This is a genomic window from Pseudomonas tremae (assembly GCF_023278125.1).
Classification (GTDB): Bacteria; Pseudomonadota; Gammaproteobacteria; order Pseudomonadales; family Pseudomonadaceae; genus Aquipseudomonas; species Aquipseudomonas tremae.
In genome coordinates this window covers 1-54,869 of record NZ_CP066272.1, presented here as the reverse complement: position 1 = coordinate 54,869, position 54,869 = coordinate 1, and the positions used below count along the sequence as shown (strand labels likewise).

General features: G+C 54.2%; 60 protein-coding genes and 6 pseudogenes (1 of these 66 running past the window's edge). 19 read left to right on the top strand and 47 right to left on the bottom strand.

All coding sequences use genetic code 11. From position 1 onward, the window contains the following. From traP to I9H09_RS26705, 16 genes are all read right to left on the bottom strand, one after another. Window positions 1–340, bottom strand: partial view of a conjugal transfer protein TraP gene (gene traP, locus I9H09_RS26780; protein WP_236502586.1) — the start only. The gene continues 371 nt to the left of window position 1, outside the view; the window shows 340 of its 711 coding nt (coding positions 1–340); its start codon is at window positions 338–340; its stop codon lies off the left edge, out of view. Further along, window positions 337–1,695: a conjugal transfer protein TraO gene (traO, locus tag I9H09_RS26775; RefSeq protein WP_236502587.1), complete on the bottom strand. Its 1,359-nt coding sequence runs from the start codon at window positions 1,693–1,695 to the stop codon at window positions 337–339. The genes traP and traO overlap by 4 nt, the downstream gene beginning before the upstream one ends. 5 nt (window positions 1,696–1,700) lie before the next feature. Then, window positions 1,701–2,759: a DotH/IcmK family type IV secretion protein gene (locus tag I9H09_RS26770; RefSeq protein WP_080546526.1), complete on the bottom strand. Its 1,059-nt coding sequence runs from the start codon at window positions 2,757–2,759 to the stop codon at window positions 1,701–1,703. A 56-nt stretch (window positions 2,760–2,815) separates the two neighbouring features. Then, a complete protein-coding gene (locus I9H09_RS26765) occupies window positions 2,816–3,523 on the bottom strand; it encodes a DotI/IcmL family type IV secretion protein (protein ID WP_011107031.1) in 708 nt (235 codons plus the stop codon). Next, window positions 3,520–3,873 carry a conjugal transfer protein gene (locus I9H09_RS26760; protein ID WP_005622158.1) on the bottom strand — a complete coding sequence of 118 codons (354 nt, stop codon included), beginning with the start codon at window positions 3,871–3,873 and terminating at the stop codon, window positions 3,520–3,522. The genes I9H09_RS26765 and I9H09_RS26760 overlap by 4 nt, the downstream gene beginning before the upstream one ends. Window positions 3,874–3,898: 25 nt before the next feature. Next, the gene (locus I9H09_RS26755; protein ID WP_236502588.1) at window positions 3,899–8,185 is read right to left on the bottom strand and encodes an LPD7 domain-containing protein; all 4,287 of its coding nucleotides are present in this window, start codon (window positions 8,183–8,185) and stop codon (window positions 3,899–3,901) included. A 42-nt stretch (window positions 8,186–8,227) separates the two neighbouring features. Continuing rightward, the gene (icmT, locus tag I9H09_RS26750) at window positions 8,228–8,515 is read right to left on the bottom strand and encodes an IcmT/TraK family protein (protein ID WP_024670612.1); all 288 of its coding nucleotides are present in this window, start codon (window positions 8,513–8,515) and stop codon (window positions 8,228–8,230) included. A gap of 28 nt (window positions 8,516–8,543) precedes the next feature. Then, entirely contained in the window at window positions 8,544–8,789 is a 246-nt protein-coding gene (locus I9H09_RS26745; protein ID WP_024670611.1) for a hypothetical protein, read from the bottom strand. A 36-nt stretch (window positions 8,790–8,825) separates the two neighbouring features. Beyond that, the gene (locus I9H09_RS26740) at window positions 8,826–9,377 is read right to left on the bottom strand and encodes a phospholipase D family nuclease (RefSeq protein ID WP_050586616.1); all 552 of its coding nucleotides are present in this window, start codon (window positions 9,375–9,377) and stop codon (window positions 8,826–8,828) included. Beyond that, entirely contained in the window at window positions 9,374–9,958 is a 585-nt protein-coding gene (locus tag I9H09_RS26735; protein ID WP_005769783.1) for a hypothetical protein, read from the bottom strand. The genes I9H09_RS26740 and I9H09_RS26735 overlap by 4 nt, the downstream gene beginning before the upstream one ends. Window positions 9,959–10,155: 197 nt before the next feature. After that, the gene (gene traJ / locus I9H09_RS26730) at window positions 10,156–11,337 is read right to left on the bottom strand and encodes a plasmid transfer ATPase TraJ (protein WP_024670609.1); all 1,182 of its coding nucleotides are present in this window, start codon (window positions 11,335–11,337) and stop codon (window positions 10,156–10,158) included. Further along, complete coding sequence (locus I9H09_RS26725; RefSeq protein ID WP_011106981.1) at window positions 11,334–12,134, bottom strand: type IV secretion system DotC family protein; 801 nt, start codon at window positions 12,132–12,134, stop codon at window positions 11,334–11,336. The genes traJ and I9H09_RS26725 overlap by 4 nt, the downstream gene beginning before the upstream one ends. Then, window positions 12,131–12,604, bottom strand: a complete 474-nt coding sequence (locus I9H09_RS26720; RefSeq protein WP_024670608.1) for a DotD/TraH family lipoprotein — start codon at window positions 12,602–12,604, stop codon at window positions 12,131–12,133. Before I9H09_RS26720 ends, I9H09_RS26725 begins: the two co-directional genes overlap by 4 nt. A 36-nt stretch (window positions 12,605–12,640) precedes the next feature. Then, entirely contained in the window at window positions 12,641–13,132 is a 492-nt protein-coding gene (locus tag I9H09_RS26715) for a lytic transglycosylase domain-containing protein (protein ID WP_003344347.1), read from the bottom strand. A 292-nt stretch (window positions 13,133–13,424) separates the two neighbouring features. Beyond that, entirely contained in the window at window positions 13,425–13,634 is a 210-nt protein-coding gene (locus I9H09_RS26710; protein WP_003344343.1) for a hypothetical protein, read from the bottom strand. 88 nt (window positions 13,635–13,722) lie between these two features. Then, window positions 13,723–14,256 carry a transcription termination/antitermination NusG family protein gene (locus I9H09_RS26705; protein WP_057416617.1) on the bottom strand — a complete coding sequence of 178 codons (534 nt, stop codon included), beginning with the start codon at window positions 14,254–14,256 and terminating at the stop codon, window positions 13,723–13,725. A gap of 214 nt (window positions 14,257–14,470) precedes the next feature. Between I9H09_RS26705 and I9H09_RS26700 the strand changes: the two genes are divergently transcribed. Next, window positions 14,471–14,854, top strand: a complete 384-nt coding sequence (locus I9H09_RS26700) for a helix-turn-helix domain-containing protein (protein WP_003344338.1) — start codon at window positions 14,471–14,473, stop codon at window positions 14,852–14,854. A 21-nt stretch (window positions 14,855–14,875) separates the two neighbouring features. Here the strand turns inward: I9H09_RS26700 and I9H09_RS26695 are convergent, their stop codons facing one another. The 4 genes from I9H09_RS26695 to I9H09_RS26680 form a co-directional block, all read right to left on the bottom strand. Then, window positions 14,876–15,061 carry a hypothetical protein gene (locus I9H09_RS26695; protein ID WP_003344336.1) on the bottom strand — a complete coding sequence of 62 codons (186 nt, stop codon included), beginning with the start codon at window positions 15,059–15,061 and terminating at the stop codon, window positions 14,876–14,878. A 40-nt stretch (window positions 15,062–15,101) separates the two neighbouring features. Next, on the bottom strand, window positions 15,102–16,448 hold the full coding sequence (locus I9H09_RS26690; protein WP_024668558.1) for an MFS transporter: 1,347 nt from the start codon (window positions 16,446–16,448) through the stop codon (window positions 15,102–15,104). Between the two features lie 40 nt (window positions 16,449–16,488). After that, entirely contained in the window at window positions 16,489–17,682 is a 1,194-nt protein-coding gene (gene lhgO / locus I9H09_RS26685; protein ID WP_011107022.1) for an L-2-hydroxyglutarate oxidase, read from the bottom strand. A gap of 68 nt (window positions 17,683–17,750) precedes the next feature. Further along, window positions 17,751–18,452 (bottom strand): FadR/GntR family transcriptional regulator, encoded by a 702-nt coding sequence (locus I9H09_RS26680; protein WP_011107021.1) that lies wholly within the window; start codon window positions 18,450–18,452, stop codon window positions 17,751–17,753. 623 nt (window positions 18,453–19,075) lie between these two features. Here I9H09_RS26680 and I9H09_RS26675 point away from each other — a divergent pair. The 8 genes and pseudogenes from I9H09_RS26675 to I9H09_RS26640 form a co-directional block, all read left to right on the top strand. Beyond that, a complete protein-coding gene (locus I9H09_RS26675) occupies window positions 19,076–21,025 on the top strand; it encodes a putative bifunctional diguanylate cyclase/phosphodiesterase (protein WP_236502594.1) in 1,950 nt (649 codons plus the stop codon). Window positions 21,026–21,518: 493 nt separating this feature from the next. Further along, a complete protein-coding gene (locus tag I9H09_RS26670; protein WP_080268116.1) occupies window positions 21,519–21,704 on the top strand; it encodes a Com family DNA-binding transcriptional regulator in 186 nt (61 codons plus the stop codon). Between the two features lie 11 nt (window positions 21,705–21,715). Continuing rightward, window positions 21,716–23,011: a glycoside hydrolase family 68 protein gene (locus I9H09_RS26665; protein WP_236502595.1), complete on the top strand. Its 1,296-nt coding sequence runs from the start codon at window positions 21,716–21,718 to the stop codon at window positions 23,009–23,011. Window positions 23,012–23,095: 84 nt separating this feature from the next. Beyond that, on the top strand, window positions 23,096–24,277 hold the full coding sequence (locus I9H09_RS26660) for a glycoside hydrolase family 10-like protein (RefSeq protein ID WP_054080417.1): 1,182 nt from the start codon (window positions 23,096–23,098) through the stop codon (window positions 24,275–24,277). Between the two features lie 802 nt (window positions 24,278–25,079). Next, complete coding sequence (locus tag I9H09_RS26655; RefSeq protein WP_005771831.1) at window positions 25,080–25,703, top strand: glycoside hydrolase family 25 protein; 624 nt, start codon at window positions 25,080–25,082, stop codon at window positions 25,701–25,703. Window positions 25,704–26,272: 569 nt separating this feature from the next. Next, the gene (xopB, locus tag I9H09_RS26650) at window positions 26,273–28,408 is read left to right on the top strand and encodes a XopB/HopD1 family type III secretion system effector (protein WP_236502549.1); all 2,136 of its coding nucleotides are present in this window, start codon (window positions 26,273–26,275) and stop codon (window positions 28,406–28,408) included. 70 nt (window positions 28,409–28,478) lie between these two features. Then, a pseudogene (locus tag I9H09_RS26645) lies at window positions 28,479–28,709 on the top strand (ExeA family protein); the annotation flags it as partial. Between the two features lie 186 nt (window positions 28,710–28,895). Further along, window positions 28,896–29,210 (top strand): annotated as a pseudogene (locus tag I9H09_RS26640) (tyrosine-type recombinase/integrase); the annotation flags it as partial. 45 nt (window positions 29,211–29,255) lie between these two features. On the opposite strand, the gene traI reads toward I9H09_RS26640, so the two are convergent. Then, window positions 29,256–31,208, bottom strand: a complete 1,953-nt coding sequence (gene traI, locus I9H09_RS26635) for a TraI/MobA(P) family conjugative relaxase (RefSeq protein ID WP_005769713.1) — start codon at window positions 31,206–31,208, stop codon at window positions 29,256–29,258. A gap of 12 nt (window positions 31,209–31,220) precedes the next feature. Continuing rightward, window positions 31,221–31,550, bottom strand: a complete 330-nt coding sequence (mobA, locus tag I9H09_RS26630) for a plasmid mobilization protein MobA (protein WP_122253302.1) — start codon at window positions 31,548–31,550, stop codon at window positions 31,221–31,223. 259 nt (window positions 31,551–31,809) lie between these two features. Between mobA and I9H09_RS26625 the strand changes: the two genes are divergently transcribed. From I9H09_RS26625 to I9H09_RS26615, 3 genes are read left to right on the top strand one after another with little or no spacing between them, the layout of a single operon-like run. Further along, the gene (locus I9H09_RS26625) at window positions 31,810–32,154 is read left to right on the top strand and encodes a hypothetical protein (protein WP_024671637.1); all 345 of its coding nucleotides are present in this window, start codon (window positions 31,810–31,812) and stop codon (window positions 32,152–32,154) included. Next, a complete protein-coding gene (locus tag I9H09_RS26620) occupies window positions 32,127–32,408 on the top strand; it encodes a hypothetical protein (protein WP_080268300.1) in 282 nt (93 codons plus the stop codon). Before I9H09_RS26625 ends, I9H09_RS26620 begins: the two co-directional genes overlap by 28 nt. A 43-nt stretch (window positions 32,409–32,451) precedes the next feature. Beyond that, window positions 32,452–32,730, top strand: coding sequence for a mobilization protein (locus tag I9H09_RS26615; RefSeq protein ID WP_004661031.1), 279 nt, complete (start codon window positions 32,452–32,454; stop codon window positions 32,728–32,730). Between the two features lie 66 nt (window positions 32,731–32,796). Here the strand turns inward: I9H09_RS26615 and I9H09_RS26610 are convergent, their stop codons facing one another. From I9H09_RS26610 to I9H09_RS26585, 6 genes are all read right to left on the bottom strand, one after another. Beyond that, window positions 32,797–32,997: a hypothetical protein gene (locus tag I9H09_RS26610; RefSeq protein WP_005769719.1), complete on the bottom strand. Its 201-nt coding sequence runs from the start codon at window positions 32,995–32,997 to the stop codon at window positions 32,797–32,799. A gap of 67 nt (window positions 32,998–33,064) precedes the next feature. After that, window positions 33,065–33,901, bottom strand: coding sequence for a DUF932 domain-containing protein (locus I9H09_RS26605; RefSeq protein WP_103379609.1), 837 nt, complete (start codon window positions 33,899–33,901; stop codon window positions 33,065–33,067). Window positions 33,902–33,947: 46 nt separating this feature from the next. After that, window positions 33,948–34,325 carry a hypothetical protein gene (locus tag I9H09_RS26600; protein WP_003344294.1) on the bottom strand — a complete coding sequence of 126 codons (378 nt, stop codon included), beginning with the start codon at window positions 34,323–34,325 and terminating at the stop codon, window positions 33,948–33,950. 459 nt (window positions 34,326–34,784) lie between these two features. After that, complete coding sequence (locus tag I9H09_RS26595) at window positions 34,785–35,201, bottom strand: TrfB-related DNA-binding protein (RefSeq protein ID WP_005769721.1); 417 nt, start codon at window positions 35,199–35,201, stop codon at window positions 34,785–34,787. 152 nt (window positions 35,202–35,353) lie between these two features. After that, complete coding sequence (nadS, locus tag I9H09_RS26590) at window positions 35,354–35,638, bottom strand: NadS family protein (RefSeq protein ID WP_005769722.1); 285 nt, start codon at window positions 35,636–35,638, stop codon at window positions 35,354–35,356. 1 nt (window position 35,639) lies between these two features. After that, window positions 35,640–35,972 carry a type II toxin-antitoxin system RelE/ParE family toxin gene (locus I9H09_RS26585; protein WP_005769723.1) on the bottom strand — a complete coding sequence of 111 codons (333 nt, stop codon included), beginning with the start codon at window positions 35,970–35,972 and terminating at the stop codon, window positions 35,640–35,642. Window positions 35,973–36,439: 467 nt separating this feature from the next. Here I9H09_RS26585 and I9H09_RS26580 point away from each other — a divergent pair, with 467 nt between their 5' ends. Continuing rightward, complete coding sequence (locus I9H09_RS26580; protein ID WP_005747119.1) at window positions 36,440–37,060, top strand: recombinase family protein; 621 nt, start codon at window positions 36,440–36,442, stop codon at window positions 37,058–37,060. Between the two features lie 18 nt (window positions 37,061–37,078). Here the strand turns inward: I9H09_RS26580 and I9H09_RS27000 are convergent, their stop codons facing one another. Further along, window positions 37,079–37,375 carry a hypothetical protein gene (locus tag I9H09_RS27000; protein WP_060403415.1) on the bottom strand — a complete coding sequence of 99 codons (297 nt, stop codon included), beginning with the start codon at window positions 37,373–37,375 and terminating at the stop codon, window positions 37,079–37,081. A gap of 424 nt (window positions 37,376–37,799) precedes the next feature. On the opposite strand from I9H09_RS27000, the gene I9H09_RS26575 reads away from it, so the two are divergent. The 3 genes and pseudogenes from I9H09_RS26575 to I9H09_RS26565 form a co-directional block, all read left to right on the top strand. After that, entirely contained in the window at window positions 37,800–38,300 is a 501-nt protein-coding gene (locus I9H09_RS26575; protein WP_236502550.1) for an Hcp family type VI secretion system effector, read from the top strand. A gap of 23 nt (window positions 38,301–38,323) precedes the next feature. Beyond that, window positions 38,324–38,848, top strand: a complete 525-nt coding sequence (locus tag I9H09_RS26570; protein ID WP_080719055.1) for a DUF2778 domain-containing protein — start codon at window positions 38,324–38,326, stop codon at window positions 38,846–38,848. A gap of 303 nt (window positions 38,849–39,151) precedes the next feature. Continuing rightward, window positions 39,152–39,265 (top strand): annotated as a pseudogene (locus tag I9H09_RS26565) (recombinase family protein); the annotation flags it as partial. 117 nt (window positions 39,266–39,382) lie between these two features. Here I9H09_RS26565 and I9H09_RS26560 read toward each other — a convergent pair. The 10 genes and pseudogenes from I9H09_RS26560 to I9H09_RS26515 all read right to left on the bottom strand — a co-directional run bounded on the left by I9H09_RS26560 (window position 39,383) and on the right by I9H09_RS26515 (window position 45,170). Continuing rightward, window positions 39,383–39,613: a carbon storage regulator gene (locus tag I9H09_RS26560; protein ID WP_031598890.1), complete on the bottom strand. Its 231-nt coding sequence runs from the start codon at window positions 39,611–39,613 to the stop codon at window positions 39,383–39,385. Between the two features lie 50 nt (window positions 39,614–39,663). Next, window positions 39,664–40,218: a hypothetical protein gene (locus I9H09_RS26555; protein ID WP_031598886.1), complete on the bottom strand. Its 555-nt coding sequence runs from the start codon at window positions 40,216–40,218 to the stop codon at window positions 39,664–39,666. Between the two features lie 439 nt (window positions 40,219–40,657). Further along, window positions 40,658–40,991 (bottom strand): annotated as a pseudogene (locus I9H09_RS26550) (transposase); the annotation flags it as partial. A 44-nt stretch (window positions 40,992–41,035) separates the two neighbouring features. Continuing rightward, a complete protein-coding gene (locus tag I9H09_RS26545) occupies window positions 41,036–41,749 on the bottom strand; it encodes a YecA/YgfB family protein (protein WP_044311048.1) in 714 nt (237 codons plus the stop codon). Between the two features lie 103 nt (window positions 41,750–41,852). Beyond that, the gene (locus I9H09_RS26540; protein WP_003348606.1) at window positions 41,853–42,125 is read right to left on the bottom strand and encodes a type II toxin-antitoxin system RelE/ParE family toxin; all 273 of its coding nucleotides are present in this window, start codon (window positions 42,123–42,125) and stop codon (window positions 41,853–41,855) included. Further along, on the bottom strand, window positions 42,115–42,300 hold the full coding sequence (gene relB / locus I9H09_RS26535; RefSeq protein WP_005730485.1) for a type II toxin-antitoxin system RelB family antitoxin: 186 nt from the start codon (window positions 42,298–42,300) through the stop codon (window positions 42,115–42,117). The genes I9H09_RS26540 and relB overlap by 11 nt, the downstream gene beginning before the upstream one ends. 50 nt (window positions 42,301–42,350) lie before the next feature. Further along, window positions 42,351–42,629, bottom strand: coding sequence for a hypothetical protein (locus tag I9H09_RS26530; protein ID WP_003320513.1), 279 nt, complete (start codon window positions 42,627–42,629; stop codon window positions 42,351–42,353). A 92-nt stretch (window positions 42,630–42,721) separates the two neighbouring features. Continuing rightward, complete coding sequence (locus I9H09_RS26525; protein ID WP_103724617.1) at window positions 42,722–43,357, bottom strand: recombinase family protein; 636 nt, start codon at window positions 43,355–43,357, stop codon at window positions 42,722–42,724. 779 nt (window positions 43,358–44,136) lie between these two features. Next, a complete protein-coding gene (locus tag I9H09_RS26520) occupies window positions 44,137–44,499 on the bottom strand; it encodes a hypothetical protein (RefSeq protein ID WP_005730278.1) in 363 nt (120 codons plus the stop codon). Further along, window positions 44,490–45,170: a nucleotide-binding protein gene (locus tag I9H09_RS26515; RefSeq protein WP_005730279.1), complete on the bottom strand. Its 681-nt coding sequence runs from the start codon at window positions 45,168–45,170 to the stop codon at window positions 44,490–44,492. Before I9H09_RS26515 ends, I9H09_RS26520 begins: the two co-directional genes overlap by 10 nt. Before the next feature lie 329 nt (window positions 45,171–45,499). Here I9H09_RS26515 and I9H09_RS26510 point away from each other — a divergent pair, with 329 nt between their 5' ends. Further along, window positions 45,500–45,988 (top strand): hypothetical protein, encoded by a 489-nt coding sequence (locus I9H09_RS26510; protein ID WP_024421281.1) that lies wholly within the window; start codon window positions 45,500–45,502, stop codon window positions 45,986–45,988. Window positions 45,989–46,172: 184 nt separating this feature from the next. Beyond that, window positions 46,173–46,571: pseudogene (locus I9H09_RS26505) on the top strand (transposase); the annotation flags it as partial. Between the two features lie 368 nt (window positions 46,572–46,939). Here the strand turns inward: I9H09_RS26505 and I9H09_RS26500 are convergent. The 3 genes from I9H09_RS26500 to I9H09_RS26490 form a co-directional block, all read right to left on the bottom strand. Next, window positions 46,940–47,029: a DUF4113 domain-containing protein gene (locus tag I9H09_RS26500; RefSeq protein ID WP_231994119.1), complete on the bottom strand. Its 90-nt coding sequence runs from the start codon at window positions 47,027–47,029 to the stop codon at window positions 46,940–46,942. 64 nt (window positions 47,030–47,093) lie between these two features. Further along, a complete protein-coding gene (locus I9H09_RS26495) occupies window positions 47,094–48,710 on the bottom strand; it encodes a glycoside hydrolase family 28 protein (RefSeq protein WP_236502615.1) in 1,617 nt (538 codons plus the stop codon). 14 nt (window positions 48,711–48,724) lie between these two features. Continuing rightward, window positions 48,725–48,949 (bottom strand): carbon storage regulator, encoded by a 225-nt coding sequence (locus tag I9H09_RS26490; protein ID WP_044311068.1) that lies wholly within the window; start codon window positions 48,947–48,949, stop codon window positions 48,725–48,727. 835 nt (window positions 48,950–49,784) lie between these two features. Here I9H09_RS26490 and I9H09_RS26485 point away from each other — a divergent pair. Continuing rightward, window positions 49,785–50,474: pseudogene (locus I9H09_RS26485) on the top strand (IS91 family transposase); the annotation flags it as partial. Window positions 50,475–50,763: 289 nt separating this feature from the next. Here the strand turns inward: I9H09_RS26485 and I9H09_RS26480 are convergent. From I9H09_RS26480 to I9H09_RS26460, 5 genes are all read right to left on the bottom strand, one after another. Then, the gene (locus tag I9H09_RS26480; protein ID WP_096060180.1) at window positions 50,764–50,919 is read right to left on the bottom strand and encodes a YegP family protein; all 156 of its coding nucleotides are present in this window, start codon (window positions 50,917–50,919) and stop codon (window positions 50,764–50,766) included. A 258-nt stretch (window positions 50,920–51,177) separates the two neighbouring features. Beyond that, window positions 51,178–51,657, bottom strand: coding sequence for a DUF4411 family protein (locus I9H09_RS26475; protein ID WP_031598957.1), 480 nt, complete (start codon window positions 51,655–51,657; stop codon window positions 51,178–51,180). Continuing rightward, the gene (locus I9H09_RS26470; RefSeq protein WP_031598959.1) at window positions 51,644–52,792 is read right to left on the bottom strand and encodes an ImmA/IrrE family metallo-endopeptidase; all 1,149 of its coding nucleotides are present in this window, start codon (window positions 52,790–52,792) and stop codon (window positions 51,644–51,646) included. The genes I9H09_RS26475 and I9H09_RS26470 overlap by 14 nt, the downstream gene beginning before the upstream one ends. 265 nt (window positions 52,793–53,057) lie before the next feature. Next, window positions 53,058–53,372 carry an HU family DNA-binding protein gene (locus I9H09_RS26465; protein WP_060412817.1) on the bottom strand — a complete coding sequence of 105 codons (315 nt, stop codon included), beginning with the start codon at window positions 53,370–53,372 and terminating at the stop codon, window positions 53,058–53,060. Window positions 53,373–53,555: 183 nt separating this feature from the next. Beyond that, window positions 53,556–54,869: a replication initiation protein gene (locus tag I9H09_RS26460; protein ID WP_060412816.1), complete on the bottom strand. Its 1,314-nt coding sequence runs from the start codon at window positions 54,867–54,869 to the stop codon at window positions 53,556–53,558.

Genomic DNA, 54,869 nt, shown 5'->3' with positions numbered 1-54,869 from the left:
CGTAGGTACGCACCCCGCCGATCATGGCCGCGACCTCGTTCTTGAATTGGCCCAAATCAGACTCGGCAGCGGCTGCAACAGGGGGGGTACTCGACTGTTCAGCGGGCAAAGGTTGCTGTTCGAAGTCATTTTCAAAGGCCAGACGATTGACTGACGCGGTTTTCTCGGGGCCAAACAAGTACCAGCCAGCCAGTGCCAATAACAGGGCAATGCCGATCAGCCAGGGCAGTGAAAGCCCCATGACGATCGGGCGTTGCCACACGCTACGACTGGGAGCCTGGGTGGGAGCCGGCATTTCAATAGTCGATGCCTTGGGCTCTGCTGGACTGAACTCGCTCATTGTTGACTCTCCTGCAGCTTGCGCTGCGCCTGGATTCGCGTCTGGGTCTGCGCACGCCATTGATCAGGCGTCAGCGGTTGGGCTGGGGACTGGGGTTGTGCCGACATGACGGCCTGAGCGGGAGCCGCAGGTTGCACCGTTTCACCGCTTCGCCCTGGGGCAACGGCATCACCTGCGTATACGCCTCGCATGAACTGAATAGCGACCACCTGCCCCTTGAACACATTGACTTGGGTAGCCGGGGTGCGGGCGGCGTCTTCAGTCAGCACTTTGGCCGCCTGACCGGCGGCACCGCCCAGAATGGTGCCGGCGACGGCGGTACCATCCGGCATGCCCGGTCGGGCGGTCTGGGTGGAAAAGCCATTGCTGAGGACCTGAGTATTGGCCTGCGAATACATATCGCTGATATTGCCAATGCCGCCCAGGACCGCGGGCAACACAATGCGTGACATGTAGCGGTGATTCACTTCAGAGGCCACGTTGGCCAACAGGGTGTCGTCCTGAAGCGCGTAGGCATCGACTTTGTAATTCACGCCCTTGAAAGCCATTTCAGTGAAGTGGATCACCACTCCATCGCCGGCTAACCTGGCACCCTCGGGTGCCTTGAGCACAGCCCCGGCATACGGTCCGGACAGCTTGCCCAGCACCGGCGTGGTGCTGTTGTCCGAGTCCACACCGATATCGATCACGCCAGCCCCGCGCCAGTAGGGCGGCACCACTTCGACAGGTGAATAGGGTTCTGCGGTGCTGTTCATGGAAGCGGTTTTCAGCTTGGCACCTCCCGGCAGGGTTTCACTCCAGCTGTCATAGCCTCCAGCAGAACCCGTGGTCGTATCGCCTGAGCCATTCAAAGCGTTAGTTCCCCCTAAAACATGGGCGAAGACCAGTCCGGACTGCCGCTCTTCGGCTTTTTTTTCAGGATTGATCCGTTCTAGTAATGCCTTCAGACGCGGGTCTTCCTTCTTTTCGGAGTCTTTTGAGTTCTCGTCCTGACGAGTACGGCTACGCCGGGCGGTAGGCTCTGCCTGAGGGGCAGGCTTGGCCTTCGTCACAGGCAGCATCACGCTCGTCTGCTCCATGGGCATACTGGCAATGAAGCTGCTGTTTTCGTTTTTAGCCGTGCTGGCCCCTTCCTCGTTGTATTGCTTGAGCAGATCGCGATAGGCAGGGCTTTCAGTGCTGTGGCTGCGCGAAGCTTGTGCCACTCGACCCAGGTCTACCTTCGATTGCGCCGGCGCAGGTCTGGCCAGCCAGTCCCAGAGGTAATAGGCACCGCCAAGAAAGACCACCAATGCGCCTCCAACCAGCGCTGCAGTGAGTTTCATGTCGCGTTTGGCATCGTTTTCGTTTGCCATGATGCTTACTCCAAGGCGACGTTGAGGGCCGCTGTGTGGCCCATGACCGAGAACGACACATAGGGCGTCACGGGTAATTTCCAGAGATGCGTACCGTCTGCCGACGACAACGTGGATTCGAACTCGTCCCGGATATCAGCCCGCGTGCGGATGTACAGGTCGTCACCCATTTGCCACACCGTGGTGTCTGGCACGTTGCCGGTGGTTTTGAGCTGTTTGGCCTCCTTGGGTGGAACGCCATCGAGAAACCCCTGCAGCACCCGATCGTGCAAGCCGATACGGACCTCGGGAGCGGCGCCTGGCTGAGCACCTGGCCCACGCCTGGGCACACGCAAGTCCAGGCGAGCGTCCACTGCCCACGTCTGGGCCTTGGTATCCGACTCCCCGCTGCTGACGTAGAGCATGATCGGCACGGCCAAACCTTTCAGGTAAACCGTGACGTTTCCGCTGGCAAAAGGCTTTGCGGCGTACAAGACCATGACCGGGCTATTGGGCACGTAATACGGCGTGATATCGGGGTTGCCACTGATGGGCGCGGCGCCCAGGTTCCACGGCGCGCCGGTACTGTCGATAAAGGTCAAGGAAGTGGGGTAGTTCACCGCCGTGCGCACCAGCGGCAAACTGGCCCCCGGCGACAGATTCACCGTTTGTGCGCTGATTCTCGGCACAATGGCGACCTGCGGAGAGGCCATGGCCTTGTCAACCTCTCCAACCTGTCCGCGCAGTTGCCGAATCTCTTGGGGAGTCAGCGGAGAAACGCTGTCCTGAGCCTTTTGAAAAAGCTCGGATGGCGGCGGAGGGAGCGGATCATTTCCAGACGGTTGCTGAGCTGGTGCTGCATTCACATGGCCATTACCTTGTGCCGGCGATCCGGCTTTCTGTGCTGCTGGGTTTACACCCACGCCCGTAGCCCAGCCCGAAGGTGCAGCCCCCGCAGCAGGCGTCACAGGGGCAGAGGGGGGAACCGCAGATTTAGCCGGAGCGGCCTCTGGGCTGACAGTTTCATCCGCCCAGGCGTAGCCGCTTGCCGCTAGCCATAGGGCCAGCGCAATTGAAGTTTTCATAGGAGGTTCCTGTCTAGCGGAGCCGATTAAACGCGCACCAAATGCACCAGTGCGTATCAGTTAGCGTTGGTGGTAATCACTTGCGTGACTTCCAATCCTGCGTTTTTCACGCGTACGTCCGTCTGCTGAATGCGCAGAGTAAAAATGAAGCGCTGAGGCGGACTGCCCGATTGCTGACCATCCAGCTTCAAAGTCACGGGGTACTGGTACTCCCAGGCAAACTTGTCCCCGATCGTCCCGCTACCGCGAATCACACCTGGGCCAACGTCTACCCAGAGGTTCATGCGCTGATCCTTGACCGCTTTGAGCAGGTTCGAGGCCACCAAGGCTTTGTAATAGTCCTGGAAGCCCACTTCCGAGTAGCGTTCGCCCAGTTGGGTCATCTGATCGCGGTAATGCACGAAGTCCAGAGTGAAGCTCTGGCGAATGGTGTCGGCCCCAAAGGCCGACACGTCACGCCTGCTATGCCCTGGTTTGTCCGTAGGGATGATCTTGGTCACGCGACCACCCTCGGCCGCGAAGTACTTCACCGGAGGATGGGCGACCTGCCAGCCCAAGTAGCCATTCACGCTGACCGATAGCACCAGTGCCGGTGCCATCCAGAGCACTGCGGTCAGACAGCGATGGGCGAATGCCGCACCTAACGCACGGTCACGCTGCAACTGCATGGCATGCTCAAACGTGTGCTGATCTTCCGCCGTGGGGAGGTGAGGTATTTCCAGAGACTCTTCCACGGGCAGCAACTTCTCTGATGAGTCAGTCACAATGAACCTCCTACGGACTGCCACGGGTCCGAGCCGCTGGGGATGTGGCTGTTGATCTTGTCCACCGCCGCCTGGCATACCTGATCGGCCACCTGGTTCATCAGGTCTTCCAGGCTTGGAAACGAGGGAAGGCTGATGCTGGTGGTGCGAATGCGCGACAAGCAATCCTGGAGTTCGTCTGAGACGGTGCGCTCGCGCTCTGCCCACACGTCCGACGCCTTCTTGGCCCGCTCATACGCAGTCTGACTGCCCACACTGGCCGCTTGTCCTGAGCGGCAAACTGCTGCGTTTCCCACAACGGGCAGGCAGCACACAACCATCAGCAGTGCACCGCACATGCTTTTCTTCATGATGAGTTCCTTTGCTGTTTGCGTTTTACACCGGACGTGGATCGCTCGGCTGTACTGACGGTGCCGCTGTGGGAGCTGACTTTGGGAGGGTGTTTTCCTCTTTCCAGCGCTGATCGAAGCCCAATAGGTTGTGCAAGGTCGGGGGCATCTCGCCAGGCGCGTCAAGCTTGCCAATGCGCACAGCACTGTCGCCTTCGAGCTTGAAAGCAATGTGCTCTCTCGAAACCGGCTCGCCACCAGAGCGGTTGATGCCATTGCCCGTGCCGATCGGCAGCAGGCCTTCGGGGGTAATGGCGTTAAACACCATCGACGGCCCTTCGTCACGGCCTGGCAGACTCACCAATACATGCTGCATCTGATCCCCCTGACGCACTACACCTTGCAGGTAGGGACCATCGCCGCGCACCAGGTACATGTCCAGATGGCCATCCTGTGACCAACTGCTGATGACGGGTTGTCCCGCTGTGTTGTTGGGGTCGATCGGCGGCCGAGGGGCTGACAGCTCGTCACCCGTTTTTGCGCTGCCTTCACCGTTTGGGGTCAACCAATACAGGCCATCCGTGGGTGGAGTGGGCAAGGGAGCCTCCACGCCCAGTTGCGCCAGCCAGGCTTGTTGCACCACGGCGAAACGCCCGGCGTCATAAGCGCCGAGTTTGACGCCCTCATCCTGGCCAGAACGTACTGCGGGGTTACCCTCTACCTTAAGTGCCCATTGGTTGCGATGGACGTCTTTATCGTCATAACCCACGGTGACGCCCTGCTCGTTTTTGCGGGGCACCTTGACGGTAACCGGATGATTGCCCAGCCACTGCAACGTCACCATCTTGCCTGGCTGCACACGGGTTTGGCGCAGCAGCCCCGCCAGCTCCTTGCCCCAAAAAGTCTGAACACCGTTCACGGTACGCAGTGTGATGAAGGTGCTCTCGGGCTTGTCTGGCTCAAAACGAAACGGCTTCTGGCCAAATTTGAGGATCTTGCCTGTCACGCCATCCTTGGCCGCCTGGAAAGGCTGATGGATGGCGGGCGACACCTGCTGATTCGCTGACGTTGCAGGCTGATCCGATGCTGGAGCTGCCGAGGGCGGATTGATGACCGGTGCGTCCGGCTGTGCCGGTGGTGCAGGTTGAACCAGTGGCCGCTGCAGACCCTCAACGTCCAGCGGCTGATAAGCAGTACTTGCCGAAGCGGGCGCAGACGAATGTACCGGCGCGGCTTGTTGAGGTTGCGGTGCCGAGGGCTTCGCCTGTGACGGCTGTGGACCACCATACGGCGGTGGGGTATCACCATGAATGGCATCAAGCGTTACAGGTGGCTGCTTCAACGCGTTACGGGCATCGTCCAGCAACATTTGCTGCGCAGGGTTCTTCATCTCCACATTGATCTGGTGCTGAGCAATCAGCTCGATGGCTTTTGCCTTGAATTCGTCACTGCCGGTCAGTTCGATGCGCCCCCGGTAGAACTGTGCTGCCGTGAGCAACGCAGCTATTACCTTCTCATCTTCCTGACCTGCGCCTTGGACCATCTCCAGGCGCGACCCACGGTCAACGAAAGCAGGCTCGGCATCGAGCTTGTAGAGCACCGAATTGTCACCTTGAACCTCACGGCTGATGCGGGCCAACAGAGCGTCTTTGTCGATGTTGCTGGCTTGCAGTTGTGGCTCGTCGGCACCTATCGGAGCCCCTACGAAGATAGCATCCGGTACGACCGCCGGGCCGGTCTTGCGTGCTGTGGTGAAACGACGCGGCAGGGCCCCTGACACCGGAACCTCCACGTCTGAAAGGCTTTCATTGTCTTCGTTTTGAGCAGGCCCTGCCGGTGCGATTATCGGTTGATCCTCAGCGACGGGGGAAGTGTCAGGATCAGCCTCTACTGACGCCTGTTGTTTAGCAGGAGGCGCAGCTGGTTGAGCGGTCTCGTTCGACTGCTCTGGCTCGGCCGCCGCCAAAGGTGGCCGGTTGAGTACAGGCGCGTCGGAGGACATTTCTTGGTCTGTCGCCGCAGGTGGTGCCGCCCTCTTCTGATCATCCACGTTGGCAGAAGAGCCTGGGTCGGCCTCTCCCGGTGCCTGTTGTTGAGCAGAGCGCGCATCTGGTTGAGCGGTTTCGTTAGACTGCTCTGGCACGACCTCCGCCGAGGTAGGCTGGGTGAGTTCAGGCGCGTCAGACGGCGTGTTGCGGTCTGTCGCCACAGACATTGTCGCTTTGGGCTGTTCGTCAACGATCGCGGAAGCGTCAGGATCGGCCTCTACCGACGCCAGTTGCTCAGCAGGTGACAACGCCAAAGGTGGCTGGGTGGATACCTGCGCGTCATCAATGCCAACAGGTGCTTCAGTGACCTGGGCAGTTTCGGGCGACTGGCTTTCAACAGATGACGCTTCAGATGCAACCGGTTGAGCACTACGGGTCTGCGGCGGTGCGGATTGATCCGGGACCTGTATTGAAGCTGCAGGCGCTGCATCCAGTTCCAGCGTTTCTTGCGCGGGAGTTGCTACCTTTTGCGCAGTATTGTCCGGGGGCTGAGTGTTCGAATCTGTCGGCATGGTAGTTACCTCTTCATACGGTCGAATCAGGGGAGCGGTCTGTTCGCGCACCGCGTCCAGTCCTCGTGATTGGTGAAGGTCGTTGAAGTCCGTGAACCCACGGGCAATTTCGGCGTCGTTGAACGTTGGATACAGAACCTGGCCCCCCACCGCTATGGCCGCCTCATTGGCCATGATCAACCCCTTGTTCACGTCCTTGGCATGATCGAAATCCGCCATGAACAGGTGCCGACTGTCGGGATACTGCTGATGCAGCACCTTGGCCACCGCCACCATGTTGCCGGCGTCAATGGTCATCACCACCGGCAGGCCGGTGGCCAGGTTCAGGCTGCGCGCAGTGGCATAGCCCTCGGCATACAGGATGGGGTTGACCGGATCGAGCGAGCCGCCCACCACCAGGAAATGCTCTTGTTTGGGGGCATCCTTGAAGAGGAACTTCTCACCCTCGGGTGGGATGTACTGCAGCGTCTTGAACGTTCCCGAGGCATTAAAAAACGGCACCACCAGGGCACCGTTTCGTGTTTGACGAATGTCGGGCGTCGGGGGTATTCCCTTCCGCACCAGGTAGGGGTGCGCAGGGTCTGCGGCGGGCAGCCGGTCGTAAAGTCTCTTGGCAGCCAACGTCTGCTTGGCGTAGGTAACAGCGCGATCACGAGCGGCGTCTTCCTGGGCTTGCTTGGCCCCGGCCCGAATGTGCAGGCGGGTGATCGGATCAGATTCACCGCCAGTCGCCGCCCAGTTGGTCACATCCTTGGGCGAATCGGCACGGTGGTAGTTGATGAACCAGCCTGCAGGGCGACGATCCAGAAAGCCACAATAGACGCCGCTTTTCTTGCCGTGCTTGTCATCGACCGTCGCGACACGCTGCCGACTACCGTTCATCACCGGCATGCCTTTGACGACCAGGCCGGCTTGAGTCAGTACATCCAGAAACTCTGATTCGGCGTCCCCTCCCCCAGCGCGGCGACTTGGATCAGGCAACCAGTCGGTGATGCGATCAAGGTCACATCCAGGTCTGGCAAACCACAGCTTTTCCTCTTTGTTCCAGGCAATGGCCGCACGACCGTCACTGAGTCGTCCGGCAGACAGTCGAGCCTTATCACGATCATCAGGCGGCACGGCCAGCCAAACCGGGTATTCGGATGTGCGAGGGGCTGTTTCAATCTTGAACTGGGCATTGTCCGACGCTGGGAAGTTCTGTTGCGACCGGCTTCGATCATGCAGCCCTTCAGCAACCATGCTCGTCAGATTGATAAGGTCACTGATCTGCATGGGGCGAGAGCGATCTATGCAGGTTTCACGAAAAGATCGAGCACCTTCAAGAGTGTTGGCATGGGCATCCGGATCAATCTCTTCGCAGGCGAAGGCAAACACTTCCTCCGCTCTACGTAAATCGCTGATCCCCGGATAAAGCTGATCAACCTTGGTCCAGAGGGCTGCCGTGCTGGGCTCGGTACGCGCATCAATCAGCGCGTTTAGGACTGCTCTTTTTTCGGCGGGGTTGAAGGTGTTGATCCCAAAGTGTCCAAGGATTTCGTGCCTAAGAGATCTTGTAAACTCTTCGTCCTTACTAAAGTTGGCAGTGGCAAAAACGGCTCGTCGTCCTCTAGGATGAAATGAACCGAGGATGGTTCCAGCGGCTTCTCGGGTGGCTTGCGGTCCATAAAGCTCCTCCTGGGTTTCTCTGATCTTGTAGCTGATGGTGGACGCTACCGGGTAGGTCGCACAGAATTCAATCACTAACTTTTTTGCATGATCAATGGTTAACGTCATTGTCTCTCGCCTCCATTATGGGCGCCATTTGCAATAGCAAGTTCATCGCTCCCCCCTTTCGGTAAAGCGTCGATACCACCAGGGCCGACCGGACATGCGCTTGCCGCGCAACAGGTAAGCCAGTCGCATCACCAGGACCTTGAACGTCCACCCAAAGAACGAGAGCAGCCGAAAGCCGCCAATAATGGCGGTGATGACGCAGAGCGTGATCATGCTGGGGAAGCGAAACCACGCCAGGTACAACAAGAACAAGGGGGCTGGTATGCCGTAGAGATTGAGAAGGCGTGAGGCGTCGCGCCAATAGCCCGGTTGCAGTTGCTGGTCAGACATGGATGACTCCTATGCTGCGGTTGGGCCGCTAGCCCGATTCGTGATCTCCTTTTTTTGCCGGCGCGAGTTCCGGGAACTCAACCAGCAATGCCTTGTTGCCCTGGGCGATGTGTTTCATCACTGCCAGTCTGATGTTTTCACGCACGCTCCCTGTCGATACGAAATACATGCCCCAGGCCTGATCGGGCGTGCAATGGCCGATCTGTTCCTCAATGTCTCGGAAGGCCTTGCATTCGTCTGGGGTTGAGCAGCACTGCTGAGTGTTTTGGCACATGACGTTCCCTTCCCTAGTCGTTTCACCACATCCTCTTCAGTAAGTCGGCTGATAAGGCTGGCCCTGTACCCAGCGTGATTGCCAATGCTCCAGGTACACGCTGGCCACCGCAGGAACGTCCCACATCACCACCGCATTTTCGCTGTTGGCCTTGGCAGCCGAGGCCGAGTAGTTGAACGAGCCGGTCTCGACGTTCTGGCCATCGGTGATGATCACCTTGTCGTGCTGAATCTTGTACGCACCGTTGGTGCGCACAGGGATTTGCGCGTTGGCCAGCAGGTTCATCGCAGCGCGACTGGCCCTGTTGTCGTTGCCATGGGCATCGACCACCACCTGTACATCGACGCCGCGCCGTTTGGCTTGCACTAACGCCTTGACCACGCTTGGAGAGGTGAAGCTGTAGGCCATCAGCCGTATCTGCTGCCGGGCTCGCTGGATCACATTGAGTACCAACTGCTCCGCGCTGCCCTCGGGTGAAAAACCCACCTGTATTTCAGCCGCCTGAACGGTAAAGGACAGATTGCACAGCAGCACCGAGGCCAGCAGCCCACGACTGAGCGGTCTGGTTAACGCCGATAGGGCAGTCATGACTCGGCACTCTGTTCAAGAGCGCTGGGTACTTCTCGATGCGCTTGTGCTTGTTGCACCAAAGGCTCAGTCATGGCGTGGCCCCTCTTGGCAGGCTTGCACAGGGCTGCACCGAGATTTTCAGCGGCAACCTTGAGCCATTCGTTTGCATCACGCATGGCACCGGCGTCTATGGCTGTGTCGGTCTTGTCCTGGCGGCACAACATGAGAAACTCATAGGCTTTCTTGACCTGATCGATCTGCTCCCGACTATCCTTCTCCGACCCAGCCAGTTCGGCCTTCAGCTGCTCGATCTCGGCCTGGAGTGAGTCGACGATTTTCGGAGCCTTGCCAGATCCAATTGGCGAAGCCTGCACCATTGCTGCCAGTACCTGCGCCATGTCGTTCCACGAAACACCTATGAACTTTCCATCAGGAGCGCACAGCTCCAGTAACTTCTCTCCGCCGCGCAGACACATGAGATGCGTCGGCTCAAAGATGGATTCGAATCTGGCGATTTCGCCTTGCAGGAATTTGATCCGGTCCCGACTGCCTGCCAGGAGGCAGCGAAGTGTCTCTATCTCTTCGAATTCGTTGCTCATTTCAATTCCTTCGCGCGTTGCGCATAGAGGGTCTGACGCTGCGTCGAGCAGGCCTTGTGGTTTCCGCATTACCTAGGGATGGGGGGCATCCTTGCCTGCATTTCGAAGGTCGGCTTCAGGTCGAGCAGTGCTTCCACCCGAACTGGGCCACGCCTTGTTTGCCAGACTGGCGGGACTGAAATGCACCAAAAGCTCAATCATGGCTTTGCCCGCTGTTCGAGTTCCCGCAATTGAGAGGCGGTCATGGCCACCGCCAGTTCACGCCGGTCAATGCGCCCTTCCAGATGAAGACGCCAGGCATGATCAGCGAAGCGTCGTTGCTCCAAGCGAATAATGGAGTCGATATGCCGACCCCATTCGGGATAAGGCATGCTGGCCAGCTTGGCGCGCAGCCCATCATCGAAGATGATGTATTCGCGCACGGCCTGGCGCTTGCCATCGGTGGTGCGCAGCAGCTTTTGCACGATGATGTATTGCAGAACGCTCAGTAGATCGTGGGCCGTAGCCTCGCGCATTTCCGAGGGCACCATGGTCAGGCACCGTGGAATGGCCTCTCCAGGCGAATGGATGTGCAAGGTGCTGAGATTGAAATGGCCCACCTGTCCGGCCAAAACGGCGGCCTGGAAGGTTTCCAAATCCCGCATTTCACCCACCCCGATGATCGACGGTGCCCGGCGAAGATCTGCCCGAATGCCTTCGGCATAGTTGGCAACGTCTCGACCTATCTGCAGCTGCGTCGAGGCCAATACATCCCCTGGACGCGCGAGAATGAATTCGATCGGGTCTTCGATCGTGGTCACCTTGCGGTCAGGATCGGTGTCCAGGCAAAAGCGGTAGATAGCGGCCGCCTGGGTACTTTTACCCGACCCCGTGATTCCACCAATGAGTCCTAGACCATTGGACGGCAACAACGCTTCGAACAGATCCTCTTCCAGCCCCATCTTTGTTAGATCCGGGATATCAGATGGAATGATCCGCATCGTCAGTGCGATGGTGGTGTCCAGTCGCCCAGCAGTGGCCTGCACAAAGTTGCAGCGAAAGCGTAATCGCTCGCCACGCTCCAGGCCGTAGCGCTGGTTGATGTCGCCATCCAGCTGTATGGCCCGGTCTACAGGCCGACCACCGCGTACCGTCGGCCGGATTTCAGGGCTGAACAGATCATCGAGGAGCTTGGACCACGTATCGTCAGCCAGCACAAACCGGCTGGCCTGGCGCAAGCGACCTTGATGCCCTACCACCAGGTGGTTACCGCCCTGGATGTGAATGTCGCTGGCTGACTGCCGTTCACACCAGACGAAAAAATCGCGCAAGGTGTCTGCATTCAGCCCGTCTTCAAAAGCGTAGGGGGCAAACTCCATTGTCTGGGCCGTCTGGGTCATGGCTGCACCTTGCGTATCACCGGATGCCACTGAGTTTTGTCGGGAACAAAGCCGGCGTTCTCCTTGAGGCTTCGTACGCGATCGCCGGTGGTCAGCTTCTGCCGATCCCCCGTCACGGTCTGCTGTTGATCCGTGACTACCGGCGCCGTGATGAACCCCTGGCGCAGTAACTGCGAGTACATCAGCATGCCCCGGTAATCTCGGGTCAGGCGGTTGAAATTGGCTTCAAGGGTCTGATCGGCACTTTGCCGCCCTTCACCCCAGCCCTGGCGGACCGCCGCTTGCCAAAGCGCCTTCTGCAAACGGTTTTCAGGTGTGACTGCCACGGTTTCATCAGGGCCCGACGATGACAGGCCCGCCATCAACCAGGTACGCCACGACGGTGGGTTGCTGACGAACCGTTCGGGCACAATGATTTCGTAAACATGGCTTGCAGTGCGTATCTGCCGTGGCGTGATATGGGCCACGTCCACCGCCTCGTCGATGACTGGCGGTAGCCAGCCCTCACGGCTGATCAGGGTCCGAAAGTCATACAAGGTGTTGAGCCGTCCGATCTGCCCCTCCAATGCCTGGCGTAATTCCCACACGCGCTCAGCCTTACCGCCACGAAACCCTGTATTGCGTCCCGATTCCTCCAGCAGTTGTCGCCGCGATTCGGTCACGTCTGCTGACGGCGGGTCAGCGGGGACAAGATAGCTTTCCAGTGGCGCCGGCGTGTCGGCGGGTGTGGAAGGTGGCGTATGTCCACACCCTTGCAGGCCCTGCAACAGGACAAGCGTCAGAATTGATTTTTTCACTGACGCCCTCCCGCCTTCTTGGCAGGCTCCGCCTGCGCAAAGGCCAGGGTCAGTTGCCCTGGAAGCTGGGTCAGGGTCGCACGCCAGGCTGTTTGCATCTCGATCAGACGCAACAGATTCGCATAGGAGATTCCATTGACCTTGAGGTTCACCGGCAAGGGCAGGCGCACGCCGGTCCAGGCAAACGTCTGACCGCGCTGGCGGGCCAGATGGGACAGCAGCTCAATCGCGTCACCGCTCCAGTCAACCGCGACCAGGTCGCTCCGAGCACGGATAGCATCGGTCGGCAGGGTTGACCGGGTATTTATCGCACCTTCCATCCACAGCGTTTCTTGCTGTAACGCAACCCGATCAAGTACCGGCGCAGCTGTCGCAGAAGGCGTAGGAGCCGCCGGCGGCTTCTCACAAAAACTCTGGCAGCCAGACAGCAGCAATGCCGCCGCCGGCGCAGCCCAAAGGGAGTATTTCATCGATAGTCTCCTGACACCCCAAACCGGGCGCAGTCATTAACGGATAGCGAGGTGGGCCGGTGCAGCGCCCAATGCTTTGAGGCGGTCGTAGACGTTGCGCACTTGCTGCGCGTAATGCAGGCGCCGTTGCTCCTGGCGTTGCGAAGGGTCAAAGCCTGCGTTATACGAACCTAGGCAACGCCAGGTATTGCCGCACACACGAAGATGTTGAGCCAGTACCCAAGCCCCCGCCTGAACGTTAAAGCAGGCGTTGGTGAGCAGGTCCTCCGCTCGCGTGATCAGTCCCATCCGGACCAGTCGGTTAGCGTTGCGCGTGCTGATCTGCATGACGCCGTAGTCGGTGCTGAGCACTTTTCCAGACGAATCGCGGTTAAGGTTCACTGCACCAGGCTGCAGCTTACTTTCCTGTATGCCGATCGCTTGCAGTAGCACCGGATCAACTCCATAGCGCTGGCCAGCCTCCTGGAAGCAGAAAGCAGAAGCCTGCAACGGCGCCGACAATGCCAAAACCAGCCATAGGCAGCGCATGGCTAACCCCCGGAAACAGGCACAGGCCTGACGGGAGCTTTGACTGCGGGAGCCTGTGCTTTAGCGGTCGGTTTGACCTGTGCTGACACGGGAGCAAAGGAAGGAACAGCGCTGGTCTGGTGCAACCGGCTCTGCGCCTGGCTCACCGAAGAAGCGCTCTGTCGGATCTGCTCATCCACCCATTCCCCCGCCGGTTCCTGTGCGAACTGGGCGGTCGGCTGGCTGCACCCTGACAGAGAGATGAGCAGCACGGAAAAAAGGAGTCTCTTTTGCATTGCGACCTCCTCAATGACTACCTTTTGGAGTCATCAACCATTTTTTGGATAGCCGCTTCCAGGAAGTTATCGATCAGGTAGCGTGCAAGTTCCGAGGGTGAAATCTGCCTGCTGCTGTTGGTTTCATAACTCACCCGTATCGCGGCTTTGTTGAGCGCCTCAACCCTGATCGGGCGGATATAAACGCTTGATGTCTTGGTGGTCGCTTCATCTTCAGATGACGCCATGGGAACTCCTAAGGGCTGTGAGAACGCAAAAAAACACCGCCTGGCTAAACCAGGCGGTGAAATGGGAAATCGTGGGAAGTGGTAAAGCCTAGGCGGCACGTACCCTCGAATAGCAAAGGGTTCCGTGGCGCCTGACAAGGCGCCCCAGCGCTGCGTCCTGGGACAGGAGCGCAAGGAAAGCCGCTCTACGCGCAGCTTCAGATTTCATGTCGATGATCAGACGCAGCGTCTTTTCCAGCTCTGTCGGCAAATTACGAAATTCGATGCAATCAAGCGCACGGTTGGAACGAACCAAAGCCGCTGCCTTTAATGCCTCTACTGTGCTGTCCTGCATGACACACGCTTGACCGCCGAACTCACACGTTTGACCGCCAAACTGAACAAACCCACGGGCGCCGTTCAACGCTGTGATGGTGGTGGTGTGCGTCACTTGGGGATCGAAGCGCAGCAGCAGATAGCCAGGAAACAAACGCACCACCTTCTCTGTCGATGAAGGGCGATCAGGACGTTTGCGGTAGGTAATGCTTTCGGGGGAATACACCTCCACATCCAATCGTTCGATCGACGTGATAAGCGACTGATAAACGGAAGAATTGTGCATCAAAACACGCCAATTTTTCATACTCAGAACCTTTCGATCAGGCGCTCTTTCGAATTCCCAAACCGCTGAGCGCAGGGGCGAGTGATGTGCTGATGAGAACCAGCTCTATCCACCTCTGGGCCAGGGTTGGCCGACAAGGACGGATTTCTAGAAGACAAAATAAATCGGTTAAAACAAAAAGTAAACACCCAAATACAAATTTTATACTTAAATGCCTTTAACGAAGCGCAAGCAGATGAAATTATTGATTTTTTCTGGAGACACAGTGGACACTCTAAGGAGCGTGGTCGGGGCTAAAATAAAGGCCCTCCGCAAGTCGACAACCCTGAGCCAAGCTGATTTGGCAGAAATGATAGGGTGCGATGCGCCGTTGGTAAGTCGATACGAAAGAGGTTCTACGCTTCCAGGTATTGAGCAATTGATAAGAATCGCTACAGTTTTCAACGTCGCACCAGGAGAGCTTCTACCTGGTGGCCAAGATGTATTACGAACACGGCTGCTTTCGCTTCGACAAGAAATCACAGAACGCATCGCTGAAGTCGATTCGCCAGAATATTTGGAAGAAATGCTTAACTTCATTAACAGATATCCGCAGTACGATAATAAAAATAAGAAATGATGTAGACCTCAATATGGACATTCAATCCAATCCATACTTACGAGTAATTTCCTCAATACGACTTCTACGCTTACAATGGAACTGTAAAGCCTGTTGATCGATTGGAAGCACACGATCAGCAGCTAAGGACGCATATTTTTCGTCCAGCCGAATCAGGTCAATCAATTCTTTGATTTCGACTCGAACTTTATCTTTTTGGATTAGCATTATGTTCTCCACATACTGTGCAAACAGTATTAATGAAAAATCAATTTTTGAAGCTGGAGTTCTTTCCACCCTGATCAAAAGCACTAGCCACCACAAGCAAGACTGCCGACAATATTAAAATCCATACGACGCCAATTGTAGAGTGCTTGGGTGAGTTTGAAACCAGCGACAACGCTCCAAGCGGTGCTAAACCACCAGCAATTGCAGTTCCGATCTCACGGCCTGTGCCTACGCCTGAAGACCTTGTATGCGTAGGGAATTGACGACTCAAGAAAGAGCCTTGCGGGGCAAACATCATTGGAGCCAGCACACCAGTCGCAAGGCCAATTGCAATGAATATCCATAGGTTCTGGCCCGTCTCAAGAAGCTGCATGAAGGTGTATGCAAATATGGCTGACAGAACTCCCCCGGCCATCAACACCTTTTTGCTGCTCCAACGGTCACACAAAGCTCCAAAGCAGGGGACAGTGAAGATTGCTATTAGACTGGCAATAGTTACCGAAAGTGATGTAGTGTTTGCAGACACACCTTTGTACAAAGTGAGATAAGCAAGTGAAAATGTTTTGAATATATAGCTGAGTGCGTTGTACCCAATTGCAACAAGAAGCACGACTACTAGACCTTTAAAATCTTTCTTCAGCAAGGCCAACAGAGGTGTTTTTGCTATTCCTATCTCCGATGAACCTTGAGCTTGCTTCGCATTACTTATCTCTTGGAATGCAATCGTTTCAGGGATGCTGTTTCGTACCCACATACCAACCAAAACTAAAACGATGCTGCCAATAAACGGTACTCTCCAACCTCCCTCAATGAGAAACTCTTCTCCTGGCATCGTAAGGAGATAGACCGTCAGGGATGAGAGAAGCAGACCCAGGTTCAATCCTAGCGCGGGCCACGCTCCTTGGCTTCCACGCTTATTTTCTTCAGCATGTTCATATGCAGTCACCGCTGCAGCAGCAAGTTCAGCACCGGCACCAAGGCCTTGGAGAATTCGAATCAGCACCAGCAGAATTGGAGCCCAGATGCCCATCGTGGCATACCCAGGAACCAGGCCGATTGCAGTCGTACAAATGCCCATCAGGCAAAACGTCACCATCAGCATTCGCTTGCGACCGAACTTATCGCCCAAATGCCCGAATATTACGCCACCAAATGGCCGCGCTATGAATCCAATTGCGAACGTTGAAAATGCCATAAGCGTTGCCGTTTGGGGATCGCTAGGGTCAAAAAAAACTTTCGCAAAAACCGTTGCAGCCATCATTGCATACAGATAAAAATCGTACCATTCCAACATTGAGCCAATTATTGTTGCTCCAGCAACCCTGCGCAGCCGAGCTTTTCGCTGACCTGAACTTTCACTACAAGGCAAATCCGTTACATCGCTCATATTATTTTCCATAACCGTGTAATAATTATTTTTCTAGAGTTCAGCAATTCTTCGTAAGCTTATCTACAATAATTTGACCTATCGGAATGGCTGACGTAGCTGCTGGGGATGGCGCGTTGCACACATGCAACATTCTTTCTGTCTGTACGAACAGAAAGTCGTCTACAAACTCGCCTGAACGTGTTACCGCCTGAGCACGAATGCCTGCCTCATACGGTTCAAGGTCCTCCAACTTAAGCGATGGATAGTATTTTTGGCACTGCTCTAAATAACTCTTTTTGAAAAGTGCATTTCTCATTTCAGCAATGCCAGAGCTAATGTTTTTCCCAATGAGCTTCCAAAATCCAGGGTACGAACTATATTCTAAAAAATCACGCGCATTGAATGAGAACTTGCTATACCCTTCTCTTGATAGCCCCAATACGGCATTGGGCCCAACCGTAACGCCTCCATTGATCATTCGAGTTATATGTATGCCCAGAAACGGTAGCCCGACCTCAGGAACCGGATATATTAGGTGCTTTACACTGTAATCAAGATGTGAAGACAGCCGATAATACTCACCTCTGAATGGAACAATCTGGCAGTCCAATTTCAAGCCCGCAAGCGTTGCCAGGCGATCAGATTGTAAACCCGCGCAGACCACCAGTTTTTTTGCAGACAACGACGAACCCTCAGACGCAATGTTTACATGGTTTCCATGTTCTTCTATAGAGACGACTGTTTGGCCCAGAAGTATTTGCCCTCCAGACTGGATGATCACATTGGCCATGGAATTAGACACAACACCGTAATCAACGATCCCTGAGCTTTTTACAAACAACGCGCCCTCCCCGGCGACATTGGGTTCGCGCCGCCGTAGCTCTAGGGCATCAAGGCGTTCTGTGGCAAGGCCATTTTGCTTTGCCCGCTCTTCAAGCGATCCCAATCTGGCGAGGCTATCCTTGTTTGATGCAACCACCAATTTTCCGCACACTTCGTAAGGAATACTGTGTTCGGTGCAAAACGATTTCGTGAGCTCTGCACCGCGCGCGCAGAGCTTAGCTTTAAAGCTGCCTGGGGCGTAATAAACCCCAGCATGTATCACTCCGCTGTTATGGCCTGTCTGATGCTGTGCGAGTGAAAGCTCTTTCTCCATCAACACAAGCGAACAGCCAGGGTAGACCTCAAGCAGCCGCATCGCCGTGGCAAGCCCAACGATTCCCCCTCCAATCACACAGAAATCGTAGATCATAAAATTCCCTCTCTAATGTCAGGTTGTCTGACAACCTGGTGAGCGATGTCTGTACTCATGGATGCCCACTAATCCGCCAGATCGATATTGAGCCGTAGCGCGGCAGCCTTGAGATGCATGCGGGCACAATGAGCGGCTTCAGAGGGATTTCGTTTTGCTATTGCGTCGAAGATTTCACGGTGTTCACGGATGGCACCACTTGGACCTATTTCAAGTTTTGAGGAGTTTTCCCAAGCCATGAAACGAGCCTGGATTAACTGGCTGCCTAAGAAGTCATGGAAGGCAGTCAGATATTCGTTTTTGCACGCAGCTACGATGGCGCAGTGAAATTCACAATCTGCCTTGGAGGATATCTCGAAATTTCCCGCGTTACTCTCCATCAACAACATGGCGTCAGACAGCCGCTTCAAATCTGCATCTGTGTGCCGCTGCGCAGCAACAGACGCAACTTGTATTTCAATCCATGAGCGCAATTCAAATAGTTTAGCTAAGCCAGCCGAATGGTCCTCGTTGCCTGGCAGCCGGAAGACCGTTCCACCAGGAGTCTGAGAAACAAATGAACCGCTGCCACGACGAATAACTAGAACGCCGTCAGCTTTCAGCTGCGAAATGGCCTCACGTACCACGGACCGGCTCACACTGAATTGATCAGCTAACTCATGCTCTGTCGGCATCTTCGACTCTGCAGGGAGCCGTCCACTCACAATCTCTCTGCGGATCGCAGAGACGACACCTTCGACGAGGGAGTGAGGACGTGGAAAGCTAAGCATAAAGTTTATGTCCTGTTGTCAGACAATCAGGCTAATAAACTTAGGATCCAATTGCGATTTTTGCCGACGAGTGGCTGTTGTAGTTAGCATGCTTGGTATCGAACTGCCGTGACAGAACGGATTCCACTAGCTCCTACGATACGGTTTTCTCGCCAATCAGGTAGCCGGCATCCGAGGAATGGATTGGCAAATCTTTGTCAGAGAAATCCATATAGGCAGGAGGTAGCTGGTGTCCCCCCCCCCCCATAAGCGGCGACGTTCAATTCAGCTGAAAGTCCCCCTTCTCAAGACACGGTCGTACATTTCGAATGTAGGTCCTGAGCGTTTCTGATGGCTCGCCTCAACCAACGAAAGGCTTTGGAGGCTGGTAACCATCATCGGGGCGTCATCCACCTGGTCATGCCGAGCTAGGGGATGGGTACTCACCCCCGGCTCGTCGTATCCGTAATATTGACGGTGATCCTTCTCGATCACGTCATAGCGCGCCAATGCTCAGTCCTGTTTTACCGTAAAGAATTAATTACCGCTGCCGAGAGCATTACAGGTGAGCAGGTTACAACCTGGCTCGCATGATGAGCAGCAAGCCGCTTGCGCTTTGAATGTACTGACAGAGAAGCCTTGCGATGCTGAAAAAAATGATGGATGCCTTGCGCACCCTGATGTCCGTGCCCTCCGATAATCCTCGGCTGCTGCAAGCTCAATACATCGCATTGTCCCGACAACTGCCGCTGATGTACTTCGTGCTGTTGGTCAACACCTGGGCGCTTGCCTTTACCCATTGGGCAACTGCCCCGATGTGGCTGACGTTGCTGGTACCGACAGTCCTCACCATCGGGTGCTGCATTCGCGCGCGCAAGTGGCTGCTTACGGTAAACAAGCCGCCGCCAGCTTCAAGCACTATTCTCGAGACGCTGCGCGGCACCAATAGGCTGGTGGGTATCATCTCCACCGCATTTGCGGCATGGTCTTTGTCGATGTACCCCTATGGCGATGCCTATACCCAGGCGCAAGTGGCGTTTTTCATGGGCATCACCGCGATTGTGTGCATTTTCTGCATGATGCATTTGCAGTCTGCAGCCTTGATTACTGCAGTGATCGTCAATACAGCGTTCGTTATTTTCTTCGCCTCAACACACAACATCACGTTTATCGCCACGGCTGCAAATATCGTGCTGGTGTCGATCGGTATGCTGATCATTCTTCGCCATCAGTACCGCGACTTCACCAGCCTGGTGAACGCCCAGTTCAAGACTGAACAACTGAGCAACGCGAACCTGATGTTGGCCAATCGGGATAGCCTGACCGGCCTGCCTAACCGTCGGCATTTTTTCCAGACACTGGATACGGCGATGAACGAGGCACTGCTACAGCGCAGCGGGCTAGCGGTGGGTGTGCTGGATCTGGACGGGTTCAAGCCGGTCAACGATCTTTATGGCCATAGTGTTGGCGACAGGCTGTTGATGCTGGTCGCCGAACGGCTGACCACTGCTGCGAGCGATACCGTGCACGTGTCTAGGCTGGGCGGTGACGAATTCGCGCTGGTCATCAAGGGCGACACCAGTAACGAGGCGTTACTGATGTTCGGCAAGCACCTTTGCACGTTGATGCATGAAAGTTTCGAACTCTCGGAAATACCGATCCAGATCGGCGCGACTCTGGGTTTCGCAACGTATCCAGCTACCGCCGACAATGCTACCCAATTGTTTGAATATGCCGACTACGCCCTTTACCAAGGCAAGAATCACAACCCCGGGTCCACTTGCATATTTTCGGCCAGTCACCGTGAACAACTTAGTGCCGATGGCGTAACCGAGCAGGCATTGCGGCGGGCGAATCTGAAGACGGAGTTTCACGTTTTGTTTCAGCCGATCATTGAAAGCTGTACACGCGAAACAGTGGCTTTCGAGGCGCTGGCACGCTGGGACAGTCCAGTACTCGGCGCGGTATCGCCTGCGCATTTCATTCCGATTGCCGAGCGGATCGGCATGATCAACGAGCTGACCGCCCCTTTGTTAACGCAGGCGCTACAGCGAGCATTGTCCTGGCCGTCGCCGATCAGGCTGTCGTTCAATTTGTCGGCCCATGACTGCGCGACCTGGGAAAGCGTCAAGAGAATTGTCGATATAATCGAAAACAGTGGTTTTGACGCCTCACGACTTGATCTGGAAATCACCGAAACGGCTGTCATGCAGGACATTGACCAGGTTCAACAGGCTATCCTCCGGTTCCGTCAGTTGGGTTGCGGGATTTCCCTTGACGACTTTGGCACCGGTTACACTAGTCTCAGCCAGTTGCACGCCTTGCCGCTGACCAAACTGAAGATTGATCGCAGTTTTGTGAGGTGCGTGCATGACAATCCGGCCAGCTACAAGATCGTCAAGTCGCTGGTGGCCCTAAGCCTGGACATGTCATTAGGATGCGTGATCGAGGGTGTAGAGACGCAGGACGAGCTGAACGCGCTGACGAGTCTGGGCTGCACGATGGTCCAAGGCTACTTCTACAGCCCGCCGATAACGTTCGCCGAAACACTCGTGTGGATTGAGGCGCCGGATGACGAGCGCACGTTTGGTTAGCCGGACTCGCTCAACGTCTGTCTTCCCTAAACAGTCGCATTAATTGCCCTCAGCCGTCGCAGCTATTTCGAAAATTTAAAACAGCCGATTGAGGCCTTCGCCAATCAGATGTCGCGTTTATTTCAGAAACCGACACTGGTCGCAAATACCATGAGCTGAGTGGCACATAATCCGAGCCAGCGGCTACTGATAGTCGCAATTAATGTGAGCCAGCGGTTTTCGATTGCAAGCCGCTACACGTACCGTTTATCCGGGCCAATGGCGCAGCTGTGGTCGAACTGGTGTTGAACTCCGGCCAAACTCGACCCACCCCGAAACTGCCCCTTTCCAGCCTTTCCGGAGGGAGGTAAAAAGGCACCACGATATGCGATTTGCGCCTCAGGGCAGCCGCCGGATACGGGCTTTTCAACAGCACCGACCGGTAAATTGCGATTACCCAAACCCCGCCCAGGCGGGGTTTTTCTTTGGGCGAAGCAAAAGGAGACCAGTGCAAGTGTTGAAAGACTATAGATGCGGGCAGTGCAAGAAGCTGCTGCTTCGCATGGGTGACTACACCGAACTCCAGATCAAGTGCCCCCGCTGCGGGACATTGAATCATGTGAAGGCCGTGAGCCTTGAGTTATCGCCTTTGAGCGAGAGAGGTACAGCAGCGTCGCTGCTGCCTCCCACAACTATTTAAAGGTATCAATTATGTACAATAGCAACTCTGCTGTAAGCCAGCCCCAAAATAGTCCTCTCGTAGATAACATCAAATACCCACCTACTGTCTGGTCCCGCGCCGATGCGCTGAAGGTCAATGAAAATGACCCGACCACGACGCAGCCATTGGTCAGTGCGGACTTTCCGGTCATGAGTGATACGGTATTCATCTGGGACACCATGCCGCTGCGAGAGCTCGACGGCACGGTGGTTTCGGTCAACGGCTGGTCAGTGATCATCACCCTGACGGCGGACCGCCATCCTGACGACCCTCAGTACCTGGGGCCCGACGGTCGCTATGACATCAAGCGTGACTGGGAAGATCGACATGGCCGCGCACGCATGTGCTACTGGTACTCGCGTACCGGCAAGGACTGGATCTTTGGTGGTCGTGTAATGGCCGAGGGGGTATCGCCCACCACTCGAGAGTGGGCGGGCACACCCATACTGTTGAATGACAAAGGCGATATTGATCTCTATTACACCTGCGTCACGCCAGGCGCAGCGATCGCCAAGGTACGTGGCCGTATTGTGACGTCCGATCAGGGCGTGGAGTTGAAAGACTTTACCCAGGTCAAAAAACTGTTCGAGGCCGACGGCACGTATTATCAAACCGAAGCGCAGAACTCGACTTGGAACTTTCGCGACCCCAGTCCATTCATTGATCCCAATGACGGCAAGTTGTACATGGTGTTTGAAGGCAATGTCGCCGGTGAACGCGGCTCGCACACAGTAGGGGTTGCCGAACTTGGCCCTGTGCCACCGGGTCACGAAGATGTGGGGGGTGCCAGATTCCAGGTGGGCTGTATCGGTCTGGCGGTCGCAAAGGATCTCAGTGGTGAAGAGTGGGAACTACTTCCGCCGTTGGTAACAGCCGTCGGCGTTAACGATCAGACCGAACGTCCGCATTACGTGTTTCAAGACGGCAAGTATTACTTGTTCACCATCAGCCACAAGTTCACGTATGCCGATGGTGTTACAGGGCCAGACGGGGTGTACGGTTTTGTCGGCGAACATTTGTTCGGTCCTTACCGGCCAATGAACGCTTCTGGCCTGGTGCTTGGCAATCCGCCCGAGCAGCCTTTCCAGACGTATTCGCACTGCGTCATGCCAAACGGTCTGGTAACTTCTTTCATCGACAGCGTGCCCACCGAAGGCGAGGATTATCGTATCGGCGGGACCGAAGCGCCGACGGTGAGAATCCTCCTGAAAGGGGATCGCTCGTTCGTGCAGGAAGAATATGACTACGGTTATATCCCTGCGATGAAAGACGTGCAACTGAGCTGACACGCCGTTCCCATACGATGCCTGAAGAACGCCTGTGAGAGCAGGCGTTCTTCGTTCACTCAGAACCCTAATGGAGAAACCACAATGGCAACTGCGAACAAAAACCTCAAGGCGACTTGGGTCGCGACAGTTACGAATCTTGACTGGCCGTCAGTCTCATCTGTGGCCATCACTGATGAGGCTGCACGTGTCAGTAAACAGAAAGAAGAATTGACCGGCATTCTTGATGAAATTGTGGCAATGAAAATGAATGCCGTCATATTCCAGGTTGTTCCCTGCGCAGATGCATTCTACGCATCAGACCTGCTTCCGTGGTCGAAGTACCTGACGGGTACGCTCGGGAAGAATCCCGGCTTCGACCCACTGGCTTATGCTATCGAGCAGGCACATGCTCGCAATATTGAGCTGCACGCATGGGTGAACCCGTACCGCGTATCAATGAACGCCAGCGATGCCACAATCGAAGAGCTGAACAACTCATCATCTGACTCACCGGCCAGTGTGTTTAAAACGCATCCTGAATGGACGGGAACCGCAGCGAACCGCTTTGTTCTCAACCCCGGTATACCTGAAGTTCAGACGTGGGTTAGTAGTATTGTTGAAGAAATTGTCACTAAATACGATGTTGATGCCATTCAATTCGATGATTATTTTTATAATGAAACTGCAAGCTCGCTGCTGCAGGATGATGCCACCTATCAGAAATACAATACGAACTTTACCACGAAGGCCGACTGGCGGCGGAATAACACTTATTCGCTGGTTGATACATGCCATAAAAAAATAGCCGCCGTAAAAGCGAAGGTCTTGTTTGGCGTCAGCCCGGCAGGCGTCTGGCGGAATAAATCTGACGACCCGCTGGGGTCTGATACGCAGGCCGGTGCGTCTAATTACGATTTCGCGTATGCAGACACACGGAAATGGGTCATTGACGGCATCATTGATTATATCGCCCCGCAGGTATACTGGCCGTTTGCTCGTGAGGTTGCGCGTTATGATGTCATCACACAGTGGTGGGCGGATACCGTCAGCGGAACTGGCACAGCGTTATATATTGGTATGGCTCTGTATAAAGTGGGAACGGCATCAGAAACCGAGCCCGACTGGACTGTCGAGGGGGGCGTGCCTGAAATTACCCGTCAGCTTGACCTGAATGATTCTCTGACTGAGGTTTCCGGGTGCATGTTATTTCGACATATGTTTCTGCGGGCCTCACAGACTCAGCAGGTGGTCGACTACCTGAAGCTTCGCTGGGCTGACGTCTAATATTGTATTGTCGGGGCTTGGGGAACAACTTAACAGAAAGTGCACTTAAGCCCAGTGCCTGTCCGTAACCCCTAATGCAGCCTGGCCAATACGATAAAACCACGTTTTATGATATCGCCTCAGCGAGCGCCACGGTAGGTGATATCACCCTGAAAAGCGGTGCCATAAACTCGTTCAGAAAATCAAAGTTCGCTAATCCCCGCACTCTGAGGGGATTAGCAAACTCTAACCATGCCTTACGTTGGTTTTCAGTTCCATTGCTCCCTACCCCACCCCGTTTTTGGAGGGTTGAAAGCTACCTCGAATGGAGTCACGCCGAGCAAGCCTACTTCCTACCTGCCCCTGCCGTTGGCCTGCCACCGCCTGGCGGCAGTCTTCACTCTATCTAAAGGAAAATGACGATGAACTTTCGCCTTTTCATGCACCGCCACGCAGGCTGCTAGAGCCGAGCCGCTGGCGGCGAGTTTTGCCCGTACGCACCTTGCATGAGATTCCCAATGGAAAAATCCGAAGAAGACCTGTGCTGCACTTGCCGCACCGAAAACTCCAACGCGCAGTAGATAACGTTGAACCAACAGTAGAGAAGCAGTCACTCATAGCTTGGGCTGCCGTTTAAGGAATTGCAGATTTATTCGGTTTTCGTCCCAACAATGCTTTGGGAGCATTGGTTTACAAAGGGGCAGCAACTGGGTTTTTAATAAATAAAGCCTTCCTAAGTTTTGACAAAAACACATATATTCCGCCTAGCTCGCCAATTATAAATAGTTCTAAAATTCTCAGACACGAGAAATAGGAGAGATTCATGAGCACAATTAAGAAAGGTATTGATCTATCGCACTTTCAAGGTGATATTGATTTTAAAAAAGTTTTTGAGGCTGGCATTGAGTATGCCTTTATCAAGACAACAGAAGGCGCTACCGTACAGGACAATAAATACACTACGTATCGTACTGACGCTAGAGCCGTCGGAATTAAAACGGGGGCATATCATTACTTTCGTGCGCTCAGCAGCTCGCCGGAAGCACAACGAGATAACATAGTTAGTACACTTACTGCTGCCGGCTTCGATGCATCTACTGAGTTTTTTGCAATCGATGCGGAGCTCGAAGGTAACGAAAAAGCTACCCCGGACGAAATGGCTGACAACCTTCATAAACTGCTAACTTTATTGGATAACGAAAAAATCCTAAAGAGCCAAAAACCATTTATATATTGCGATAATAACTTCTGGATGAATCATATTTTAGGAGAAAAATATGCATTTAGTGAATACCCTCTTTGGATCGCTAATTGGGATGTCAGTGAACCTAAAGTTCCAGCTTCATGGGAGGTAGCAGGTAAAAGCTGGTCAATTTGGCAGCACAGTAACAAAGGTCGCATCGCGGGCATTGAGGTTGATGTAGATCTTAATTGGGTTCGTACTTGATCCAGTGATTTTGCGAAAGCATGTTTATCGTTCAAAAAAGTAGGTTTTTTTGGACGACAAAGCCGAAGATGTTGCCGCAGATGCAGAATTGACCCAGCTGCCGAAATTTCGCTGACCCAAGCTTCTACTCCGTAAAGCGTTAGCAGGTCTGACTTTGGGCTGAATACTTATAGGCCGACGCCAAGTCGGCACATGGGTCAATTCTGCATCAGCGGTAACAGCATTGCTCGACATCGACCCTGGCTGTAGCGGCTTGCAATCGGAAACGACCGTGCTCGCAATCAGCACACTTTTCGGCTCAGATTAACTGCGACTGACGCAGCCCTCTGGCTCACATTAGTTGCGAGCGGGCTTGCATTGCATCGCTGGCAACTCACATTAGCTGCGAGTGAAAATGAGCGGGGCAGATCGGCAAATCCGCCGCGAGCATTTCGTCGCGCAGTGTGTCCATGTCAGTGGTGTGCTTCCCGCTCGACGCATTCGCCGGTTTGAGTCTGTCTTTGGAACCCAAGAGCCCTTGTGACGACACATTGGATCCGATTAATTCATCCGGGACAGATCATAGCTCTATGAATCCTCTACAATCTACTCAACACAGCATTACCACTCCCCTAATCAGTGGCGGTCGGCCATTAGACGCTGTGGGCCCTCAGGCCCAGCAATCCCATCCTAAAAGGATTTCACCCTTTCAATTGAGCCCAGGCGCTCACCAGGCTCTAAAACGCCCTTCAGCTAATGCCGAACACCAACGCCTTGCATCACTGGTACGCAACGCTCTGCAGGATGGCACACTTCAATTTCAATCCAGTAACGACAAGCAAGTAACCTATAAAGCGCCAGTATGCCTGCCAGCTGACACCAGCACCGATACCGATACCGATACCGTGAGAACCGAACGCTTGATTAATAACGAGCTGACGGTTCAGGCCCGATTAAATGATCAATCGGAGTACGACATCGTCAGTGCCCATTTGCATGGCTCTTCGAGATCCATATCCTTCGATGTGCCCAGCCCCCCGCCTGCACATGGTTCAGCATCTTCAGCCTTGAGTGAACGGACCCATCTAGGTATGAGTCGCGTTCTCTCACAAGATGCAGTAGATGGCAGTGGCTTGGAAAGTCCGTTACTGAGCTCGCGAGTACATTCTCGTCCGCCATCACAGCCAGAGCCCGTGCATATCGGATCAGTCCGCAGGGACTCTGGCAGCCTTGTTTCCGATAACCCGGTAGTGCACGCACTGCTAGCCTTCGCGCAGGCCGACCAGGCATTTCCACCACAGGCCGCGAGCATTGACGGAGTCCAGCTGGAAATGCGGCCAACTCGAGATATTGAGAAAGCACTTGAGAAATTCAAAGGCGCCTTCACGGTGGAGAAAGCGCAACTGATGTCCGGTGCCAACTCGTCGGAGCGGGTAGATGAGGATGTCAACGCAGACATCCATATCCCCTTATTGCTCAAGGCCATTGAGCGGGGGGCTGCGGCATTTGGTCCAAACGCATCGATCGGCCAGAATAGCGCGAAAGCGTTTCTCGCTTCATGTGCTCCCAAGATCACGTCCAATGACGATGTCCTCTCCGAGTTCATCAACCAGAAACTCAAGGGGGACGACGATCTTCAGGTTCGCCTGGGCGCACAGGAGTTGTTGCATGTAGCCACCAAGAAGGAATTCCAGCTCGGCGGTCTAGCCGGCAGCATCGGGGTCAGCAGCATACTCGGCTCGGCATGGGAGCTTGGCGCTTCGGAGCTGTTGAAAAATGCCATCTTCGGCAAAAATTTCTCACCGAGCCAATATGCCCTGCAATTGGCTGGAATCGATTCAGTGCCTCCTTTGATGATCGAGTCCATGGACACCATGTGCGTACTTGCCATCATCAAGGGCATGAAAGGTGAGGAGTGGTCCATGAGCGATCTACTCCCCAAGGCGTTGAAGGCCGGCGCCATCTCATCGGTGGTCTCATTCCCCAATAATGTTTTGCAGTACGCAGGCTTCAAATCCAGAGTAGGCGATCTTGCGGCTAACTCGGTGGCAACTGAAGCGGCAATCTTTGGCGCCGCCTCCGGTATTCCACCCGAGGTCAAGGAAAGTGAAGAGCTGATGCGTGCTGGCTTGTTCCAGAGCATGAAGGACGGCGTGATGGCTCATCCAGGCGAGGGGGTGGACACTAAAGAGACGATTGAGCGGATGACGCGCCATGCGCTGGATATCGCTCCGGGCGAAAGCACCGCTGTCAAGTCCATGGGGCTGGCATCTATTGTCGGGATGATTCCACTGATTGCCAGCAACAAGGCAACCGGGCTGCTGTCGGAACAGGTACTGCGTATTTTCCGGAGCGCCGTCTTCAATCCAATCGAAGCCATCGCTCTGAACGCGTTGGCGCTTGGCGGGCGTGTCAACGTTCCCGGGCTATTTGATTCCGACAATGCCAAACATGCACGCGTGGTACAAACCATTCTTGCGCGGGCCAGCCAGCAAATGGAAGCTGGAGACCGTAACATTTCCGCAGAGGAGCTACATCAAATGCTGGCTCCCCGGAGCGAGTTCCTGCGTCATGTGGGATCTGTGATTGTCAACGGCATGAATGCCAGCTTTGAGGCAATTCCCGCGCTGGTTCGGAAGCTTGGATATGGTGAGGCTCCGTTGGCCGAACGTATTCCGTATCAAGACCTGGCTGTGCCCGACACGTCGCGGCAGCCCGCACCCTGAATCATAGTCGACGCGATCTACTGGACTTCACGAGCAGCAGTCAGGCGGGTAGCATGGTTTTTCACCGTGCTACCTGACCGGCGAAAAACCTGTCTCAGCGGAGTTGGTGGAGTCCGTGCTGTCGCGGCAACTGGATGATCTGGAGCCTACCCTTACGCGCCATGGCTACCGCATCAAGGATCTGGTCGAGCAGTTCGACGCCAGACCCACCGAGATCAAGGCGCTGTTCAGCCACGCGCTCGATCCGGTCCGAGCCGCTGAACTGCGTGACAAAATGCTGGCCGCAGGGCTGCCGATTTGACTCTGACCGAAGACCGGTCAGTTGCAGTTAATGTGAGTCGGAGACGATGGAATGCAAGCCGATGCGGCTGAATGCAAGCTCGCTCGCAATTAATCTGAGCCAGACGGCTCCGTCAGTCGCAGTTAATCTGAGCCGAAAATTGCGCTGATTGCGAGCGCGGCTGTTTTCGATTGCAAGCCGCTACACCTAGCAGCGCAGGCCTGCCTCTTATATCACCAGTTGGAAAACAATTCGGTCGGTTCCGGTGCACGGCATCAAACGGGCCGGATATAAAGCAACGAAGGCAAGACCCCGGCCCTCGGCGATCACCAGGCCAAGCAGCTGCTCGAGGCGACGAATACCGACACCGTGAAAGGACTGCGCGACCGGGTGATTCTGGTCGTGCTGCTATACCACGGCCTGCAGGAACGACGCGGCATCAAGCACTTACGGGACCACGGCAAAGGCAGCAAGATCCGCTTGTTGCACCTGCATCCCGTGGCCGCCGAACGTTTATCACTGCTAAAACGCTGCGCAATAATGACCTGCGCTAAGGACACTCGGGTTTCAACCGCCAAATGGTCTTGGAGGCTGGTAACCATCATCCGGAGCATCATCCACCGGATCATGACGTACGGGGGACTGGGGACGGGACGGCTCGTCGTATCCGTAATACTGACGGTGATCCCTCTCGATCACGTCGTAGCGCGCCAACTGTTCTGGATCGGTCACTTGGAACACATACTGACTTCCGCGATGGTTGACGCCACATCCCGCATCAAGCACCTGATCAACGAACTGGTCATCACCAATGATCCTCACAGCGTCACCGCTTTTCGTGGATACCAGATTGGCGGCCAGCCGATAATTGTCCAACTCATCGTCGTCATTGAACCCCGGTTTTACGTGGACGAAATCGCCACGGTCGATCACACCCGCCCTGCCATCGCGCAGATATTCGACAGTGCCGTCACGATGCAAATGTGACGTGTAAGAGCGCAGGTGATAGACAGCAGAATCATCTGCCTGGCCGCACTGGATAAGACGATCAAACCCACCGTTCGGAGTGCGCTCCTTCCGCTTTTCTCGATACACAAATCCACGCAGTTGACTGACTGCCGCAACGTCTCCTCTGAGAGCTTGCTGCTCGACCCAGGGACGGTATGCAAGCGGACGAAGCAAGCCCTTTTCGGCAAGCGCTTGCCGCTCATCACGAAGCTCAATGCGCAACTCAGCCATGGCTTTCATCCGGTCGAACTCGGCAACTCGATACAGCAACTTGCGAAGCAAAGGATCGTGCTGAGAGCGTTTGACGTCCGCCTTCATTGCCTGGTAGCGAGCAGCCACTTGCTGGTATCGATCCTTGACATGAAGATCAGGTTTTTCCCATCCCTCACGATAGCGTTTGTAGCGCATTTTTAAGTCCAGCCGAGCCTCAGCTCTCGCCTGCCGGCGATCGAAACGCACGTCTTTATCTCGGAGTTCAAATGCAGGCTGGTAATAGGAAGAAATACCATAGCTCCATTCTTCATGTTCGAAGGTGGGTGGTCCTTCAAACGGGCCTATGTGGGCCTCCAATCGAAACTTGGTCAGCGTTGGATGAACCGAAGAAGCCTTGACCACAGGACCCTCGGGGCGCAAGAAATCATAGATCACCAAACCTTCGCCTTGCTCCCTCAATCCCAAGCCACGTTCATGCAGGGCCAGATGGATTTGACGCCAGGTAATCTCTCGCGATTCGATAAGCTCAGATATTTTTTCGCGCACCTCACGCACGGCGTAGTGATAGAGACTCTCGGTGTTGGAATAGACCTGCAATGGCACAGTCCCTTGCGGAGCACTGCCATACCGAAAAGGAGCACGGACCAATTGGTCGTTGACACCCCACTGCCAACTCCCATTGTCCTGAATGAATCCGTATTTGCGTTCGAGGACTCGGCAGCTTTTCTGCAACGTGTCAGCATCATTCCACAAGGCGGCGGCTTTGTAGGTAATAGGATTGACTCGGTTCACGGCTACATGACAGTGCGTATTGTCGGTGTCCTGGTGAATAGCGGTGACGTACTGATGTCCTTCCATGCCCAGCTGACGAATGCAGTGTTCGGCGCATTCGAATATCTGCGCATCTGTAGGCAGTTCGTTTTCGCGCCACGATAAGATGAAGTGATAGACCGGGTCTTGGCAGCGACGACTCTGGGCCGCAACCATGTTCATTTCCGCCGCCGATGTCTCCCAGGAGAAGCAGTTTGTCTCGCAAGAAATGCCCCTACTGATCAAGCGCTGACGACCATCGGGGAACACGTCGGTGATCACGACGGCACGGTCGTCTCCATCATTTCGATCCGCATAATCAACGAGCCGATCGAACATCGCCTTCTTGGTGCGCGAAGCATTTTGACGAGGCGCAGCACTGACTAGATCATCATCTTTCGGCTTATCCCCACGGTCGCTTATGTAGCTCACCAGCCGGTTGAAGCTGGAGCCTTTTTCACGGCGTTTTTGGGGAATAATGACGTTCATGTGAGTCTTGGCTTACTGGACATGTGTTTGCGAAAGATCGATGGCATTGATCGCTTTTTTGATGGCTACTAGGACATCAGCGTACTGCTTGCTGAGTTCGGTCGTCATGGCCTCCTGCATTTGGTTGAACAAATGCTTTTGCAAGCCACCGAGCTGTAGCAACGCGGCCATTAGCTTCTTGTCAGTCGGTGTCTTGATTTTGCGATTCAACGCAGCACGACGCATCAGATCCGAAACAGATATCTCGGCAGCCAGCGCTTTTTCGCGAATCAAGGCCGCATCCTCTTCAGTGCAACGAATTTCGATCCTCACCGTTGCTTGACGCGCTGTGCTTTTCGACATGCTCTGACTCAACCTTAACTAACTGAATAACGCTGTCGGGGTGTCGGGGCGGAGCCCTGATCCGGGTTTTGTCGGATGGACCGCGTGCGGGCCGTCCGTACAAAACATTTCCGGTCAATATCTTAAACCGTGTTTACACCTTTTAAATACCATATTACCCTAAAGCGGACAAGAGCGCTGCGTGGTTGGTTGGGCCTCGAAATTCGAGCAGGCTCTCCAGACCTTTGAAAAGCGCAGGACACGTAAGGGGCTGATTTTCATGGAAAAGACAAGGCTGTACACCCAGCATGATCTGTCTGCGGCCCGTGAGTTTCTGGACGGCCTCCCCTCGCTGAAGGTGGACAAGTTCCAGCGCTTTGGGCCTGAAGCGTCAGTCCACGAAAAACTGTACGCGGCCCTGCACGATGAAGACTTTACCCTCACGGATATTTTGCACTTCCTGGAAAAGCATGGATTCAGCTCGACTGTAGACAAACTCCGCACGATGCGTAGGGTGATGTTCACGCTTGACATTGATCAGCCTGAATCCCGTGACCCATCACGGTGTATTGATATCAGCAGAATGCGGGTGCACACATGGATAAAAAGAAAAAAATCACGCTAGATCAGGTAGAGGTCGCCAGGAAAGCTCTTGCGGCTTTGCCAGACCTCAGTCAGGACAGAATGTCGAAAGGTGAATTTCTGAGCGCGCTTGCAGATAGATTTCACACGTTGTCTCAAGAAAAGGGATACTCACTGCTGGCCATACAAGAAGCCCTCAGAACAATTGATGTGAGAACATCCCCTGCACGTATTGCGTTGCTGGTAACTGAATACGCCAGACGGTCAAAGAAACGAGAGCACGGCTCAAAGCACTAACTTAATTTAGAGTAACCCATCAGTACATCAGGATACCCAGCCTATGGCCAAGCAGAAAACATTCACCCAACAAGACCTAGAAGCCGCCCGTCAAAAACTGGCCGATCTGCCAGACCTGAGCAAGGACAAAATGAGCCAGGCCGAAGTGCTACAGTCGCTCAAAGAACAAATCGTTGAGCTGTGTTCGGCCAAGGGTTACTCCGTCTCGGAGGTTAAACAGGCTCTCGCTGATGTTGGTCTGAACGTGAGTGTTCGGGAAATTACCGACCTGACCACTAAGCGCAAACGTGCGGCACCTCGGGCGAAGCCTCAGGTTGCCTGAGCGCTCAAAGCCAGCCAACAAAAAAGCCCCACATCGAGGGGCTTTTTTGTTCCAAGGCAACCGTCTTCAATCCGTGTAAAGATAATCAGCAAGATCGATTTTTTCCGATTGACCATCCATACCGGTGACAACAAAGGTACACACGCTGTCTGGTTCGCCGTCAGCGATACGTGCCTGGAAGAAACGCTGTGCTACATCAAGGGCGGCTTCTTTATGTGCGCCTACCGATTCTGTGTAGATGGTCCAGGTGACTACGTAGCCGTTCATTATCTTCATCCTTACGTTGATGTGGACTTGTCAGAGTTGGGCGCCGCCAACGCCCAGTTGTGTTGAATTAAGCGGCTTTTCTGTGCTCACCCATAGCCTGCGCAAGTACCCACAAGGCCCGGTTCAGTTTCACGTCCTGATCAATCCCATTGACCGCTCGCGTGGTCGTGCGTCGGCCTTGCTTGTTACGCCCGGTCAAACCGCCTTTGATGGTGTTTTCCTGGACTCGATTGAAGGTGGTCCAAAGGTCGCTGCTACGGTCCTCCCGACGGCGTGGCATGAGCAACTGGGACGGGGTAACAGGCGCAGGTCCTTCTGCCTGATCGTAGCGATACGCCAAGGCAGCCAATGCAAAAGCCTCTTGCTCGTCCTGGTCTAATTGTTGATGCTTCATGTTAGCGGTGATGTGGTCGATCTGTTCGAAATGCTTCAACACTTCGAAGGCGCCTTCGATCACGTCATGCACCACATCACCACGACCGCTGTGTCGCACTTTCTGGTCAGCGGCAACGTCTCCCAGTACCAGTCCATTTGCACACACGAAACGGAATTTTCCTCCAATCATCTGATAGCTGCTGCTGCCATCGTGGCTGTTGAGGAGGATGATTTCGTTGGCTTCCTGGTCCAGGATCTGGCTCGCATGGCGCAGGCGCAGCATGTGCTTGGTGTGCTCACGTTTGCCCTGGTCACGCACGCGTGTCTGACAGGCCATGAATGGTTCAAATCCTTCGGCGCGCAGCGCATCAAGTACCTGCACGGTCGGGATATACAGATAACGTGCCGACCTGCTGTCGTGCGCTTCTTCGGCGAAGATGGAAGGCACATAGTGGGCGATCTGATCGTTGCTCAGTGCGACGTCACTGCGGATCATGCATGGGTTACGGAAGTTGCTGGACATACGCATTTTTTTTCTCCTGGTGTAGCGCCCGGCCTGACGGGCGCAAGCGGGGTTAAGCGGCGAAAAGGTCGCCCTGGCGGTCGGCGTAGCTGCACCAGCGGGCAAACGATTCGTTGCCGCACCAGGTCTGAATTTTTTCCACGAAGCCTTCACGACGCGCTGTGGTGATTAGCTCGGCGATCACCTCGGCCGAGTCACCCATTTCAAAGCAGTTGTCGAACTGGCGTTCGCCCAGGCCTTCGAAACCGTTGTCCCAAAGTTCATACCGGACTACGGCGTCTGCCAGGTCATGCTTGAACGTCAGCACCAGGAACTCGACGCGGGCATTGAACTTGTGTACCTGGCGACTCAGTTTCAGCAGCTTTTTGCAGATCTCGACCTGACCGCTTGTGAAGCGCTTCATCAGCTGTTGCTTTGCTTGTCTGTTCATTTCGTCTCACCTCTGTGCCGGCTTTGCTGAGTGCCTTTCGCCGATGCGCTTAGGTCGATCGGGCGCATAGGTGCGTGACAAGGGCGCGATGCGAGGCCGCAGCTAAGGGAGCGAAGCGAGTCTGAACGGGGGAGTGTCGCGGGCGCAGCCGAACCCTTGTCAGGTGCCGCGCTCGATCTACCGTCAAGCGCACGGCGAAAGGTGCGCAGCAAAGCCGGCAGGTGATACGGGAGGTACAGGCAGCGACGGCAAGCGGAGCGCGCAGGCCGAGAGGCCGGAGGCGTTAGAGCCGGCTTGCCGGCGAGGATTGAAGCCCGAAGGGGCGAGACGGGCCGGCTTCATGGCCTGGCTCGATGCGCAGCACGAAAGCCCGGCCCTGAGCGCAGCGAAGGGAACGCACGTCAGAGGTTGTCAACGATCGAGCTGCACCGAGGCCCAAACAGCCAGGGCACTCCTCTCCTATTGCGATTGAGCAGATCTGAGTGATTGAGCTAATGCCAGAACATCACCTGCAGCTGCAGGGGGCAGCCAGGCTTCGACCTTGACCCAATCAGCCGGCAAACCCTCCAGGCGCGACCGAATACGTGTCATGAGTCTGTGAACCACCTGCCTGGCCAATCCAGTTTCCAAAGCCGCTTCGGACACACTGGCACCCATAACCAGGACAAGCCTGGCAGCATTTGTCGAACGATCAGAGAACGCCCGACGTCGATTCTGGCCGGCAAGCACGGCCATGACTCGCTCAAATTCCTCCGCGGTCATCAGGGCGCAGGGAGAAACTGGACTGATCATCCTGATCAACTGGGCGATCTGGGCATTGCTGTAGTGCTGGATGATCTTTGTTGCAAGACCAAGCGGGTCAGGATCGACAGTCATGGTGGTAGGTCCAGTTTGATGAAAATCAAATCTACCGTAACCGCAACCACATGTAACCCGTATCAAGCCTCAGTTGTAGGCTTTACACGCGGCCATAAGACCAGTCCTGAGCGCAGGGAGGGGCCGCGCGCTGCGTTCAAGCGCGGCACGCCTTAATGTACGGACAGCTCTCGGAAAAAATCAGGATTTGCCTTCACCGTGGCAAGAACCTTGGCTGCAAGGCCCGTAGGATTACGCCGTCCATTTTCCCAGCTTTTCACCGTATCAATACTGGTGCCCAACACCTTTGCCATCTCACCCTGGGTAACATTCAACTGGGCTCGGATCGCTTTCACGTCGGCCAACTCGTATTGAGTTCGCCGAGCAGCCGGCTTAGCACCGTTCTTGATATCCACGGCTTCTTCAAGAGAGGCCTTCAACTCGTTAAAAAAGCTCATATCACACCTCTTTTTTCAGCTTTTGAGTGAGCAGCTTCAGCTCTGTTTTTTCAGCATCAGTCAGGCTGTCTTTGGTGCTTTTCGGGTATGCCATCACCAGGTAGATCACCTCAGGTGTAGCCAAAAAATATATTACTCTCGCACTGCCGCTCTTGCCTTGGTTTCCCATGGCCATGCGTACCTTGCGGAGCCCTCCTGTGTTGGTGATCAAATCACCTTTGTCCGGAGACTCGATCAAAATCGCCTGAAGGCTTCTCAGTTCATCATCTGTTGCGAGAGCCTTGATCTGGCGTGTGAACATCGAAGTTTCGATGAATTCAATAGCGTTGCTCACAGATGCTATCCTTGTCCGCAGGAGTACATAGTACACCAAAAACAATGTCCAGCATAGGCCAGCAGCGTCATCCGGCCATACGCGTACCAAGAGCTGACCTGATTCCGCAGTCAAACGGGAAGTCATGGTGAATATCATCGGTAACACCGAAGCCGCCATCCGCCCATTCCAAAAATACATCGGCAGGCGCTATAGGCTAGCTAATGATTCCTAACGCTCCAAAAGACTTCAGCGACTGGGGCGCCGCTTCTAGCCACCGATACACATGTCAACTTAAGGTGTATCCAAAATGGCACTCTAGCGCTAAGCAAAAAATGTCACCACTTGTAACCTTTTTATCTCGTCACTTTTGGGTATACCCCAAGTGACACGAAAATCAGCACGACCCGATTTCAGCTTTGCGCACTTAACGCACACCCAATTTGATACAATCATTTGACTACACCCAAAATGAGACGGATCTACTGATGTTCATTCGTGCATACCTTCGAGCATCGACCGATGACCAGGACGCAAGTCGAGCGCGTGATTATTTGGAAACGTTTGTCTCCGGCTACGGCAAGGCCATCGCATCGTGCTACATGGAAAATGCCAGTGGCAGCCATGCCGACCGCCCGGAATTAATCCGACTACTCAAAGATGCTCGCCGAGGTGACGTGCTGCTGGTGGAAAGCATCGATCGGCTGTCGCGGATGGATGACCAGGCTTGGCGATCCCTCAAAACAGCAATCGATAACCGAGGCATACGGATCGTCTCTGTAGATCTGCCTACCAGTCATCAAGGCATGACGGCCCAGTCGGGGGACGAGTTCACCGACCGCATGCTGGCGGCCATCAACTACATGATGATCGATATGATGGCCGCCATCGCCAGGAAGGACTATCAACAAAGAAGACTGCGCCAGGCACAAGGGATTGAGAAGGCAAAAGCTTCAGGCGTCTACAAAGGCAGACCCGTAGACGCAGAGCTGCGTAACCGAGTGCGTGAGCTGCTGGCTGCAGGTCTCGGGATCCGCGCAGTAGCGAGGCACGCTGCGTGTTCAACTACGACCGTCATGAAGGTCCGCGACGAGCTGGCGCAACGTTAGTCGGTTAAGGGCACTGACCTACTCATCGTCACGAAGCACCCAGCCCGCTTTTGAAAAAGCCCACCGGTTCAGGACGAGGCTATCAAGGGGGTCATACGGGCGGTTGTCCCAGTCGTGGCTTGAGATATTCACCCTTCTAGCATTTTTGATCAGTGTTCCTGTGTGCCCTCCCCGGGAAATCAATTGGACTGAATTATCTGACTGTCGCTCGAATTCGATCCGAACCAGGATGGGATAGTCATACCCATTGCCTTTGGCCTGAAGCGGCTCAGTACAGGTTATAAACCCCATGGCGGGGGTAGCAATCGCGTTCATAGAATGTCCCTTAGGGAGCCGCTGATTTATTCGATTTTTCGTCCCGGCAACGCTCTGGAGGCCTGGATTTATCAGGAGGCAACAGCTGTGCTTTAGAATAAATCAGCGTCTCCTTAGCCCTTTGGCTCTGCAGCGGCCCATTGGATATAAGCGCTTTCGATCAACCACGTAGCATCAGCCTCCTTCATAGCGTTAGCTTGATGCATAGGCATTTTGAAATTCCTATGCATCAAGATATAGCGAGCCCGCGAAGCGATGACCTCTCAGACATGAGAGAATTTAATTTTGAGACAGCACACTAAGTACAGGCCCAGGGGATAAAGGGTATACTTTAGCCATCTGCTTCGCGTTTTGCGATACCTGAAGCAATCGGGCCGTGGTCAAATCTACAGTGGGTTTTTCACTAACATGGAAGGAATCAAATATGGCTTTTGATGCATACTTAAAAATAGAAGGCATTCCCGGCGAAGCACTTGACACCCAGTTCAAGGACTGGATCGAAATGGAAGATTTCGACGTGGGCGCAAGCCAATCTGCGTCAGCCACTGCCACCAGCGCTGGCGGAGCCACGGGTGGGCGTGCCCGTATGAGCGATCTGTTCTTTCGTAAAACCGTAGACAAGTCAACGCCGAAACTTCACGAAGCGTGTTGCAGTGGGAAACACTTCAAAGAGGTAACTATCGCAGTCAATCGTGCTGGGACAGACAAATTCAAGTACTTGGAAATAAAACTAGAAGAAGTAATTATTTCTTCCGTGTCGCTCAACGGAAACGGTAACGTTGAAGGTGGCTTTCCAACAGAGACGGTGCGTCTGAATTATGGACGTATGCAAATGACATACACACAACAAAAGCGTGCAGATGGTCAGAGCGGTGGTCAGGTCGTGGGTGGTTGGGACGGTATCGCTAACAAAGTATATGCCTAAAGCGACATAAGGAGAGTTTCCCCATGGCCTCCCCAACCATTGACACTAATAAGGTTGCCTATTGCACATTTGAGCTGACTGGTCATGCTACCAGCCAGCTGAAGTGTAGCAATAATGAAAGCTACGATGCATTTTCTGGATCTACTAATTTCGCCAATGATCCTTCCGCAGTCAGTAACAGTGATAAAGGTCCGTTGCCGCCAGGGCGTTATTATATTCTTGATAGGGAAAGCGGTGGAAGACTAGGCTGGCTGAGAGATCCTATAAAAGATTTTATTGCACGCACTGATCGGAGCGATTGGTTTTCACTTTATCGCGACGATGGACACGTTGATGACGAAACAACTATTGATAATGTTACTCGAGTAAACTTTAGGTTACACCCCGTTGGGGTGGCAGGCTTGAGCGAGGGATGTGTTACAATGCCATCTAAAATTGCATTTGAGCAGCTAAGTATTTATCTACGCAACATGGATGGCGGACGTATTCCAGGCTCTGGACAAAAATACTATGGAATCCTAGACGTGATCGATCCAAGGAAGAAATGATGCGCGCTATTAAAGCAATCATAAAAATTCTTGCACTATTCTTTGTTGCACTTCTTGTAACACGAACTGCTTTTACTAGCGGAATAGTTCAAGCAGGGCTCGAGACTTCAAATGGCGAAGCCCTATACATAGCGCTTCGTCACTTTTTTAACGTGGCTGGTGCCGAAGAAGGAGAAACGCTAATCATGAGCGTAGTATTTATTCTGTCTTCACTCTCGGTCACTTTATCAGGTTGGTTGTTGTCAAAGCTCTGGACTAGAATGAAGAGCAAGAGCGTACACTAAGCTGGCCGCAGGTCCAGCTAACCGAGTGCGTGAGCTGCTGGCTGCAGGTCTCGGAATCCGCTCAGTAGCGAGGCACGCTGCATGTTCAACTACGACCGTCATGAAGGTCCGCGACGAGCTGGCGCAACGTTAGTCGGTCATGGCCAATGGCACTGACCTACTCATCGTCACGAAGCACCCAGCCCGCTTTTGAAAAAGCCCACCGGGTCAGGACGAGGCTATCAAGGAGGTCATAAGGGCGGTTGGTTGATCATTCAAACCGAGTGACCAACGAGCGCCACCGACGCTTATGAGTAATAACAGGACCAGGCTTGCCATCGGTCACTTCGTTCTCAACGTTTCTTCTCTGGGCTTCGACGGCGTCTGGGGCTTCAATCTGGATACGTACATCCCCAGTGTCCTCTGAAACGCTTAGAACTTGGATCTGAATTCCATCGCCAATCATAATATTTTCACCTTCGCGGCGAGTCAGAAGGAGCATATGAAATTCCTACGCCAAAGTTGACTTTAAGCTTAGCTTGTAGCTGGATTCTATTCAAATCTGAGCAACTTACTGCGAATCAAAAATTCCTCTCCCAGCAACATGGGCTTGAAGGCAATTCCCTTAAGGCTATCCGGGTGTTGACTAAATACCCCTCCATATCCTTCCGTCAAGTTATTGACCTTAGCAATGGTCGTTGACAACGTAACGTCGAAGATTTCCATTGAGGGTAGCGTCAACCAAGCATGCAGGTTGACTACGCTGCTTCTAGGCTCTCCGTCAAGAAGGGACTTAATAAGCGGATCTCCAAACTTGAACATTCCATTTTTTCCATCATCAATCCAGCCCAGGGTGAAATAAACAGGACACCCAAGCCAATCTTGCAAAACGGGAAGTAACTTAAAATGTATTGCTAGACACTGACAAACCAAATCATCCATCGTTAATCCCGCCAAAGCTGGCTGAATAATTTTCGGAAGCTCTGCTATTCTTGAAGCCGTAAAATATTTCTCCTGCGGCGCCGTATATACGGCTGGTACAGAAAGGCCGTATTGCTTATTGCGCGCTAGCGCTTGCATCCAATCAGCTTTGTAGATTCCTGTCATTATTTATCTCACCGGTTCGTTATGGCTTTCTAATATACATGTAGGCCTAGCAGGGGCGAATAGAGAAAACGGAAAAAATCGTACGCTAGCGTGAATTTTGTCAGGTTGAGGTCATAGAAATTGACGGCGATCCGTCAGGAAATACAGAAAACCATTCTAGTCTGACAGGGGGCTGGTAAGCGGTCTGACGCCGGGTTGAGGTGTACTTCAACGGACACGCCTAAAAACCATAAGTCGTTGAAAAGTTTTGTGATCTTGCTAAAAACCTGACCGCAAACGATGGCCTAACGTACGATTTTTTCCGAATTCTGCGGGCTCCCCTCATAGCGATGCGTAGGAAGACGCTGAGGCGTTACATATGCAGTGAAAATCCCTATCAGTCCGCATTAACGCAGGTTATTTTACCGCTGAGCCTAGGTGTGGACGCACCTTCCCCCTGTCAGGGCTTCACGTACCTCATCTGCGCGATCGCCTGAGCGTTGAGGATCAGTCCCTGCACCGTCAGCCCGCTGATCGCCGCCGTGTATACCATCCGCGCGCCACACAGCACGCAGCGGAACGGATCGACGTTTAGAAAGGCTTTGGCCATCTGCGCAAAATACAGATTCGGTGTCGGTCCTGGCGTCGCCATCTTCAGTGCTTCATACACCTTCGGCAGGTATTTCCCACACACCCGATTGGCCAGAAAACCAAAATACCGGATCATCCCGGAAATGCTTTTCCGGGATGTGCTGCACCACCCGGCGCAGCATGTCGGTCTGGCTCAGTGTTTCGGGGTCTGGGGAGCAATGGAACAAGGAAGTCAATTTCCTGATGGTCAGTGCATCGTTGGGGAGTTGGATCCGCAGCAATTTTTGAATTTGCGTCCACTGCTGCACGGACAGGGGGCGTTGCGTCCAATTTTCGGTCCTTCTCTGCGTAGTGGTACATCGGGTGGTGTCAGTGCCAGCGACCATCGATGAGGCTCGAAGAAGCGATAGATTATCGTCAAACTGGCGATCATCATCTCAATCACTTCTTCACGCTTTTCGTTAGTAACCGACGGTGGTCGCAGCGCTGGATCGGGGTCATTCTCATAGGCCAAGAGCATGATGGGGAGCATCGGCCCGCTATGTTCGTCGCTGTCGATCAGGTCACGCCAACTTCCAGGTCGGGCCTGAACTCCGCGCATAAAGCCCAGAGCCCAATCGTTGCCGTAAGTAATGCCATCGTCATCCTCCAACAGCACTGGCAAATACACGTCAGGCTCCTCCAGCGTGTTAAGCAATACCGATGCAATCGTATTCCAGTGGCGCATGATGAGCCCCATCATGTCGGTAGCCTGAGCGTTGCTTTCAAAACTGAAATTCTCGCCCAAGATTTGTGGCAGGTACTCGCTGGGAGGCACCATCTCCGGACCACAGATCAGTGCCGCAAAATAGCCGTCAAGCATTTCAATGTTCATGGCCGGTGAGCCAATGGCATCAAGAAAACCAGTCAGCCTATCGAGTTCGGCCTCGGTCAGTGCTTGTTGGAAAGGTGGATGGCTCATGGGTGTTTGTTCCAATAGGGGCCGCCTCAGAAAAAGGATTTTAAAGTACGTTAAGCTGAACTGATTTCAGTCGTTGTAGTGGCCGGAATCTTGGCGACGGCAGCTAGGGGTACTCTTGGCGGGCGTGCAGGACGTCCAAGATGCTGATGCGCTCTGTACCGACGCGGTAGACAACCAGGTAGTTGGGATGCACAACCGCTTCGCGCGTTCCTGGAACACGGCCGGGACGGTGGATGTAAGGGTGCAGGGGGAGAGCCTCGACCGTGGCCTCAAGGGTGGCCTGCATCTGCTCGGCAGCATAAGGGTTGCGCTCGGCTAGGTAGCCGGCGATTTCCTCCAGTGCCTCCAAAGCTTGTGGAAGCCACTCAACTAGCACGGCGGCGCTTTGCTTCGATCATGGCTCTGACGCGAGCCATTGCTTCATCGTGCGGCACGGGTGGACGCGGATCGGCCAAACTGTGCTCGATACGCTGGCGAAACCAACGGTCGTAATTGTCGGCCTGTTCCTGGGTCTCGAACTCCGAGACGCGAGGGTCAAGTTGAATGCTCATAATGCCTCCTGATAAAATTGTACGCCCAAACCGTCGAAATGACCGTCCTGTCATGTTGAGTGTTCTTTCGGCACCTGAATGACGCCATCAGCAATACCTTGGGCCAGCAGCTCCATCATTTTCGCGAAACGAAAAAATCCTGGATATTGCAGGCAGATGTAGTCCATTTGGATTTTTGATGAGCTGTCGAACACCTGTTTGAAAGCCAGCATATAGTCATAGCAGCCCTGAAGTAGCTGGCTATCGCCACTTTCTGTAGCTGGAAATCGACTGGCATAATCATGGACTATCTTCGCCAGCTGGTGTTGCTCTGCGGATAAATCGAGCATTTTTTTGCCTGATGAAAGGGTTCGATACTGTTGACCAAGAGGCTGGAAATAATTCAGCAAGGTCACAGACGGTTACTGAACCAAGCAGCACCTCAGACATCTGCCTTAGCCGCCAGGTACTGCGTCCAAACGCGTTTTACCTGGCTGACGCTGACCCCCGCCAGCCGAGCAGTCTCTGCAATGCTACACCCGCCGCTTTTAAAGGCAATGATCTGTTCATGCACTTTAGCATTCGGCTTGCGTCCTCTATATAGACCAGCGCTCTTGGCCAAGTCGATGCCTTGCCGCTGTCGCTCTCGACGGTCTTCGAAGTCGTCACGAGCTATTTGCAGTGCCACACGCAACAGCATGTCTTGTACGCCTTGCAACACCACCTTGGCGACGCCACTGGATGCCTCGGCCAATTCCGATAAATCGACGATGCCGGGCACCGCCAAGCGTGCGCCCTTAGCCTTGATCGCGTCCACAAGCCTTTCTGCTTCGACCAAGGGAAGACGGCTGATTCGGTCGATCTTCTCAGCGATGACGACTTCACCTGGTTGCAGGTCCTCGATCATGCGCAACAGCTCGGGACGGTCGGATCGAGCGCCCGATGCTTTTTCGCGATAGACCGCAGCCACGTAGTAGCCCGATGCTCGCGCATTGCCAATGATCGCTTCTTGGCGCTGCAAGTCTTGGTCTTCGGTACTGACACGCAGGTACACACGCGCAACATTGAGAGTCGTCATCATATGGCCCATTTTGGTATACCCAGATAGGCCATGGCTTATCAGCTATGGCTCTATGGGTATAACAGCAAGCCTATAGAGCCATCTTGGAAAGAACCACCCTTTTGAACCATACCGAGCGCCAGTGGCGGGGTTTAGGTTGTTTTTCTGTTCCGTTACTCCTCAAACCCCGTGGTGGAAGATTCCGGCCATTACGACGACTGAAATCAGCTTAACGTACTGTAAAATCCGTTTTCTGAGGAGACCCCTAAAGGGACAGTTTTTTATAACCATCGTATTCTGTGGTTTAAGCGGGGTGGGGGTCTAGCGTCGGTTGGGTTCGGCAAATACCAGAGATAGATGATCGATACTTAATAGCTCAGCTCGGTATACCTCAAATTGGCTGCCGTCTCTATTCTCCACGGTGCTTCTGAGCGGGTAATGGAGCCTATTTACGAGAATTAGCGATTAACTACTCAGCGTCCGTTGAATGATCCTCTTTCGGACAGACGCTTAGGTTCGGCTCATCGAGAAAGAAGGCCACTAGCCGCTATCCTTAAGTCGGTTCGCTGTTCCATTGCTCCCCGGACCCCGATTCCGGCTTACAACCCCTTTAAGTGCACTTTCTGTTCTGTTGCTCCCCAAACCCCAGCAATAGCGAACACTGATGGCAGCCACCGTGAGCCTATGCATAGGCAGCGATATACTGTGTGTAAAGCAAATATACTGTATGCATCATATGCACATGCAATACTGTATGCATCATATATACATAGCATACCTTAATAGGTAGGTGTGAGCTATCCGTCTTTATTGGTATTACCTGTTCCGGTTACCTGAGCCAGTAGCGCAATGACCTCATCGTCAGGCATTGATAGCAACGCGAGAAGACCTGCCTTCACTACGTCTGAGCGACTGGCTTTGAAGGTGCGTGGGTACAGTGCAACAGAATCAATTTGCTGACTTGTATCCTCGTTGAGAGAGAAGATGAAGCGCTTGGCTGTAGGTTTGCGTGCGCTTAACTTTCCGGATTTTTGCGGCCCCGCATCGGCCCCTGATTGGGTGGTTACCGGCGAACTTCTTATGAATTCGCGTGCACGCCTGTCTAGCTCCTCCTGGGAAGGCTGTTCATTGTCAGGGCGCTTCATCGACTTCAGGCCCATTTGTGTTCACCAAATAGCTCGTCTGCGATTTTCTCGATTTCTTCTTTGGCCTTAAGATCAGTATTGCTTTCGATCACGGAAGATCCATCTTCCTCGGCGTCGTCGTAAGCATTTCGAGACATTGTGATTGCGTTTAACGGCTCGATGCCAAACGACATACATGCATCCTTTGCATCAAGTATCCGAATAGCTTGGCTAGGCAGCGATGGGCATTGTGTTATCACAGCTTTGATCTTGATCTTGGGATTGGACGATTTCGCAAGACGGGTCAGTATTTCCAGCTTTTCAAGCGTGGCCAGATCACGCCGCTTAGGTCGGAGCGGGATAAGCAGGTGAGATGCTACAGTCATGGCGGAGCGTAATGCCTCAGAGTCCGCACCGCCGCAATCTACGATAATGTGCGAATAGCGCTTGGCCCGATCCTTAAGCGTAGTGCTGATGTCTCCGTGGGCTTTCTCATGGGGAATAGAAACCAAAGCGCCATTTCGATCACGGATGTTTGCCCATTCATAGGAAGTCGCTTGGGGGTCTGCATCCACCAGAAGCACGTCTCCCCCCAGTAGCTTTATGGCTACAGAAAGATTTTGGGCTAGGCAGCTTTTCCCTGGTCCGCCCTTCTCGCCACCTAATACCAAGATCCATTGTTCATCAAGCGTCTGCGCTTCAACCATTTTTGCACCTCACAATACAAGGCGATATGCAGAGTGCATATCGTATATACATATTTTTAGAATATACCACGCATACCGCATATACAATATATTTCGTATGAACAATATGCACGGTATGTACGGTATGTACGGTATGTACGGTATGCATGGTATTTTTAGCGATGAACAGGGTGACTTGTCGCGCTGGACGGCAGCAGCCACCAAGCCGCAGGCGCGGTAGCATTTTCCATGAAGGGGAGCACGCAGAATTCGAAAAAAATCGTACGCTTAGCCGGGCCACGCTTAATTTGGCCTAAACTGACGGCTTCACGATAAGCAAGGAGCTATAGATGCTACGTAAACGATCGATTCAACTGTGTGGGGAATTTAGTCTCGACTCCACAGAGGCAAAGTGGGTTCACACCATGAGAGATTCTGGAAGCAGCAGGGATGAAATGGTCGCTGCTTGGCAGAATCATATGAAGTCGAGTCCAGAGTCCGCTACCCTCAGGGTTGACTACTATCTGGGAAATGTTGACGGCGCGGAAATTTTAAAACACCTTTCTCCGAAGGAACCTACGTCTATTCAGTTCCAGGAAAAGGTTACTGACGGCTACTGGCTTAAAGCTCACGGTGTGGACGCGGAATTCGACATTCTTCTCAAAACCCCCCACCTGTCCGAGACGGAGGTTCACACCCTGCTTGCCAATCACCAAGAAAACCTGTGCTGGCTTGCTTATAAGAATTCCCACGAGAACCCCTATTACCCGCATCAGCTAGAGTCTGGCGTGATTGCCACGCCCATCTTGCTGGATGATATCAACCCCCTACTCACTTAGGCGGTGGCTCGCCGTAAACGACTAGTTGAAGTACACCTTAACCTGCCGTCAGGCCGCTCATGGGCACCCCGTCAGACTAGGGCTGGTTTCTGTATTTCCTGACGGATCGCCGTCAACTTCTAGGACCTCAATCTGACAGGAATCACGCTAGCGTACGATTTTTTCCGTTTTCTCTATTTGCCCCCATTACACCTCCGGAGCCACGTTGAGCTTTACCTACCTGGATCACCGCACACAGACCTATCAGCAGGAAACGCTGAGCCAGGCCGACATGCTGCGCCGGGTGGTGCAGCACATCCCGGAAAAGCATTTCCGGATGATCCGGTATTTTGGTTTTCTGGCCAATCGGGTCTGCGGGCAGTACCTGCCAAAGGTCTATGAAGCACTGAAGATGGCGACGCCAGGACCGGTACCAAAGCTGTATTTTGTGCAGATGGCCAAAGCCTTTCTAAACGTCGATCCGTTCCGTTGCGTGCTGTGTGGCGCGCGGATGGTATGCACGGCGGCAATCAGCGGGCTGACGGTGCAGGGACTGGTCCTCAACGCTCAGGCGATCGCGCAGATGAGGTACGTGAAGCCCTGAGAGGAGGAAGGTGCGTCCGCACCTAGGCTTCGAGGTGAAATAACCTGCATTAACGCTTGCTGATAGGGATTTTCACTGCATAAGTAACGCATCAGCGTCTTCCTACGCATCGCTATGAAGGCATGACGCCTCCGTCATAGCGTCAACTTGATGCATAGGCATTTTGAAATTCCTATGCATTAAAACGAAAAAACCGGCTATGGGCCGGTTTTTTCACCCCAACGGCCAGCGAACTTAATCGCTGCGTACGAGGCTGAGTAGTGGGTCAATAATCTCATAAATAACAATTATGTCAACCCGGCGCTTTAACGAACGCCTAAACGGGAACAACCGAGAAAACAGAAGCGGTCCCATGCTGGTGCGCTTGATTATTTGGCTTTTACAACCCATAGCTGATCGAGCCGTGTCGTGTAGCTCTGGCTCATCAGCTCACGCCGCATGCCCCAGTCCGGCGTCATTGGCACAGAACCAGTGCGCAAAGTCCCCCGTCCCCACTTGCTGCGGTCAGTATCAGACGGCGCCCTAGAACGGAGCCTCAGGCACCACGGATTTCATCGGTACGAACGCTGCCGTGCAATCGACCGGTGTTCCGTTACCAGGACTTCCGGACACCGTGACGTCATCCTTTATCGAAGGCACCAGTTTGTTGGCAAAACTGACCGGCCCTGGCCCCAATATGAAGTGGGTCGAGGTGAGTCCGGTGAAGCTGGGTTGGGTTCCGTCAAAGACAACGTTATCCAGCGTGATGGAAATCGGTCGTTTTTGGCCGTTGTCATTGTATCCGACAAAAGTCGTCTTACCGCCACCGAAGCGTTGGCTGCCCAGGTAGTGGAAGCCTTTCACGGTGATACCACTGAAATCAGGGTACGAGGTTCCGCCGACGCTGCCGTAGTTAGTGTCGAACACTAGCGGGAATTTGACGTTGCGCATGCATATGTTCGCGTAGCTGACGCTGTCGACGGTTCCTCCGCTCTTGGCTCCTGACTTTATTCTCAGTCCAATGCCGTCCTGGCTGTCTGCGCCATCTGCTGCCAAATCCACAACGCTGACATTGTGTACGCCGCCGTTGGTTTCACTGCCGATGGACAAGCCGTGCCCATAGTAGAAGTGATTGTGCGCGAACATCAGGTCCCGGCTGCCGGAGGTGCGGCTGGACTTTATCGCTACGTTGTCATCACCCGTACTGATATAGGAGTAGACCAGCAGCACCTTGTTTGATTGGCCGGGGTCGAAGCCATCGGTGTTCTTCACGGTTTCCGGGGTAAAGCAGGTGCCCGGGGTCTTCTGGTCAGGCGTCGAGCCGATCGGGCAGCGGTAGCCCTCAACCGTGTAGACCCGGCTGGGAGTCAAAATCTTGATCCCCCAGACAGTCACTCCTGTCACACCGTCAGTGACAATGTTGAAGTCCGGCGCGTTTTGCAGCGTTAGCCCGTGGATGACGAAGTCTGTCCCCCCACTGACCTGAATAAGGCGCGGTTTTTGCTGGTAAGCATTAGACAAGGTCTTCTGGTAAACAAGGTCCCACCAGCTACGCAGATTGGCGTTTGCACCGGAGGTGAGTAGACTGCCGCCGCGACCGTCGATCACGCCTTTTCCGATCACGCCGCTGGCGCGCGTGTTTTTTGCAGAAATCAGTGCGCTGCAGGCGTCCTGATTGGCGACCGTGGTCACTCCGCAGATGCCCTTGCCGTTGTCGTAGTCTCTGGGGTTGCGTGACGCGAAAAGCGTAACGCCCTCGTCGACCCACAGCGTAACGCCGGACTTCAGTTGCAGAGGACCGCTGAGGAACGCTGAGTTGTCACCTGTGCCTTTGACAAGCTGGACGGCCTGTCCGGCGGCACAACCGTCGATTGCACTCTGGATTCTGTCCTGGTCAGGTCGGGAGTCGAGCGCCGCACTGTCGACACTGTCCAGTGAGCCATTCCTGGGTGTTAGCGTGGCCTGGATCTGCTTGCAAACTGGCGGACTGGATGGCTCGCTTACCTTGCCCCAGGAAGTGACTACTGCAGCGTCGCTGGCCGCCCGCGTGGGTAAAGTGACAGTAAGCGAAATACCCACGGAAGTGGCTATCCAGATTAAGTGCCGAAACGTGCAGGCACCGTATTTTTGCCCCGCCGCGATGAAAGATTGCATGCTCATGAAAGCTTTTCTACCTATTTTTTGACCAATGAGCGCCACCGACACTTATGAATGATGGCAGGCTTGGGATTGTGTTCAGTTACCTTTCTGTCAATGTCTCTGCATTGAACGATGGCGACGTTCGGTGCTTCAATCCCGATACGCACAATCTGATCGAACTCTGAAATAGCGAGGACTTGGATCTGAATCCCATCCTCAATCAGAATATTTTCACCTTCACGGCGAGTCAGAACAAGCATAGTGCTTTCCTTTCTTATTGATTGCCTGGAGGCGGACATGGACGAGCCCATACTGATTAGGCCCAGCGGTGTAGCGGCTGGACATGCTTGGTCACGAAGAACCTTCATGGCCGCCAAGCCCAATTCCGCCAGGAAGAGTGCAATTGACGCGCTAAGCGCCAAAAGCCCCGCTTTAACAAGCACATGGTCAGTAGTGGAAAGGCCAATTTCAAGCAGAAACTCTCCAAAAATAAGCGCTCCAATGCATGCAATTGAAAGCTTCATAAGACATTCCGTGCCTTTTGCGGGGAGAAAGTTAAGCTCTGCTAATTTTGAATTGTCTTTTCTCGAGAGTTAGGTAACGCAGCCTTTGGTTGGCGTTCATAGCCATTAGGTTCCACAAGCACAAAACCAAGAGCCCCTGTCATTGACTTGCATCAAAAAAAGCATCAAATAGGGGGGTGTACGCCGGAACCCCCGAAAATTCCGTCGGAAAACATCATGAGAGTGGTTCCCGGCTGCTTTTGCTATCCGATACGGTTTTTCGTACATATTTGGCCGCTCAATCAAGCCGTTTTCGGCTTGGTGTTGCCGCTGATGCAGAATTGACCCAGCTGCCGAAATTTCGCTGACCCAAGCTTCTACTCCGTAAAGCGTTAGCAGGTCTGACTTTGGGCTGAATACTTATGGGGCGACGCCAAGTCGGCACATGGGTCAATTCTGCATCAGCGGTAACACGCAGAGCTTTCACTGATGTGGGAATCCAGCTTTAGCGGCAACAGCGCGGGGAAATTCTGACCATTACGACGAGTGAAATCGCTTAGCGTACTTTAAAATCCGTTTTCTGAGGCGACCCCTGGATGAGCAGGGCGTCTGGAAAAATCTGTCGTTCCACAAAGAGGCCCTGCGGCGGCGCTGGATGTGGCTGGTGCGCGATTACCTGCTGGGACAGCGGCTTGCGCAACTGACGATGCCGCCGCAGCTAGCCCACATCCACGGTGAAAGCGACTGGCGCCGTCTGATACTGACCGCTGGCGGCCAGCACTGGCACATCCACTTGTCGAAGAAGACGGAAAACGGGCGAAAGACCGTCAATTACCTGGGCCGCTACCTGAAAAAACCGCCGATCTCGGGCAGTCGTCTGACGCATTACACCTCCGGAGCCACGTTGAGCTTTACCTACCTGGATCACCGCACGCAGACCTATCAGCAGGAAACGCTGAGCCAGGCCGACATGCTGCGCCGGGTGGTGCAGCACATCCCGGAAAAGCATTTCCGGATGATCCGGTATTTTGGTTTTCTGGCCAATCGGGTGTGTGGAAAATACCTGCCGAAGGTGTATGAAGCATTGAAGATGGCGACGCCAGGACCGACACCGAAGCTGTATTTTGTGCAGATGGCCAAAGCCTTTCTAAACGTCGATCCGTTCCGCTGCGTGCTGTGTGGCGCGCGGATGGTATACACGGCGGCAATCAGCGGGCTGACGGTGCAGGGACTGGTCCTCAACGCTCAGGCGATCGCGCAGATGAGGTGCGTCCGCACCTAGGCTTCGCGGTGAAATAACCTGCATTAATGCTTGTTGATAGGGATTTTCACTGCATAAGTAACGCATCAGTGTCTTACTACGCATCGCTATGAAGGCATGACGCCTCCTTCATAGCGTCGGCCTGATGCATAGGCATTTTGAAATTCCTATGCATGAACACTAAAAGTGACAGACGGGGTCCGGAGAGCAATTAAACAGAAAATGCACTGTAAGCCCAGTGATTCAAATTTATCGTAGGAGCGAGATGCAGGGTCCTCAGCATCATCCGTGATGCCTAGGAATATTGTGTCTAAGCGCCGGTGTAGCCATTGCGACGAGCATTTGCAACGCAGTCTGCTCGATTCGAATAGCCCTGTGTAGACGCACCAACGATACGTCCGTTGGATGCTGTTCTACGCCAGCGGTGCTCACCACGAGGGTCTGTGTAAAAGTCCCACTTGTCCATATTCACTACCTTATGTGTAAACGAAGCGCCAGACTTTCCCGTATAGGAAGAGTGATAGCGACATATGAAGGTTCATAATGCCACCATAAGATGGATCCAATAGTGGCAATTTAAAATCTCATTGACATTATCTTACGTAACAATTTGTGTCTTGATGGGGTCGGTTCCGGCTTAGGGCGTCATTTCACCCCCAGCCGGAACCGACCCCTTGCTGCCGGAAAACAACTGTTTGGCGTCAATCCGCACCAGTTGACGTCATCAGCCGAAAACCGCTTGCGAACGCTTTATGTAGTCGAGGTAGTCGATCCAGGGTGTTTGCACGCTTGCCATATTGCAAACAACAGGAATCTTCCAGTTGCGTTTTTGCTTGTTCGCAGAAGGTTGAAACGCCTCATCCGTGACCAACTCACAGGCATGCAGCTTTGCGGTGGCGATGATGTACAGATCGTTTTCATCAACTCCGGCACCGTACTTGTCCTCTTCGATCTCAAGCAGGCCCTTTATGCGTAAGGCCTCCAGCAGAATCGCCTCGGTCACGGGCATCTTTTGCAGACCAGCATCCTTCAGCCAAGTCACGCACTCCGGTGCCTTATGTCCAACTTCCTCGACGGCAACCTCGGACATCCGTATCACCCCTTGCGCTACTCGATCTGACATCCACTTCCAGAGCCCTGGAAACTGCGCGACGGGGTAGTTATCCCATGCGTAGAGCATGGAGGACGCATCAAACACCTGCATAGAAGCGCTCCAGCTTATGCAGGTCTGAGATCTTTAGGTTATCAAGATAACTGCTGGCTTTGGCGAGCGTGATACGACGAGCATTCATAGCTTCGAGCACCGTGCGCACGTAACCATCACCAAAAATGTGCCGAGGTTCGCGGTTGCGGTGCTCGCGGCTGCCGCCCTCTTTTTCAGGTATAACCCGTTGCTGACTCCACTGCCGATAGGCGGCATAGGCTGCATTTGGCAAGCGGCCGGCATCCATCAGACGCCGCAGAATCATCTCACCACTCACACCCCAAGTCCTGCGTTGCGGCTGAAGCCAGTCATCAAATTCAGCTACATCAGCGGGGCGTTCATTGTCGCGAATGCTCAACAGAAAGCGGTCGGGGACTAACAAATGTCCGGCAAAGGCATTCGCCTCCCGCTCTTCACCGTCCGCCGAATACAGATCCCCCTCATCGTCAATTGAACTCGCACGATGAAGGAGTATGTGCCCCAGCTCATGCATCAGAGTGAAGCACTGGCGCGTATCTACATCCTGTTTCTTAACCACAATTACGGGGCACTCAGGCTCATAGAGCGAAAAGCCCAAGATCGGGTTTTCCTTCGCAATCTGCCATTGGCCGTTGTAACCATTGCTGCGGAAAACGAGAAGGCCGCGAGCTTCGATGGCCTGCCTGTAACTGTCGAAATAGTTGCGATCCGACAATCCCAGCCATTCCCGCACACAGCTGGCCGCAGCGGGGATAGTCAGGCCCGCCAGATCGGGCGGCGAGAATCGCACGACCTCTGCCGGGTCAAGTTCCTCGCGCAGTGCGAGGAACACTGCGCGCTGACGTTCTACTCGCTCGATCAGCAGCTTCAAGCGGTGCGAAAGCTCTGGCTTCTGATTGCTCAAGGTGCGGAACTGCGGCGAGTGCACCTTTGCCTCGTTGACCGGCCCTGGATCCATGAAAAACAGAGTGCCACGCCCCAAAAAGGCCGCCAGCTTGCGCAACTGATTGAAGGTCAGCCCTGCCTCTCCGGCCATCACCTTGGCAAAGCTGGCAGGCGCTATATCGATCTCACGGGCGAGTTCATCCCGCGTCATACCGTGATCGGCACAACACCAGTCAATTCGCGCGAGATTGATCGATTGGATACGTTCCATGATTTGAGTATATAGGCAGCGCCTACCTGTGAACATGAGCCATCAAAGCTGGCCGCTGAAAGCCTGATGCAGCAGGGATTGCTTTAGCTGGTCGCTTTCCGGCTGGTTCGTCTACCCGACATGGTTTTACGTACACGTTTTACCCATGGAAAGGTGCCATCTTCGCGCTTGGCGCGGCAGCATCGGAAATCAAAGGTTTGGCGTCAACCCGCACCAGTACTGGTTTCCCAAACGTGACGGAAATTTCGGCGTACGTAACCCCCACTTAACGTGTTTTATTTTCCGTTTTCTGAGACGCACCGTGGTTGATCGCGTCGTTCAGCACCTTGGCAGGGACGAACTTGATAGCTTTCTTGGCAGCAATTTCGATAGCGGCACCAGTCGAAGGGTTGCGGCCAGTACGTGCTGGACGCTCTGCAACTTTCAGTTTGCCGATGCCCGGTAGAGTGATTTCTGCACCGCTTTCCAGTTGTTCGGCAACGATCTGTCCCAATTGCTCAAGAGTCTTGCGCGCGGTGGTTTTTGGCGCATCGATAGCTTCTGCAATACCGGCAACCAATTGGTCTTTCGTCAGAGCCATGGTGGTGTTCCTTCCCTATCAAATTCATTTGGATTGCAGAGTAAGGGGTCAGCTTGGGGCAGGCAAGAGTCCCGCTCTCCAATAGCAGCCCCCATATACCACGAAATGTAGAGACACGAACCAGGCTTGAGTTAAGTCCGAATACTCACTGACGTAGTACTGAATTCATACGCGCACTCCCCATCATGAACCATCCTCATGTTCTGTTTTTAAGGGCTCTCCGGCTTGCGGCCCCTGCGGGACCGCAGATATCTGATGTACACCATATTGCACACTCGAGGCGCGGCCATCAGCAGGCTGACCAACGGGGGCCTGAACGGGTGGGGTAGTGGGTGAACGATCTTGCCGAGGTGGTACGGACACAGCCTTACGGCTGGCCCTGAGAACGCTCACAGTGGCCGGTTGAGAGACTTCAGTGAGGATGTGCGTGTAGCTGGCCACCGTTCTCACCGAAACGCCGGCGAGTGTTGCAATGGCAGAACGTACCAGCGCCTTGCCCTGGTCCTGAAGCTGACGGCACGCGGCGCGTATCTTCGATTCTGTGGCTTTGTGCCGCAGTTCATGGGTGCGCTTGGCAGCCAGGCTTTGCCGCTCGGTAAGCGACAAGCTGCTATCGAGCTGCATTGCGCCTCGGTGGCAACGACGATCACCGGTGTAGCGATCCCACGTCCAGCGACCTACGGATTTGACCGTGGCACGTATCGACGACAGGGGCAGGTTTTCCGAGAACCCCTGCTTCAGAAAGCTGTTGTGGTTGTAGGCATACGCATCGAGCGAGCGCATGAATGACTCGAACGAACCCAGCTCGCGCTCGCGATTGACGATGCTGTACGCAAAATAGCGCAGCTGCTCGAACAGGATGCAGTGGCGCGAATGGCTGACCTGGTCCAGCTTGGGCCCTGTGGCCCACGGCTTGACGGTCAACTCCACAGCGCTCGCCAGTTCGCCCAGTTCGTACACGTGGCTGTGAAATTCGGTCGTCTCCCACCAGGGGTGGCCGGGTGTTTTGGCCACGGGGCCACCGTGGTAGTCCACGTCCGCATCGAGGCGAGCGGCAAACGCGGCATAGATCGCTTTCATGTACTGAATCGGCTTGGCCCGTGCGTTCTCGGTGGTGCACACGGACGGCACGGCATAGAACAGCTGGGAATGGCCGCTCTTGCGGTTGCGCACCATCAGGTTCGGCGCGGGCAACCCTGCATCGTCCCAGGCCAAGGCGTTGGCATGGTCCAGGTCGAACACCAGCCAGGACACCATGCCGGGGCGATTGACCTGCATATAAGGGTAACGCAGCGCGTATTCACGAGGGCGAACGCGGGTGGCGGTTTTGTCGTCACTGCACCGCGCCATGTACGGCGCTTCCAGCAATAAACGGTTGAGCGCAGTGCCGTCTTCAAAGAAGCGGGCAGGCGGCATGTGGGTGCTGCTGGCTAGCGGATCGGCGTTGGCCGTGGATGAGGCCGCGAGGGCAAGACTGATCGCGTTGTCGTGGCTCAT

What these genes read in the sequence shown, in the direction of transcription:
- I9H09_RS26615 (WP_004661031.1), top strand. Translation starts at nt 32,452, where the DNA reads ATGGCCAAGCAGAAAACATTCACCCAACAAGACCTAGAAGCCGCCCGT.
- I9H09_RS26580 (WP_005747119.1), top strand. Translation starts at nt 36,440, where the DNA reads ATGTTCATTCGTGCATACCTTCGAGCATCGACCGATGACCAGGACGCA.
- I9H09_RS26680 (WP_011107021.1), bottom strand. Translation starts at nt 18,452, where the DNA reads ATGCTTAGCTTTCCACGTCCTCACTCCCTCGTCGAAGGTGTCGTCTCT.
- I9H09_RS26570 (WP_080719055.1), top strand. Translation starts at nt 38,324, where the DNA reads ATGGCCTCCCCAACCATTGACACTAATAAGGTTGCCTATTGCACATTT.
- traJ (WP_024670609.1), bottom strand. Translation starts at nt 11,337, where the DNA reads ATGACCCAGACGGCCCAGACAATGGAGTTTGCCCCCTACGCTTTTGAA.
- icmT (WP_024670612.1), bottom strand. Translation starts at nt 8,515, where the DNA reads ATGTCTGACCAGCAACTGCAACCGGGCTATTGGCGCGACGCCTCACGC.
- I9H09_RS26705 (WP_057416617.1), bottom strand. Translation starts at nt 14,256, where the DNA reads ATGAAAAATTGGCGTGTTTTGATGCACAATTCTTCCGTTTATCAGTCG.
- I9H09_RS26500 (WP_231994119.1), bottom strand. Translation starts at nt 47,029, where the DNA reads ATGACGCCGGACTGGGGCATGCGGCGTGAGCTGATGAGCCAGAGCTAC.
- I9H09_RS26465 (WP_060412817.1), bottom strand. Translation starts at nt 53,372, where the DNA reads ATGGCTCTGACGAAAGACCAATTGGTTGCCGGTATTGCAGAAGCTATC.
- I9H09_RS27000 (WP_060403415.1), bottom strand. Translation starts at nt 37,375, where the DNA reads ATGAACGCGATTGCTACCCCCGCCATGGGGTTTATAACCTGTACTGAG.
- I9H09_RS26755 (WP_236502588.1), bottom strand. Translation starts at nt 8,185, where the DNA reads ATGACGTTAACCATTGATCATGCAAAAAAGTTAGTGATTGAATTCTGT.
- I9H09_RS26760 (WP_005622158.1), bottom strand. Translation starts at nt 3,873, where the DNA reads ATGAAGAAAAGCATGTGCGGTGCACTGCTGATGGTTGTGTGCTGCCTG.
- I9H09_RS26770 (WP_080546526.1), bottom strand. Translation starts at nt 2,759, where the DNA reads ATGAAAACTTCAATTGCGCTGGCCCTATGGCTAGCGGCAAGCGGCTAC.
- I9H09_RS26655 (WP_005771831.1), top strand. Translation starts at nt 25,080, where the DNA reads ATGAGCACAATTAAGAAAGGTATTGATCTATCGCACTTTCAAGGTGAT.
- traI (WP_005769713.1), bottom strand. Translation starts at nt 31,208, where the DNA reads ATGAACGTCATTATTCCCCAAAAACGCCGTGAAAAAGGCTCCAGCTTC.
- I9H09_RS26480 (WP_096060180.1), bottom strand. Translation starts at nt 50,919, where the DNA reads ATGGACAAGTGGGACTTTTACACAGACCCTCGTGGTGAGCACCGCTGG.
- mobA (WP_122253302.1), bottom strand. Translation starts at nt 31,550, where the DNA reads ATGTCGAAAAGCACAGCGCGTCAAGCAACGGTGAGGATCGAAATTCGT.
- I9H09_RS26460 (WP_060412816.1), bottom strand. Translation starts at nt 54,869, where the DNA reads ATGAGCCACGACAACGCGATCAGTCTTGCCCTCGCGGCCTCATCCACG.
- I9H09_RS26515 (WP_005730279.1), bottom strand. Translation starts at nt 45,170, where the DNA reads ATGGTTGAAGCGCAGACGCTTGATGAACAATGGATCTTGGTATTAGGT.
- I9H09_RS26475 (WP_031598957.1), bottom strand. Translation starts at nt 51,657, where the DNA reads ATGCAGGTGTTTGATGCGTCCTCCATGCTCTACGCATGGGATAACTAC.
- I9H09_RS26675 (WP_236502594.1), top strand. Translation starts at nt 19,076, where the DNA reads ATGCTGAAAAAAATGATGGATGCCTTGCGCACCCTGATGTCCGTGCCC.
- I9H09_RS26530 (WP_003320513.1), bottom strand. Translation starts at nt 42,629, where the DNA reads ATGCTCGATTTATCCGCAGAGCAACACCAGCTGGCGAAGATAGTCCAT.
- I9H09_RS26740 (WP_050586616.1), bottom strand. Translation starts at nt 9,377, where the DNA reads ATGACTGCCCTATCGGCGTTAACCAGACCGCTCAGTCGTGGGCTGCTG.
- I9H09_RS26715 (WP_003344347.1), bottom strand. Translation starts at nt 13,132, where the DNA reads ATGCGCTGCCTATGGCTGGTTTTGGCATTGTCGGCGCCGTTGCAGGCT.
- I9H09_RS26690 (WP_024668558.1), bottom strand. Translation starts at nt 16,448, where the DNA reads ATGAGCGATGTAACGGATTTGCCTTGTAGTGAAAGTTCAGGTCAGCGA.
- I9H09_RS26665 (WP_236502595.1), top strand. Translation starts at nt 21,716, where the DNA reads ATGTACAATAGCAACTCTGCTGTAAGCCAGCCCCAAAATAGTCCTCTC.
- I9H09_RS26600 (WP_003344294.1), bottom strand. Translation starts at nt 34,325, where the DNA reads ATGAACAGACAAGCAAAGCAACAGCTGATGAAGCGCTTCACAAGCGGT.
- I9H09_RS26490 (WP_044311068.1), bottom strand. Translation starts at nt 48,949, where the DNA reads ATGCTTGTTCTGACTCGCCGTGAAGGTGAAAATATTCTGATTGAGGAT.
- I9H09_RS26625 (WP_024671637.1), top strand. Translation starts at nt 31,810, where the DNA reads ATGGAAAAGACAAGGCTGTACACCCAGCATGATCTGTCTGCGGCCCGT.
- I9H09_RS26660 (WP_054080417.1), top strand. Translation starts at nt 23,096, where the DNA reads ATGGCAACTGCGAACAAAAACCTCAAGGCGACTTGGGTCGCGACAGTT.
- I9H09_RS26745 (WP_024670611.1), bottom strand. Translation starts at nt 8,789, where the DNA reads ATGTGCCAAAACACTCAGCAGTGCTGCTCAACCCCAGACGAATGCAAG.
- I9H09_RS26560 (WP_031598890.1), bottom strand. Translation starts at nt 39,613, where the DNA reads ATGCTCCTTCTGACTCGCCGCGAAGGTGAAAATATTATGATTGGCGAT.
- I9H09_RS26595 (WP_005769721.1), bottom strand. Translation starts at nt 35,201, where the DNA reads ATGACTGTCGATCCTGACCCGCTTGGTCTTGCAACAAAGATCATCCAG.
- I9H09_RS26710 (WP_003344343.1), bottom strand. Translation starts at nt 13,634, where the DNA reads ATGGCGTCATCTGAAGATGAAGCGACCACCAAGACATCAAGCGTTTAT.
- xopB (WP_236502549.1), top strand. Translation starts at nt 26,273, where the DNA reads ATGAATCCTCTACAATCTACTCAACACAGCATTACCACTCCCCTAATC.
- traO (WP_236502587.1), bottom strand. Translation starts at nt 1,695, where the DNA reads ATGGCAAACGAAAACGATGCCAAACGCGACATGAAACTCACTGCAGCG.
- I9H09_RS26610 (WP_005769719.1), bottom strand. Translation starts at nt 32,997, where the DNA reads ATGAACGGCTACGTAGTCACCTGGACCATCTACACAGAATCGGTAGGC.
- I9H09_RS26470 (WP_031598959.1), bottom strand. Translation starts at nt 52,792, where the DNA reads ATGGAACGTATCCAATCGATCAATCTCGCGCGAATTGACTGGTGTTGT.
- I9H09_RS26510 (WP_024421281.1), top strand. Translation starts at nt 45,500, where the DNA reads ATGCTACGTAAACGATCGATTCAACTGTGTGGGGAATTTAGTCTCGAC.
- I9H09_RS26620 (WP_080268300.1), top strand. Translation starts at nt 32,127, where the DNA reads ATGGATAAAAAGAAAAAAATCACGCTAGATCAGGTAGAGGTCGCCAGG.
- I9H09_RS26720 (WP_024670608.1), bottom strand. Translation starts at nt 12,604, where the DNA reads ATGAAATACTCCCTTTGGGCTGCGCCGGCGGCGGCATTGCTGCTGTCT.
- I9H09_RS26735 (WP_005769783.1), bottom strand. Translation starts at nt 9,958, where the DNA reads ATGAGCAACGAATTCGAAGAGATAGAGACACTTCGCTGCCTCCTGGCA.
- I9H09_RS26575 (WP_236502550.1), top strand. Translation starts at nt 37,800, where the DNA reads ATGGCTTTTGATGCATACTTAAAAATAGAAGGCATTCCCGGCGAAGCA.
- I9H09_RS26525 (WP_103724617.1), bottom strand. Translation starts at nt 43,357, where the DNA reads ATGACGACTCTCAATGTTGCGCGTGTGTACCTGCGTGTCAGTACCGAA.
- I9H09_RS26695 (WP_003344336.1), bottom strand. Translation starts at nt 15,061, where the DNA reads ATGCTAATCCAAAAAGATAAAGTTCGAGTCGAAATCAAAGAATTGATT.
- I9H09_RS26520 (WP_005730278.1), bottom strand. Translation starts at nt 44,499, where the DNA reads ATGGGCCTGAAGTCGATGAAGCGCCCTGACAATGAACAGCCTTCCCAG.
- I9H09_RS26545 (WP_044311048.1), bottom strand. Translation starts at nt 41,749, where the DNA reads ATGAGCCATCCACCTTTCCAACAAGCACTGACCGAGGCCGAACTCGAT.
- I9H09_RS26555 (WP_031598886.1), bottom strand. Translation starts at nt 40,218, where the DNA reads ATGACAGGAATCTACAAAGCTGATTGGATGCAAGCGCTAGCGCGCAAT.
- I9H09_RS26495 (WP_236502615.1), bottom strand. Translation starts at nt 48,710, where the DNA reads ATGAGCATGCAATCTTTCATCGCGGCGGGGCAAAAATACGGTGCCTGC.
- I9H09_RS26605 (WP_103379609.1), bottom strand. Translation starts at nt 33,901, where the DNA reads ATGCGTATGTCCAGCAACTTCCGTAACCCATGCATGATCCGCAGTGAC.
- nadS (WP_005769722.1), bottom strand. Translation starts at nt 35,638, where the DNA reads ATGAGCTTTTTTAACGAGTTGAAGGCCTCTCTTGAAGAAGCCGTGGAT.
- I9H09_RS26700 (WP_003344338.1), top strand. Translation starts at nt 14,471, where the DNA reads ATGAAATTATTGATTTTTTCTGGAGACACAGTGGACACTCTAAGGAGC.
- lhgO (WP_011107022.1), bottom strand. Translation starts at nt 17,682, where the DNA reads ATGATCTACGATTTCTGTGTGATTGGAGGGGGAATCGTTGGGCTTGCC.
- relB (WP_005730485.1), bottom strand. Translation starts at nt 42,300, where the DNA reads ATGAGCATTCAACTTGACCCTCGCGTCTCGGAGTTCGAGACCCAGGAA.